Origin of the sequence: Vreelandella venusta (assembly GCF_007989605.1) — a bacterium.
Classification (GTDB): Bacteria; Pseudomonadota; Gammaproteobacteria; order Pseudomonadales; family Halomonadaceae; genus Vreelandella; species Vreelandella venusta.
On sequence record NZ_BJUL01000019.1, the window covers coordinates 1 to 57,671 of the forward strand.

At 51.0% G+C, this 57,671-nt stretch carries 53 protein-coding genes (1 of these 53 running past the window's edge); 38 read left to right on the forward strand and 15 right to left on the reverse strand.

Going from position 1 to position 57,671, the window contains the following annotated elements; genetic code table 11:
- Positions 1 to 197: 197 nt before the first annotated feature.
- From guaD to xdhA, 4 genes are read right to left on the reverse strand one after another with little or no spacing between them, the layout of a single operon-like run.
- Positions 198 to 1,511, reverse strand: a complete 1,314-nt coding sequence (guaD, locus tag HVE01_RS16440; RefSeq protein WP_146945135.1) for a guanine deaminase — start codon at positions 1,509 to 1,511, stop codon at positions 198 to 200.
- A 1-nt stretch (position 1,512) separates the two neighbouring features.
- Positions 1,513 to 2,385 (reverse strand): xanthine dehydrogenase accessory protein XdhC, encoded by an 873-nt coding sequence (gene xdhC, locus HVE01_RS16445; protein WP_146945136.1) that lies wholly within the window; start codon positions 2,383 to 2,385, stop codon positions 1,513 to 1,515.
- Entirely contained in the window at positions 2,382 to 4,805 is a 2,424-nt protein-coding gene (gene xdhB / locus HVE01_RS16450) for a xanthine dehydrogenase molybdopterin binding subunit (protein WP_146945137.1), read from the reverse strand. Before xdhB ends, xdhC begins: the two co-directional genes overlap by 4 nt.
- Positions 4,789 to 6,246, reverse strand: a complete 1,458-nt coding sequence (gene xdhA / locus HVE01_RS16455) for a xanthine dehydrogenase small subunit (RefSeq protein ID WP_125747562.1) — start codon at positions 6,244 to 6,246, stop codon at positions 4,789 to 4,791. The genes xdhB and xdhA overlap by 17 nt, the downstream gene beginning before the upstream one ends.
- Positions 6,247 to 6,448: 202 nt before the next feature.
- On the opposite strand from xdhA, the gene HVE01_RS16460 reads away from it, so the two are divergent.
- Positions 6,449 to 7,108 (forward strand): TetR family transcriptional regulator C-terminal domain-containing protein, encoded by a 660-nt coding sequence (locus HVE01_RS16460; protein ID WP_125747564.1) that lies wholly within the window; start codon positions 6,449 to 6,451, stop codon positions 7,106 to 7,108.
- A gap of 20 nt (positions 7,109 to 7,128) precedes the next feature.
- Positions 7,129 to 9,570, forward strand: a complete 2,442-nt coding sequence (gene hrpB, locus HVE01_RS16465; RefSeq protein ID WP_164517079.1) for an ATP-dependent helicase HrpB — start codon at positions 7,129 to 7,131, stop codon at positions 9,568 to 9,570.
- A 35-nt stretch (positions 9,571 to 9,605) separates the two neighbouring features.
- Here the strand turns inward: hrpB and HVE01_RS16470 are convergent, their stop codons facing one another.
- Both HVE01_RS16470 and HVE01_RS16475 read right to left on the reverse strand, forming a co-directional pair.
- Positions 9,606 to 9,821, reverse strand: a complete 216-nt coding sequence (locus tag HVE01_RS16470; protein ID WP_125747569.1) for a hypothetical protein — start codon at positions 9,819 to 9,821, stop codon at positions 9,606 to 9,608.
- A 101-nt stretch (positions 9,822 to 9,922) separates the two neighbouring features.
- Positions 9,923 to 10,282 carry a hypothetical protein gene (locus HVE01_RS16475; RefSeq protein ID WP_146945138.1) on the reverse strand — a complete coding sequence of 120 codons (360 nt, stop codon included), beginning with the start codon at positions 10,280 to 10,282 and terminating at the stop codon, positions 9,923 to 9,925.
- A gap of 132 nt (positions 10,283 to 10,414) precedes the next feature.
- Between HVE01_RS16475 and HVE01_RS16480 the strand changes: the two genes are divergently transcribed.
- The 5 genes from HVE01_RS16480 to HVE01_RS16500 all read left to right on the forward strand — a co-directional run bounded on the left by HVE01_RS16480 (position 10,415) and on the right by HVE01_RS16500 (position 14,995).
- Positions 10,415 to 10,588: a DUF2970 domain-containing protein gene (locus tag HVE01_RS16480; protein ID WP_125747573.1), complete on the forward strand. Its 174-nt coding sequence runs from the start codon at positions 10,415 to 10,417 to the stop codon at positions 10,586 to 10,588.
- Between the two features lie 125 nt (positions 10,589 to 10,713).
- A complete protein-coding gene (gene coxB / locus HVE01_RS16485; RefSeq protein ID WP_125747576.1) occupies positions 10,714 to 11,835 on the forward strand; it encodes a cytochrome c oxidase subunit II in 1,122 nt (373 codons plus the stop codon).
- Positions 11,836 to 11,871: 36 nt separating this feature from the next.
- A complete protein-coding gene (gene ctaD, locus HVE01_RS16490; RefSeq protein ID WP_125747578.1) occupies positions 11,872 to 13,515 on the forward strand; it encodes a cytochrome c oxidase subunit I in 1,644 nt (547 codons plus the stop codon).
- Between the two features lie 35 nt (positions 13,516 to 13,550).
- Positions 13,551 to 14,141 (forward strand): cytochrome c oxidase assembly protein, encoded by a 591-nt coding sequence (locus tag HVE01_RS16495; protein ID WP_125747580.1) that lies wholly within the window; start codon positions 13,551 to 13,553, stop codon positions 14,139 to 14,141.
- Complete coding sequence (locus HVE01_RS16500) at positions 14,138 to 14,995, forward strand: cytochrome c oxidase subunit 3 (protein ID WP_146945139.1); 858 nt, start codon at positions 14,138 to 14,140, stop codon at positions 14,993 to 14,995. The genes HVE01_RS16495 and HVE01_RS16500 overlap by 4 nt, the downstream gene beginning before the upstream one ends.
- Positions 14,996 to 14,999: 4 nt before the next feature.
- Here the strand turns inward: HVE01_RS16500 and HVE01_RS16505 are convergent, their stop codons facing one another.
- The gene (locus tag HVE01_RS16505) at positions 15,000 to 15,191 is read right to left on the reverse strand and encodes a DUF2909 domain-containing protein (RefSeq protein WP_146945140.1); all 192 of its coding nucleotides are present in this window, start codon (positions 15,189 to 15,191) and stop codon (positions 15,000 to 15,002) included.
- On the opposite strand from HVE01_RS16505, the gene HVE01_RS16510 reads away from it, so the two are divergent.
- The 12 genes from HVE01_RS16510 (at position 15,190) to HVE01_RS16565 (ending at position 26,736) form a co-directional block, all read left to right on the forward strand.
- Entirely contained in the window at positions 15,190 to 15,915 is a 726-nt protein-coding gene (locus HVE01_RS16510) for an SURF1 family protein (RefSeq protein WP_146945141.1), read from the forward strand. The genes HVE01_RS16505 and HVE01_RS16510 overlap by 2 nt on opposite strands.
- A 10-nt stretch (positions 15,916 to 15,925) precedes the next feature.
- Positions 15,926 to 16,432, forward strand: a complete 507-nt coding sequence (locus tag HVE01_RS16515) for a hypothetical protein (RefSeq protein WP_125747587.1) — start codon at positions 15,926 to 15,928, stop codon at positions 16,430 to 16,432.
- Between the two features lie 55 nt (positions 16,433 to 16,487).
- Complete coding sequence (locus tag HVE01_RS16520) at positions 16,488 to 17,594, forward strand: COX15/CtaA family protein (RefSeq protein WP_146945142.1); 1,107 nt, start codon at positions 16,488 to 16,490, stop codon at positions 17,592 to 17,594.
- Between the two features lie 148 nt (positions 17,595 to 17,742).
- The gene (locus HVE01_RS16525; RefSeq protein WP_146945143.1) at positions 17,743 to 18,210 is read left to right on the forward strand and encodes a DUF2489 domain-containing protein; all 468 of its coding nucleotides are present in this window, start codon (positions 17,743 to 17,745) and stop codon (positions 18,208 to 18,210) included.
- A 291-nt stretch (positions 18,211 to 18,501) separates the two neighbouring features.
- Positions 18,502 to 19,371, forward strand: a complete 870-nt coding sequence (locus tag HVE01_RS16530) for an OmpA family protein (protein WP_146945144.1) — start codon at positions 18,502 to 18,504, stop codon at positions 19,369 to 19,371.
- Positions 19,372 to 19,585: 214 nt separating this feature from the next.
- Entirely contained in the window at positions 19,586 to 21,508 is a 1,923-nt protein-coding gene (gene thrS, locus HVE01_RS16535) for a threonine--tRNA ligase (protein ID WP_146945145.1), read from the forward strand.
- Positions 21,509 to 21,520: 12 nt separating this feature from the next.
- Positions 21,521 to 22,060: a translation initiation factor IF-3 gene (gene infC, locus HVE01_RS16540; RefSeq protein ID WP_083003855.1), complete on the forward strand. Its 540-nt coding sequence runs from the start codon at positions 21,521 to 21,523 to the stop codon at positions 22,058 to 22,060.
- An 81-nt stretch (positions 22,061 to 22,141) separates the two neighbouring features.
- A complete protein-coding gene (gene rpmI / locus HVE01_RS16545; RefSeq protein ID WP_009724291.1) occupies positions 22,142 to 22,336 on the forward strand; it encodes a 50S ribosomal protein L35 in 195 nt (64 codons plus the stop codon).
- 57 nt (positions 22,337 to 22,393) lie between these two features.
- The gene (gene rplT, locus HVE01_RS16550) at positions 22,394 to 22,747 is read left to right on the forward strand and encodes a 50S ribosomal protein L20 (RefSeq protein WP_009097607.1); all 354 of its coding nucleotides are present in this window, start codon (positions 22,394 to 22,396) and stop codon (positions 22,745 to 22,747) included.
- A 159-nt stretch (positions 22,748 to 22,906) separates the two neighbouring features.
- The gene (gene pheS, locus HVE01_RS16555; protein WP_125747597.1) at positions 22,907 to 23,926 is read left to right on the forward strand and encodes a phenylalanine--tRNA ligase subunit alpha; all 1,020 of its coding nucleotides are present in this window, start codon (positions 22,907 to 22,909) and stop codon (positions 23,924 to 23,926) included.
- Between the two features lie 26 nt (positions 23,927 to 23,952).
- Entirely contained in the window at positions 23,953 to 26,334 is a 2,382-nt protein-coding gene (pheT, locus tag HVE01_RS16560; RefSeq protein WP_146945146.1) for a phenylalanine--tRNA ligase subunit beta, read from the forward strand.
- 105 nt (positions 26,335 to 26,439) lie between these two features.
- Positions 26,440 to 26,736 carry an integration host factor subunit alpha gene (locus HVE01_RS16565; RefSeq protein WP_009724294.1) on the forward strand — a complete coding sequence of 99 codons (297 nt, stop codon included), beginning with the start codon at positions 26,440 to 26,442 and terminating at the stop codon, positions 26,734 to 26,736.
- 129 nt (positions 26,737 to 26,865) lie between these two features.
- Here the strand turns inward: HVE01_RS16565 and HVE01_RS16570 are convergent, their stop codons facing one another.
- Positions 26,866 to 27,072 (reverse strand): DUF2788 domain-containing protein, encoded by a 207-nt coding sequence (locus tag HVE01_RS16570; RefSeq protein WP_125747601.1) that lies wholly within the window; start codon positions 27,070 to 27,072, stop codon positions 26,866 to 26,868.
- A gap of 142 nt (positions 27,073 to 27,214) precedes the next feature.
- Here HVE01_RS16570 and HVE01_RS16575 point away from each other — a divergent pair, with 142 nt between their 5' ends.
- The 8 genes from HVE01_RS16575 (at position 27,215) to HVE01_RS16610 (ending at position 36,708) form a co-directional block, all read left to right on the forward strand.
- Positions 27,215 to 27,676 carry a flavodoxin domain-containing protein gene (locus tag HVE01_RS16575; protein ID WP_125747603.1) on the forward strand — a complete coding sequence of 154 codons (462 nt, stop codon included), beginning with the start codon at positions 27,215 to 27,217 and terminating at the stop codon, positions 27,674 to 27,676.
- Between the two features lie 2 nt (positions 27,677 to 27,678).
- Positions 27,679 to 28,047, forward strand: coding sequence for a hypothetical protein (locus HVE01_RS16580; RefSeq protein ID WP_125747605.1), 369 nt, complete (start codon positions 27,679 to 27,681; stop codon positions 28,045 to 28,047).
- A 248-nt stretch (positions 28,048 to 28,295) separates the two neighbouring features.
- Positions 28,296 to 29,648, forward strand: a complete 1,353-nt coding sequence (tig, locus tag HVE01_RS16585; RefSeq protein ID WP_146945147.1) for a trigger factor — start codon at positions 28,296 to 28,298, stop codon at positions 29,646 to 29,648.
- 62 nt (positions 29,649 to 29,710) lie between these two features.
- Complete coding sequence (clpP, locus tag HVE01_RS16590) at positions 29,711 to 30,328, forward strand: ATP-dependent Clp endopeptidase proteolytic subunit ClpP (protein ID WP_089038315.1); 618 nt, start codon at positions 29,711 to 29,713, stop codon at positions 30,326 to 30,328.
- A 74-nt stretch (positions 30,329 to 30,402) separates the two neighbouring features.
- Positions 30,403 to 31,683 carry an ATP-dependent Clp protease ATP-binding subunit ClpX gene (gene clpX, locus HVE01_RS16595; protein ID WP_125747609.1) on the forward strand — a complete coding sequence of 427 codons (1,281 nt, stop codon included), beginning with the start codon at positions 30,403 to 30,405 and terminating at the stop codon, positions 31,681 to 31,683.
- Positions 31,684 to 31,882: 199 nt separating this feature from the next.
- Positions 31,883 to 34,312 (forward strand): endopeptidase La, encoded by a 2,430-nt coding sequence (gene lon, locus HVE01_RS16600; RefSeq protein ID WP_125747610.1) that lies wholly within the window; start codon positions 31,883 to 31,885, stop codon positions 34,310 to 34,312.
- Between the two features lie 194 nt (positions 34,313 to 34,506).
- Complete coding sequence (locus tag HVE01_RS16605; protein WP_009724302.1) at positions 34,507 to 34,779, forward strand: HU family DNA-binding protein; 273 nt, start codon at positions 34,507 to 34,509, stop codon at positions 34,777 to 34,779.
- Positions 34,780 to 34,890: 111 nt separating this feature from the next.
- Positions 34,891 to 36,708, forward strand: a complete 1,818-nt coding sequence (locus HVE01_RS16610; RefSeq protein WP_125747612.1) for a SurA N-terminal domain-containing protein — start codon at positions 34,891 to 34,893, stop codon at positions 36,706 to 36,708.
- A gap of 75 nt (positions 36,709 to 36,783) precedes the next feature.
- On the opposite strand, the gene HVE01_RS16615 is transcribed toward HVE01_RS16610, so the two are convergent.
- On the reverse strand, positions 36,784 to 37,554 hold the full coding sequence (locus HVE01_RS16615; protein WP_125747614.1) for a UDP-2,3-diacylglucosamine diphosphatase: 771 nt from the start codon (positions 37,552 to 37,554) through the stop codon (positions 36,784 to 36,786).
- 13 nt (positions 37,555 to 37,567) lie between these two features.
- Positions 37,568 to 38,068 (reverse strand): peptidylprolyl isomerase, encoded by a 501-nt coding sequence (locus HVE01_RS16620; protein ID WP_038483952.1) that lies wholly within the window; start codon positions 38,066 to 38,068, stop codon positions 37,568 to 37,570.
- A gap of 156 nt (positions 38,069 to 38,224) precedes the next feature.
- Here HVE01_RS16620 and HVE01_RS16625 point away from each other — a divergent pair, with 156 nt between their 5' ends.
- From HVE01_RS16625 to HVE01_RS16670, 10 genes are all read left to right on the forward strand, one after another.
- Complete coding sequence (locus HVE01_RS16625) at positions 38,225 to 39,904, forward strand: glutamine--tRNA ligase/YqeY domain fusion protein (protein WP_125747616.1); 1,680 nt, start codon at positions 38,225 to 38,227, stop codon at positions 39,902 to 39,904.
- A gap of 11 nt (positions 39,905 to 39,915) precedes the next feature.
- Positions 39,916 to 41,307, forward strand: a complete 1,392-nt coding sequence (gene cysS, locus HVE01_RS16630; protein WP_125747618.1) for a cysteine--tRNA ligase — start codon at positions 39,916 to 39,918, stop codon at positions 41,305 to 41,307.
- Between the two features lie 149 nt (positions 41,308 to 41,456).
- Positions 41,457 to 42,365, forward strand: a complete 909-nt coding sequence (osmF, locus tag HVE01_RS16635) for a glycine betaine ABC transporter substrate-binding protein OsmF (protein ID WP_125747620.1) — start codon at positions 41,457 to 41,459, stop codon at positions 42,363 to 42,365.
- Between the two features lie 3 nt (positions 42,366 to 42,368).
- A complete protein-coding gene (locus HVE01_RS16640) occupies positions 42,369 to 43,562 on the forward strand; it encodes an ABC transporter permease (protein WP_125747622.1) in 1,194 nt (397 codons plus the stop codon).
- Entirely contained in the window at positions 43,559 to 44,524 is a 966-nt protein-coding gene (locus tag HVE01_RS16645; RefSeq protein WP_125747624.1) for an ABC transporter ATP-binding protein, read from the forward strand. The genes HVE01_RS16640 and HVE01_RS16645 overlap by 4 nt, the downstream gene beginning before the upstream one ends.
- Complete coding sequence (locus HVE01_RS16650; RefSeq protein WP_125747626.1) at positions 44,514 to 45,290, forward strand: ABC transporter permease; 777 nt, start codon at positions 44,514 to 44,516, stop codon at positions 45,288 to 45,290. Before HVE01_RS16645 ends, HVE01_RS16650 begins: the two co-directional genes overlap by 11 nt.
- 163 nt (positions 45,291 to 45,453) lie before the next feature.
- Positions 45,454 to 46,656, forward strand: coding sequence for a thiamine pyrophosphate-dependent dehydrogenase E1 component subunit alpha (locus tag HVE01_RS16655; protein WP_125747628.1), 1,203 nt, complete (start codon positions 45,454 to 45,456; stop codon positions 46,654 to 46,656).
- Position 46,657: 1 nt separating this feature from the next.
- Positions 46,658 to 47,635 (forward strand): alpha-ketoacid dehydrogenase subunit beta, encoded by a 978-nt coding sequence (locus tag HVE01_RS16660; protein ID WP_125747630.1) that lies wholly within the window; start codon positions 46,658 to 46,660, stop codon positions 47,633 to 47,635.
- Positions 47,636 to 47,652: 17 nt separating this feature from the next.
- Positions 47,653 to 48,906, forward strand: coding sequence for a 2-oxo acid dehydrogenase subunit E2 (locus HVE01_RS16665; RefSeq protein ID WP_125747632.1), 1,254 nt, complete (start codon positions 47,653 to 47,655; stop codon positions 48,904 to 48,906).
- A gap of 63 nt (positions 48,907 to 48,969) precedes the next feature.
- Positions 48,970 to 50,835: a serine/threonine protein kinase gene (locus HVE01_RS16670; RefSeq protein ID WP_125747634.1), complete on the forward strand. Its 1,866-nt coding sequence runs from the start codon at positions 48,970 to 48,972 to the stop codon at positions 50,833 to 50,835.
- On the opposite strand, the gene HVE01_RS16675 is transcribed toward HVE01_RS16670, so the two are convergent.
- The 5 genes from HVE01_RS16675 to HVE01_RS16695 all read right to left on the reverse strand — a co-directional run bounded on the left by HVE01_RS16675 (position 50,809) and on the right by HVE01_RS16695 (position 56,124).
- Positions 50,809 to 51,429, reverse strand: a complete 621-nt coding sequence (locus HVE01_RS16675; protein WP_125747636.1) for an ABC-type transport auxiliary lipoprotein family protein — start codon at positions 51,427 to 51,429, stop codon at positions 50,809 to 50,811. The two genes, HVE01_RS16670 and HVE01_RS16675, sit on opposite strands and share 27 nt — an antisense overlap.
- The gene (locus HVE01_RS16680; protein WP_125747638.1) at positions 51,426 to 52,367 is read right to left on the reverse strand and encodes an MlaD family protein; all 942 of its coding nucleotides are present in this window, start codon (positions 52,365 to 52,367) and stop codon (positions 51,426 to 51,428) included. Before HVE01_RS16680 ends, HVE01_RS16675 begins: the two co-directional genes overlap by 4 nt.
- A 6-nt stretch (positions 52,368 to 52,373) precedes the next feature.
- Positions 52,374 to 53,198 carry an ABC transporter ATP-binding protein gene (locus HVE01_RS16685; protein WP_125753568.1) on the reverse strand — a complete coding sequence of 275 codons (825 nt, stop codon included), beginning with the start codon at positions 53,196 to 53,198 and terminating at the stop codon, positions 52,374 to 52,376.
- A complete protein-coding gene (locus tag HVE01_RS16690) occupies positions 53,198 to 54,328 on the reverse strand; it encodes an MlaE family ABC transporter permease (RefSeq protein WP_125747640.1) in 1,131 nt (376 codons plus the stop codon). The genes HVE01_RS16685 and HVE01_RS16690 overlap by 1 nt, the downstream gene beginning before the upstream one ends.
- A 95-nt stretch (positions 54,329 to 54,423) precedes the next feature.
- Entirely contained in the window at positions 54,424 to 56,124 is a 1,701-nt protein-coding gene (locus HVE01_RS16695; protein ID WP_125747642.1) for a SulP family inorganic anion transporter, read from the reverse strand.
- Positions 56,125 to 56,354: 230 nt separating this feature from the next.
- Between HVE01_RS16695 and HVE01_RS16700 the strand changes: the two genes are divergently transcribed.
- Positions 56,355 to 57,671, forward strand: partial view of a methyl-accepting chemotaxis protein gene (locus tag HVE01_RS16700; RefSeq protein ID WP_146945148.1) — the 5' portion only. The gene runs 339 nt beyond the window's last position; only the first 1,317 of its 1,656 coding nucleotides appear in the window; the start codon lies at positions 56,355 to 56,357; its stop codon lies off the right edge, out of view.

Here is a 57,671-nt window from a genome sequence, read left to right on the forward strand (position 1 = left end):
CGCGGAAGAAAAAGCACTCCCTAGCCCCCTGTCACCTAGCCCCCTGTCACAAAGCGGCCACACCGCACGTCATTCCCGAGTGGGGGGATCGGGAATCCAACTTGGCCTGCAGCAGCCCTGAAGCCCTAGCCCAACATGGATTCCTGTGGGAATGACAAGGGCTAGGGCCTGCGGGAATGACGAGTTAACGTTGAAAATTAATCCCGTTGGTGCTGGCATTCGCCAGCGGCCCAAGTTTCATAGATAGCGCGATCATCAGCGAGCATCATCAGCGCAAATAAACGCTCGCCGAGCGTTGTGCTGTGTTGGATACGGCGCTTCAACAGCGATGTCGCATGAGGATCAATCACGACAAAGTCTGCTTCATAAGTGGGAGCGAGCTGACCGATATGGGTATCTAAGGAGAGCGCTTTTGCATTGCCATGGGTTAAACCGTAAAAACCTTGCCATGCGGTGAGAGGCTGTCCTCTTAGTTGGCCCACTTGATAGGCGGCTTTAAGCGTACCAAACCCTGATAAATCGGTGCCTGCGCCGATATCGCTAGCATAGGTAAATGCCATGCCGGTCTGTTTAGCTGCCTCTCGGTCAAATAATCCGCTGCCTAAGAAAAGGTTGGAGCTTGGACAAAAGGCAATATTAGCGCCTCGATCCGCCAAGCGTTGACGCATATCGTTATCCAAATGAATACCGTGTGCGAAGGTACTGCGGGGGCCGACTAATCCCGCATCCTCATAAACGGCTAAGTAGTCGCGGCTACCAGGAAATAGTTCGGCTACCCAGTCTAATTCCCCACTGTTTTCGGCCAAATGAGTTTGTAGCCACAAGCTAGAGTCATTGCGTAAGAGGGCGCCGGCAGCATCCATTTGCATTTTGGTGGAGGTGGGCGCAAAACGTGGCGTGACGCTATAACCTAGTCGGCCATTGCCATGCCAGTCTTGAATAAGTCGCTCACTGTCTGCAATTCCTGACACACCATCCATTAATGCGTCAGGCGCGTTGCGATCCATTAATACTTTACCAACCAGCATGCGTAGCTGACGTTTTTGGCAGGCGGTGAAGAACGCATCCACTGAACCAGGATGACTTGAGCCAAATACTTGGGCTGTTGTCGTTCCCGCGCGAAGCATTTCATCTAGAAAAGCGTTCGATAGCGCTTCTGCATGCGCATGATTGGCAAAACGGCACTCTTCAGGAAACGTATAGTCATTTAGCCAATCAAGTAGCTGGCGACCGTAGGAAGCCATGATGTCTAGCTGAACATAGTGAACGTGAGTATCGATAAAACCGGGCATAATCAACTTGCCACGATAATCAATAACATGGGCGTCACTTGGCAGTTGATCAGCGAGATCACCATAGTGGCCGACAGCCTGTATGTGACTGCCCTTTAGCCAAAGTAACCCGTCGCCATAATGCTCTAGGCTACCTGGTTGAGGTAGGTCGTCATTACCTGGGTCGCGTGCAAAACTGACAATTTCAGCGCGAATGAGCGTATCGATTGAGGAATTCATATTAACTCTGAGTCGTTTTTGTATCGTCAACAAGTGCACGAATTGCATTCGGCTCAAGGCCGCGCATGTCTAGTGAGGCTGGCTTGTCCGTTAGCCAAAGCAGCTCGGTTACCACTGTCAACGCAATCGCATAGGGGGTTTTATTGCTAAGTTTAGTGTTATGAATACAGCCAATGGGGCTGCGTACACGCTCTATTTGCTCAGTGGTATAGCCTTCGCGCTGCAGCCGTCCTCGGAAGCTTGCCCATTTGCTATCAGAGCCGATTAGTCCTATTGAGGCGATGTCATGGCGCTGTAGTAAAGCGGTAATAAGCGCATAATCTTCATCATGGTTGTGGGTTAATACCAGTGCGTGACACCCGGGGGGTAGGGCTGAAGTTGCCTCCTGTGCACTGCTCAGCTTATGGCAACTGAGTCGCGATTGCTGCTGGTCGTGTTCGTTAAATACATCGGTTCGGCTATCAAACCAGTGTATTTGCCAGGGTAGCGGTTCGCTAAGCGATACGATTTCTCGCCCGACATGACCGGCACCAAATAAAGCGATACTGATAGCGGCACCAGGAAACATTTCCAGCAGCACATTGACGTAGCCGCCACAGCACTGGCCGCTGCGCCCACCTAGCGAGAATGCCTCTAAGTGAAAGCCCGCGCGGCCTTGCTGTAAAAAGTCCCGCGCAGCGTGGATAGTTTGCCACTCGAAAGTACCGCCACCTAGCGTGTCATAGATCGCCTCTTGAGTGATCACCATACGCGCGCCGGGTTCACGCGGAGTTGAGCCCGCGCTAGTTACCTGAGTAGCCAATACGTGGGGAACACCGCTACGCTGCAAGCGATCGAGTGCCGCGTGCCAAGTTTCTGCTGGGGGCCGTGTCATAGTGCTTTTTCTCTAATTGCGTTTGCAGCGAGCATCACTCTTTCAGGAGTGGCGGGAGTGTCGAGATGGGGAGACTGTTGGTAATCGGTTAAGCTTGAAAGCGCATCACGTAGTGCAGACCAGACACAGATACCAAGCATAAACGGCGGCTCACCAACGGCTTTAGAGCGATATAGGCTTGCCATGGAGTTTGGGTGGCCTTCCAATAGTTCAACGTTAAAAATCGCGGGAAGATCGCCAAACGTGGGTATTTTATAGGTTGCAGGTCCGTCGCTAACCAGCGCACCGCTATCGTTCCACTTAAGCTCTTCACTGGTTAGCCAGCCCATTCCCTGGATAAAGCCACCTTCTACTTGGCCAATATCAATGGCAGGGTTTAGCGAATTGCCAACGTCATGCAGTACGTCAACGCGGTTGACTAAATATTCGCCGCTCAGGGTGTCAACACTCACTTCGGCGACAGCTGCTCCAAACGCGTAATAATAAAAAGGGCGGCCTTGGCCCGTTGTACGGTTGTAATGAATCAATGGTGTCGCATAAAAGCCTTTTTCTGAAAGTGAGATACGATTGAGGTAGGCTGTTTGGACAAGCTCTCCCCAAGGGATGCGACGCTCGCTTTCTCCAATACCAGCAATCAGCATGCCATTTTCCAGACGCATGCCTTCTCGATCTAAGCCGCCCTCAAAATGCACCGCAGCAAAGTCGAATAATCTTGCGCGCAATTTACTGGCGGCATCTCGCGCAGCCATACCATTGAGGTCGGCACCGCTTGAGGCCGCGGTAGGAGATGTGTTGGGTACTTTATCCGTGCGAGTTGCGCTAATCCGCACGCTATCTAAATCCAAGCCAAGCTCGCGAGCCACAACTTGGCAAATCTTGGTGTGCAGCCCTTGCCCCATTTCGGTGCCGCCGTGATTGATCATGATGCTGCCATCGGTATACACATGCAGCAGCGCACCAGCCTGGTTGAGGTGCTGGGCGGTAAATGAGATACCAAACTTTACTGGCGTTAGCGCGAGCCCTTTTTTAATAATGGGACTGTTGCTATTAAATGCCTTAATAGCCGCACGGCGCCCCCAGTAATCACTACTGGTTTCCAGTGTGTCTACCAGTGTATGGAGTAACTGTTTTTGATCCACTGATTGGCCGTAGTGAGTGACGTCGCGCCCGTCGCGATAGAAGTTTCGTTTGCGTATGATGAGAGGATCGTCACCGACTTTGCGCGCGATATCATCCATTGCAGCTTCGATAATCATCATACCCTGAGGGCCGCCGAAACCGCGAAAAGCTGTGTTAGAAGCGGTATGGGTCTTAGCGCGATGGCCGGTGACGCGGGCATTGCCTAATGAGTAGGCGTTGTCGGCATGGAACATTGCACGATCAACAATGGCGTCCGAAAGGTCAGGTGAATAGCCGCAGTCACCAATAACTGTTATGTCTCCCCCTTGGATGACGCCTTGCCGATTAATGGCTAGTCGGTAGCGATTATGAAATGGGTGTCGCTTACCGGTCGCGCGCATGTCATCACTGCGCGGTAGGCGTATACGTGTGGCTTTGCCAGTTCTGCGGGCAATAATAGCTGCCATACAAGCCCAAGGGGATGCTTGAGTTTCTTTGCCTCCAAAACCACCGCCCATTCGGCGTACTTCAACGGTGACAGCATGAAAAGGAATGCCCAGTACTTCAGCGACAAGCTTTTGGGTCTCACTAGGGTGCTGGTTAGAGGTATGAACAATGACCCCTTCATCTTCAGTGGGCAGAACCAAGCATGCTTGTCCCTCCAGGTAGAAATGTTCCTGCCCGCCGATGAAAAGCTCGCCTTCAATCGTTTGCTCGGCTTGGCGCAGTTCCGTTTGCCAATCACCACGCTCCTGAACATGTGTAGGGCGAACCACATCATTGCGTTCAGCAGCAGCCACCGGGTCGAGGCTCGCCGGTTGTTCGTCGATACTTAACTTGGCCAACGTTACCGCTCGGCGAGCAGCCTGAAGCGAGGTAGCGGCAACGGCGAAAATACACTGGCCTGCGTAGCTAATTTCTTGATCTACAAAAATGGGGTCGCCTGGGAAAACCGGGCCGATATCCGTATGACCGGGTACGTCGTGAAAAGTGATGACATCGACAACCCCAGGCGCTTGTTTAACTGCTTCAAGATCAAGCGTGGTCAACGTGCCGTGTGCGGCAGGAGACAGCCCCAGAGCTACATGCAGGGCATCTGCTGGTGCTTTGAGGTCATCGATGTAAGCGGCCTTGCCGGTAACGTGTTTTTCAGCGCTTTCATGGAAGCTGGCGGTGCCTGCTTGGCGCTGACCATGGCTATCGACAGTATGGCGGGCAAGTGGGCCTGACCCTTGGATGTGGTCATGTAATTCTCGACGAGCACGGCTGCTGTCGCCATCAAGTTTAGTGAGCGTACGCATGGAGCATCACCTCCTGGTTGGGTGACGAAAGCGATAAGTAGAGGCGTTCTAATAGGTTAAGTGCGGCTTGTTCTCGGTAGTATTGGCTGCCCCGTACATCGCTCATTGGCTGAAACTCTTCAGCAAGGGCTTGCTGGGCTGTTTGAAAGCTAGCTTTGGAGACGGGCTGGCCCTCTAGCGCAACTTCTGTTTGACTCGCTCGCTTGGGAGTGGCAGCCATACCGCCAAAGGCAATGCGAACATCCTCCATCACACCTTGATTAACACGGTAGCAAAACGCACCTAATACCGCCGTTATGTCATCCTCGCGCCGTTTAGAAAGCTTCCAAACCCTGAGTGTGGCTGATTCAGCCAGTTGAGGTATAAAAATACGACTGATGACTTCATCAGCAGCCAGTGCGGTTTTTTTATAGTCGATAAAAAAATCACTTAGCAACAGCTGGCGAGTACCGACATGGCTGGTAAGTTCTACCCAGGCATTGAGCGCCAGTAGCACCGGTGGCGTATCCCCAATTGGCGAAGCGTTGGCGATGTTGCCGCCGAGCGTTCCTCGGTTACGAACTTGTTGGGAGCCGAGCCTGTGAAGGAGGTGTGCAAACGCAGGAAAGTGACGGTTAAATAACGGCTCAAGCTGCGTGTACGTAACCCCAGCGCCTATCCACCAACCTGGTTGAGCTTGGAATGTCGCCTCTTCAATTTGGCCTAATTCAGCCACACGAGTGATATCGATAAGCTGATTCAACGCGGTGAGGCGCTGAGTGTTTTCCAACCACAGATCTGTTGCGCCAGCCACAAGGCGTGCATCAGGATAGCGATATCGTGCGTCGGTCAACTCAGCCAAGGTAGTTGGTTGTATGAAGCGTGGTTCGCTCTGTTCGGTTGACTCTGACACAGGAAGCGGCTGGCTGGCTGGCTGCGACGCATCGAACCACTGAGGTGCTTCCCAAGAGAAATCTTGCATGCTCAAGGCGGCGTCACGAATAGGACGGTATCCCGTGCAGCGGCATAAATTTCCACCTAGTGCGGCTTCCAGTGTGTCTGGTGTAAGAGGCGAGGGGCGCTGCTGCTGGTGGGTATGCAAGGTGAACAATGACATGACAATCCCAGGTGTGCAAAATCCGCACTGGCTGCCATGGCACTCGATCATTGCGCGTTGAGCTGGGTGCAAGTTGCCCTCAGTCGCGAGCCCTTCGACGGTAATGACATGCCGACCGTGAAGTTGGTGAGCCGGGGTAATGCACGCGTTGACGCTTAAAAAGCGGCTTTGCATATTGCCTGGATTGCTGATTGCGACTGTACAAGCGCCACAATCACCCGATGCGCAGCCCTCTTTTGTGCCAGTGAAGCCCAAATGATCGCGCAACAGCGTTAGAATGCTGGTGTCAGGGGGTACATGACACTGCTTGGGGGTGCCGTTGAGCAGGAACTCAATCGTAGCCATGCCAAACTCCGTTATGATTGTTCTGACCGATCGGTCAATATTGTTTAGCTTGAGACAAAAAAGCGCACCTTGCAAGAATTTGTTGCTAGCGCCGCTGTCTGTGCACTTGCACGGCAGGCGTCGATAAACCAATTTAATCTGATAGGTCCCATGGGCTGACCACTGGTGCCTATCCAAAGCGCTTATTAAAGGAGCTTAATCAATGACAGCGGATACCGCTAACCATGAAAATGCCAGCAGAGATCGCATTGAACAGACCATCCTGAGCGCTGCTGAGCAGGTGTTTTCTCAACATGGTTATCGTGGTGCCAGCCTTCAGGCAATCGCCGATATAGCAGGTCTTCCTAAAGCGAATATTCTCTATTACATGGGTAGTAAGCAGCTGCTTTATGTTCGACTGCTTAATCGAATGATGAACCGCTGGAATGCGGTACTTGAAGACATCACACCTGAAAGTGACCCAGCTAAGGTGTTAAGCGATTTTATACGTACCAAGATGATGCTGGGCCAGCGCTACCCCGAAGGTTCAAAGTTATTTGCCGCCGAGATTTTGGCAGGTGCGCCTTTCTTGAGTCATTACCTCTCTGGGGAGTTGAAAGAGTGGGTAGCTTCTCGTGCAGAAATTATCCATCAGTGGTCTCAGCTAGGAAAAATGGATGATGTCGATCCGCGCTGGCTTATATTCTTGATTTGGTCGTCCACCCAACACTACACGGAATACAGTGCGCAGGTAACGGGGATTTTAGGGACTGAGGGGCTTAGCGAAACGGATTTCGAGTCTATTTGCCGTTTCCTTGAGCATGTGATTTTGAAAGGATGCGGTATTTCAACGTCGCATTTATCAAACGACTCATCAGTTTAGCTACTATGCCCCTATTGGCGATGTCTACGCTTCCAATTGAGCAGCACCTCAAGCCGATTCAGACGGCTCTCTCTGAACATAACCGACTTATCTTGGTCGCTCAGCCGGGGGCGGGTAAGACAACCAGAGTCCCGCTGACCTTGCTAAACAGTCAATGGGCGCAGGGCCAGAAGATACTGTTGCTAGAGCCTCGACGGGTAGCTGCTCGTTTGGCGGCAAGCTTTATGGCCGCGCAGCTTAATGAGCCTATCGGTAAGACAGTTGGCTATCGTATGCGCGGGGACAGTAAAGTGAGCTCGGATACTCGTTTGGAGGTGCTCACTCAGGGCGTCCTGACGCGTATGCTGCAAGATGATCCGTTGCTCGAAGGAGTCGCCGGTATCATCTTCGATGAGTTTCATGAGCGCAGCATAGAAGCAGATCTTGGGCTGGCGCTATCGCTGGACATTCAGCAAAGCGTTCGCGATGACTTACGACTGGTGGTGATGTCTGCGACGTTAGATGTTGCCGCGCTAACAAACGTATTGGGTCGCGATACATGCGTGATTGAAAGCACAGGTCGCGAATTCCCAATCGACACATATCACCGCCCTTTGGGGGGCGATGAGACGCTAGATGCCGCTGCTTACCGAGTGGTAACCGAGGCCTTGGCGAATGTTGATAGTCGCGACGTGCTGGTGATTTTACCAGGGGTAGCAGAGATAACCCGGCTAGTACAAATGCTGGAAAATAGTGCCTTTGATGTTGAGGTGCGCGCATTGCATGGCGGCATGTCCATCGAAGCGCAGCAAGCTGCATTGAGGCTACATGAAACACGCCAGCGAGTGATTGTCGCGACGGCCATTGCGGAATCCAGCGTGACTGTTGATGGCGTTAATGTGGTCATTGACGCGGGCTTGGAGCGAGTACCGTTGTTTCAGCCGCAAACAGGGCTTACTCGACTAACTACCCGGCGCGTCAATCGTGCCAGCGCTGATCAACGTCGCGGACGTGCAGGGCGGCAACAGCCGGGCACGTGTTATCGGTTGTGGTCTCAAGAGCAGCCAATGGTTGCTTACGGTGAACCCGAGATAGCCCAAGCTGATTTATCAAGGCTAGCGCTGGAAGTCGCCAGATGGGGAGCACGTTCGCCAGAAGAGTTAGTTTGGATGACGCCACCGCCTAACGGTGCATGGCAAAGTAGTCAGGCTTTGCTCCGTCAGCTTGGCATTCTTGATACAGTGGGATTATTAACACCCTTAGGTAAACAAAGTGCGCGCTGGCCGCTTGAGCCACGTTTAGCGGTCATGCTGTCAAAAGCAGCGTCATTGAATGCAGTACCGCTTGCCTGTGCTTTAGCAGCTCTGTTAGAGGGCAGAGAGCGTGTCAGTGGCTCGCTAAGAGATGCGCTGGCTCAGCGGCTCGGCCAATCCAGGCGGTTTCCTCAATGGCAACGAGAAACTCAGCGTCTTATGGATATGGCTAGCCTCAAGCTGCCAGATAAGCTACCGCTTGAGCCGCTTAGCTGCCTGCTGGCGATAGCTTACCCGGATCGTGTTGGTCAATTCATCAGTCCAGGTCGGTTCAAGCTTGCCAATGGCAAAACCGCCACGCTCTCCGCTAGCCACCTCCTGGCGAATGAAGCATTTATCGTCGCCGTTAGCGTAGAGAGTGCCAGTAGTGAGGCGGCAATTTACCTGGCAGAACCGATTATGCAGACAGCGCTTATTGACCTTTACCCTGAAACTCAACAGTGGGAGGAGCGTGTTACTTGGTCAGATGCCCAAGGAAAGCTTCTTGGTGAAGCTGTTCAGCGCCATGGTGAACTTGTATTGGCACGTCGGCCCTTAGCGGAGTTATCTAGAGAGGCCGTCCAGCAAGCATTGCTGAGTGCATTGAAACAACGACCTGCGGCGCTTTTTAATGGCAAGGTTAAGCAGTTACGGGGGCGAATGGCGCTAGTGGCGAGCCTTTATTCTGACGTATGGCCTGACTGGTCAGAGAGCGCGCTATTGGACAGTTTGGATGTATGGCTGGCACCTTACATGACGGGTATAACACGCTTCAGCCAGCTAGAAAAAATGCCATTCCATAGCTACTTAATGGCAACGCTTAGTTGGGACGAGCAAAGCCATTTTGAACGTTTAACACCGCCGTCAATAATGGCTCCTAGTGGTAATCAAGCATCGGTTGATTATGAGCCTTGCCTAACAGGAAGACCGCCAGTGCTTGCTCTGAAGTTACAGGAAGCGTTTGGTTGGCAGGATACCCCCACCGTTGCGGACGGTCATATGCCTGTTGTCATTCATCTGCTTTCACCAGCCAAAAGGCCGCTTCAAGTGACTCAGGATTTACGTAGTTTTTGGGTGAATGGCTACCCAGAGGTGCGTAAAGAGATGCGTGGCCGCTATCCTAAACACCCCTGGCCAGAAGATCCGATGACCGCTCAAGCAACGGCATCGACAAAACGACATAAAGTTTAATGGTGCCGTTTAAAGAGAAGCCTGATCGAAGAAGATCATTCCGTTTGCTCATCAGGTATTTTACCTGGTAAGCGATAGCGTACTCCGTCGGCGCGCTGCTCTTCATAACGCCGGTTTTCTTCTTCTGGGGGCACTCCCAGTACAGTCTCTTGCGACCCATCCGGCCAAGTGTAAGTTGTGCACCCGGTTAACGATACTAAGACCACGGTTATCAACGAGAACAACAAAATAAATCCACGACATTTGGGCATATTAGGCTCCATCACCAGTTATAAGCTGCTCTTAGCAAAGCGTGCGTAGTGTGAATGGCACGACAGCAAGTCGTAAGCTTAATCCCAAATTGTTAGATTTGTTAGATTTCTTCCCAAAGGCTACGTCGAAATTCATGGGAAAGCTGAGATACCTTAGCGAAACGCTCAAGGTTAGCATCGGTAAGCGTTTTGACCATCTCTTGGTAATGCTCAGTGAGTTCCTTAGCGCTACAGCTCTCGTTGTCATCAGTCAGGCATAGCGTCAGTTTTTCGCTACTTTTAGCGATAGCTTGGAAAAGCTCGGCCTCCAGTTGCATGGCTTCTGTGACGCTCTCAAGCCATGCAATCTGACAACGTACCATTGGCATGGTGCTCAATAGGCAGTAATGCTGCCACCAAGCCACGATATCTTGGTTGACGTCGTAGGCGGATGAGGGCTGCTTGTTGTGTGTATGGTCCATGGCAGGTTCCTATCGAGTTTTTCAATTTGTGAGGCATTCTTCACAGGTTCTCCTATCTTCAACTATAGCTAAAGCTATGCAGAAGAGCTGCACATTCAGACAGCGCGATACGTGATAGCGAGGAGAGGCTCAATGTGGTCAGTCGTTAAATCAGTACTGTCAGCACTTTTAGGTGTACAAAATGACCTCAAACGGCAACAGGATTTTTCTAGCGGCAACCCCGCTGTCTTTATTGTGACGGGGATTGTAGTCACGCTCATATTTGTTTTGATCTTAGTGGGGATTGCAGTGATTGCATCGCGATGAAGCGTTGATACACCTCACGATAGTTGTTCGTGACGAATGCCACATGTTTTCTATACTGACGTTAATCAGTTAATTCTGACCTAATAAAAGGGTTGGCGAGAACAACAATAATAACGGAGGTCGCTATGCATCTATCGTGGCAATGGCTGCTAACCATTACCAGTGCCTTCAGTATCACTCAAGCTCATGCTCATGATAATGGCTGGAATATGCCTATTGGGGTCACCGATATCAGCCAAGATATTTTTGGGCTGCATATGGCGATTTTTTGGGTATGCGTGGTAATTGGAGTGATTGTGTTTGGGGTGATGTTTTTCTCACTATTCAAATACAGACACTCAAAAGGGGGAAAAGCGGCGAATTTTCATGAGCATACCTCCGTTGAAATTCTTTGGACCGCTATTCCTATTCTGATTTTGATTGGCATGGCCGTGCCCGCAACGGCGACGCTGAAGAATATGTACGATTCTTCAGAAGCTGATCTAGATGTGATGATTACTGGCCAACAATGGCGCTGGCGCTACGAGTACCTTGGTGAAGATGTTGCGTTTACATCCAATATGAGCACACCAACTGCACAAATTCGTGGAGAAGAATCGAGAGATGAACACTATTTGTTAGACGTAGATGAGCCATTGGTACTGCCGATCAATCGTAAAGTGCGCTTTTTAATGACGTCAGATGACGTTATTCACTCTTGGTGGGTGCCTGAGCTAGCCGTTAAGCAGGATACGATTCCTGGGTTCATCAATGAGAACTGGGTGAAAATTAATGAGCCGGGGATCTATCGTGGTCAATGTGCTGAGCTTTGCGGCGTTAACCACGGATTTATGCCAGTGGTTGTGCATGCGATGGAAGAAGAAGAGTTCGAAGCATGGCTGGCAGAACGTAAAGAAGCCGCAGAGCAAGAGGCGATGGGGGTTGACCGAGAGTGGGAAATGGATGATTTGATGGCGCGGGGGGAGACTGTTTATCAGACTATCTGTTCTGCCTGTCACCAAAACGAAGGTCAGGGGGCGCCACCCGCATTTCCTGCACTAGCCAATAATAATCAATTGATTAGCGATTTGGATTGGCATATGGATCGGGTTATTAACGGTGTTTCTGGCGCTGCTATGCCCGCATTCCGCAGCACGTTAAATCCTGTCGAAATAGCTGCTGTTGTTACTTATACCCGCAATGCTTGGGGCAATGAGACAGGTGATGCGGTGCAGCCAGCTGTGGTGGCCGAACGTATTGCACAATAATTTAAGGTACTAACAATAAATCAGGCGGAGATGCTCATGGCGCCCAAACTACCTCCTCAACACTCGCTGCAACATAGCTCCACTGCAGCGGCTGGCGGTCACTCTCATCACGACCATGCAGCTCAGCCCAAAGGGATACTACGCTGGGTTTTGACAACTAATCATAAAGAAATTGGTTCTCTATACCTGATTTTTTCTCTCACTATGTTTTTTGTTGGAGGCATATTTGCCCTAGTAGTGAGAGCCGAGCTATTTCAACCTGGTTTGCAGCTTATAGAGCCGGAATTTTTCAACCAAATGACCACCATGCATGGATTAATAATGGTGTTTGCTGCGGTAATGCCAGCGTTTACTGGGCTAGCCAATTGGATGATTCCACTGCAGATTGGTGCGCCGGATATGGCGCTGCCCAGGCTTAATAACTTTAGTTTCTGGCTGCTTCCGGTGGCGTTTACATTGTTACTTTCTACACTATTTATGCCGGGGGGCGGGCCCAATTTTGGCTGGACATTTTATGCGCCATTATCGACGACTTACGCACCTGCCTCTACAACATTCTTTATTTTAGCCCTGCACATTGCAGGTATTAGCTCGATTCTTGGGGCTATAAATATTATTGCGACCATTCTGAATATGCGCGCACCTGGAATGCGCATGATGGATATGCCGCTGTTCGTATGGACATGGTTAATTACGGCTTTTCTATTGATTGCGGTAATGCCTGTACTAGCGGGCGTTATAACCATGATGCTGATGGATATAAACTTCGGTACCAGTTTCTTTGACGCTGCGGGTGGCGGTGATCCAGTGCTTTTCCAGCACTTATTCTGGTTCTTTGGCCACCCTGAAGTTTACATCATGATTTTGCCGGCTTTTGGTATTGTCTCAGCCATTATTCCTACCTTCGCGCGTAAGCCTTTGTTTGGGTACGCATCTATGGTGTATGCCACGGCAGCTATCGCGCTGTTGTCATTTTTAGTTTGGGCACACCATATGTTTATCGTCGGTCTTCCGCTAACAGCGGAGCTGTTTTTCATGTACTCGACCATGCTGATCGCCGTGCCCACAGGCGTGAAAGTATTTAACTGGGTGACCACGCTGTTTCGTGGCTCGATCAGTTTTGAGCCGCCTATGCTGTTTGCTTTGGCCTTCGTCGTGCTATTCACCATAGGTGGTTTCTCAGGACTCATGTTGGCCATTGCACCTGCGGATTTCCAATACCACGATACCTACTTTGTCGTGGCGCATTTCCATTATGTACTGGTGCCGGGGGCTATTTTTGCCATTATGGCTGGCGTCTACTATTGGCTACCCAAATGGACAGGCCACTATCCTAACGAGCGACTTGCCCAATGCCATTTTTGGTGCTCTATCGTTGGCGTTAATCTAACGTTTTTCCCTATGCATTTCGCAGGCTTGGCGGGCATGCCAAGGCGCATTCCTGACTATGCCTTACAATTTGCGGATTTCAATTTGCTCTCCAGCATTGGTGCCTTCTTTTTTGGTGCGTCACAGCTGATGTTTGTATTGGTTGTAGTGCTGTGCGTGAGAGGAGGTAAAAAAGCACCTGCAAAAGCTTGGGAAGGCGCAGAAGACCTAGAGTGGAGCGTTCCCAGTCCGGCACCATTGCATACTTTTGAGACACCGCCCGTATTTAACCGTACCCATCATCATGACTAATAGGCTATCTATCAGTGGATGGCCTAGGGGGATATATGGCAGTCAACGATACGGTGCAATCAGTTGGGGTTAAGCGGACGGTTATTCGTACGGTGGCGGCGCTCATTGGAATGTTTGCCTTCGCATTCGCACTGGTCCCTCTATATAACGTGTTCTGCAGTGTGACAGGGCTTAATGGCAAGGTGGATACAACGGCCAAAGCCATTATTCATGAAGGAGTTGATCAGTCTCGTTATATTACTGTTCAGTTTATTACTCGAGGTAGTGCGGGATTGCCATGGCGAATGAGCGTCGAAAACCGCCAAATGCGTGTGCACCCAGGCCAAACAGCTGAGGTAGATTTTACGTTTACTAACAACAGTCATGTCGAAAGTTGGGGGCGGGCTGTACCTAGCGTTTCTCCTTCAAACGCTACGACGCATTTAAGAAAAGTAAGCTGTTTTTGTTTCCAAGAGCAGCAACTTCAGGGGGATGAGCGTTTGACGATTCCTCTGATATTCCAGCTATCGCGTGACCTTCCCGAGGACATTAATACGATAACGCTGGTGTATACCTTGTACCCGGTTCATCACTTAGTAAAAGACACCTCGAAGAATGACAACAACACGATAGGGGATTCGATATGAGTGGCGGCTACTATGTTCCAACAACGAGTCGATGGCCTATTCTAGGCTCGCTGGCGCTCGGGGCTATGATGGTGGGTACAGGGATTAAGCTTGTGTACGACACGGGTACCCCGTTCATGCTAATCGGTGTGGCTTGTGTAATCACCGTCATGGGGCTTTGGTTCAGAGATGTTATTCACGAGTCAATGAGCGGACTTTACGATGCCCAAATGGATCGCTCGTTTCGGTGGGGGATGGGCTGGTTTATTTTTTCGGAGGTGATGTTTTTTGCAGCTTTCTTTGGTGCGCTGTTCTACGTTAGAACGTTCGCTATACCCTGGTTAGGTGGTGAAGGTGCAAAAGGTGTTTCTGCGTTGCTGTGGCCTGATTTTGTCGCTCAGTGGCCGTTGTTAAACCCGCCTGATTCATCAGTGGCTGGCCCGGATAGTGTCTTAAGTCCATGGCAATTGCCACTCGTCAATACGCTCATTTTGGTAACGTCTAGCATTACGTTAACGGTCGCGCATGAGGCTTTAAAATTGGGCGAACGTAAGACGTGCAGAAACTGGCTGTCAGGAACTGTATTGCTAGGCTGCTGTTTTATTATGATTCAGGGCGTCGAATATTATGAAGCCTACAACCATTATGGCATTACGCTTGAGGCAGGTATCTTCGGCGCTACTTTCTTTATTCTGACGGGCTTCCACGGCGTTCACGTCATTATAGGTACATTAATTTTAACCAGCATGCTGATACGTATACATAAAGGACACTTTGCCCAAGATCATCATTTTGGTTTTGAAGCCTCTTGTTGGTATTGGCACTTTGTAGATGTCGTGTGGGTTGGATTATTTATTTTTGTATACGTTTTTTAATCAATCAGCCTAAATCTCCCGACCAGAAGCCAAATACTAACAAGGCCATGAGTAGGCATGTTAACCCAATGCGCCATTTAAGGGATGCTAGTAGCCGTCGCGAGCTGCTGTCATCCTTTAATAAAAAACCTGCGCTGGCCGCTAAGCTAGCGACTATTCCAATAAAAACTAGGCCAATGAGCAGCTTTAACCACATGAAGAAAACCTCTTTTGGGTCGCAACGTCTATACGTCTGGTGTGTGTTTTGGGGCGTATTAGTTTTACTAGGTATCTTCCTAGGACTATGGCAGTGGGAGCGTGCCGCTGACAAGCGAGTTTTGTTAGCCGCACGGGAGGCTGCGCCTTCGGTTAAATCGCCTCTTACTATGCCAGTAGAGGGATCTGAGTTGCATTTGCAAGGAGAGTACCTCGCTAACCATACGCTTTATCTGGATAACCGCATTGTAGATGGGCATTTGGGCGTGGCTGTGTTAACCCCTTTTCGAGATACTTCTGATCAGTTGTGGCTTATTCAACGAGGTTTTATTGAAACAGGGCCAAGTAGGGCGGCGCCTCAAGCGGATACTCCAGAGGGTGTCGTCAGCGTTTCAGGAGAGTGGCAGGTTGCGCGCTCCGGCGGTCCGCTATATGGCAAAAACAGGGAAGGGCTAAGGCTGCAGCAGATCAGTTTAACTCCATGGGAATCAACATTGCCCGCCTTCACTTACGCTGGCTGGTTGCATGCTGATCAGGGTGAGGGGGTGTTTACGCCCTGGTGGGAAGCTAACGTGATGCCGCCTAGTCGCCATCTTGGCTATGCTTTTCAATGGTGGGGATTAGCGCTTGCTGCGACAGTGGTCATGGTATTGGGCGGCCGTCGCCTGCGCAAAGATAGCCTTGCAAAAGATAGTCTTACAAAAGATAGCTTTACAGGTTGCTGAGGGGAAAAGCATGCAACAACGCCAGCCAGTTCATTATCCGCGAGTTAAATTGATGCTGATATTTGCAGCATTTGCGGCGCCTATTGTTACTGCGTGGATAATGTTGACATGGCAAATAGGCATACCCAGTGAAGATACTGCCCATGGTCAAGTGCATGTCAGCGTACCAGTACTAGATGACTGGCCTCTGAGCGCTCAACCCGAAAAAAACGATGCTTGGACACTGGTATTTGATTGTACTTCTCTCTGTGATGAGCGCATGGATGAATTGTGGCGTCTGCACCGTGCGTTGGGCCGTGAAGCTCCTCGTTTACAGCGGCTGCGAATAGGTGGGAGTGCACAAGAGCTGCCAGGAGAAACGGTTAATCGTTGGCTGGCAGAACCTGCATGGCGTGAAGAAAATAGTGTATGGCTAATGGATCCTTTCGGCAGGCCAGCGTTGTCATTTAATAAGGCAGTGCCTGCAGCTGATATTCTCGATGATATACGTCACTTGTTTAAGGTTAACCCGCTATAGCGAACACCACATTGTTACTCTGCATGCTCGACCTCGCAGGTCGTAAGGAAGCAACGTGCCATATTCCACTGAGCGACGCTTACAATGGCTGAAACGTTTAACTTTGATCGGTACTACGCTGACAGCGTTCGTGATTCTAGTTGGTGCATGGACGCGCTTGGTTGACGCAGGTTTGGGATGCCCAGATTGGCCAGGTTGTTATGGGCGGTTGTTAGTCCCTGACGCCGAGCATGCTGCCTTGCAGCATCCCGATGTTCCTCTTGTGCCTTTTAAAGCATGGGTAGAGATGGCTCATCGGTATGTAGCAAGTTTGTTAGGACTTATTGTTTTAAGCGTAGTGGCGCTGGGTTTTTCATTACGTAAACGTGCGGGATTTCCATGGAAAGTAAGTATTCTCTTGCTCGTTGTTATTCTACTTCAAGGCGCATTTGGCGCTTTTACAGTGACGCTAAAGCTTTGGCCACAAGTAGTTACTTTGCATTTGTTGGGTGGGCTGAGTGTACTGATGGTGTTTTTTTGGTTGCATTTGCGAACTCGGCATAGCTTGACAAAGCTTGTGTCTACCTCTTCAGGCCATACCTCCTCAGGCCATACTTCTTCACCTACACGCTATATCTCTCCACTTAGGAACGCTAATGTGCTTTGGGTGATAGGCGTGTTGGTATTAGTTTTGCAGCTTGCTTTAGGTGGCTGGGTAACCAGTAACTATGCAGGTATTGCCTGCCAGGGGTTTCCAACCTGCAATACGCAATGGTGGCCGGAAATGGACATAAGCGAAGGCTTTCACCTGACACAAACTGTTGGCCCTAATTATTTGCACGGGCAGTTACATGCCGACGCACGGACGGCTATTCACGTTATGCACCGTATTGGAGCGCTTGTGCTTGGCATTGTAGTGTCAGCGCTATGGTGGCGATATCGCCATGCTGTGTCTGTTGGGCGAGCGCTTAGATTGGTGGTAATTGCTTATTTTGCCCAAGTCGCGCTTGGTATTGCTAATGTGTTGCTGTGGCTTCCACTATGGCTGGCTCTGTTGCATACCGCTGGAGCGGTTGCGCTGACCTTGAGTATGGGCTGGGCGGTCTGGTGCTGGAAATATCGCTCTAGTCAGCACTTTAGTGAGGTGAATGATCTAAAGTCAACGCAGGTTTTCTTGACGTAAGGTGAGGTTTTGCTTCTTTAAAAACAGTGGGAGGCTGTTTATTTTTGAGCTGAAACAGAGCTGGAAAATAGTCAAAGTGGTCTCATTGGGGGAATAGGGTGTACAATTATCGTCAAGCTTTCTACCTCTCCGTTGTGAAAGGAGCGTTATGAGTTCCACAGGAGCGCTGTTGTTATTCATCGTTGCAATGATTGTCATTGCAGCTCTTGGTTTTTATGCCTATAAGCTTCGTCAAGAGGTTAAACGTCGAGAAGCATTTCGGCTGGACGAAGAACGTCGTGCCCATCAAAACAGCCTGGAGAATCTGGATTTTGTTGCTAGTGCGCTTGTGCAAGAGCAAGTCGACATTACAGAAGGAGCTTGGCGATGCAAAGTGCTGCTTGAGATCATTGATTCTAGCCTAACAGAGCGTCCAGACTTTCAGGCGTTTGCAGAGGTGTACAATCGTACTCGGCATTTAAAAACTCACTCCGCACGTAAGCAATTGACGCCACGAGAGCGAATGCAAGAAGATAAAGAGCGTATTGCTGTTGAGGACGAAATGCGTCCTGCCGTACTTGAGGCAGCAAAAAAGATCATAGACTGGAGGTCCAAAGGATCTAGGGGTCTTCATTAACCTTGTTTAACGAGCATGGCGGGCTTTGAGTACGGTAGCCTATGTTTTTTGGCGCTTATTGCGTCAACTTTGCTATGCTGAGAATGTCGGTATTGGCAAGAAGTTGATATCTCGGCATTGTTGCCTTCTCGTGATTAAACGTTAATCATTAGAAAACGTTCAGCCTTATGGTGAAAGTACATTATTGCCATGGTGCTGAGCAGCGAAAAATGGATGCTCTCGCAAATTAGAAGCATTGGGATAGATTTGGTCTTATGACCATGTCAGCATTGGATCAAGAAGGAGTTTTGCATGAAAAAATCAACGACTGGCTTGCTAATCGGTTCTGCACTGGTGGTAGGTTTATCAGGCTGTGCCAGCTCAGCATCACAATCATCTGGCCAAACCAGCGCAAGTAGCGATCGCGATTGGTATCAGCATCCTTTCGTTTGCGGCCTGGCGGGCAGTGTTATCGGCGGCAGTATTGCATATGCAACTAGCGGCAATTCTGACGAAGATGAAAATACCGCTATTGGTGCAACTGCTGGTGCAGCGATCGGTGGTCTGTTGTGCGCTGACCGTACGCCCGAGCCCGTAGCACCACAATGCCCAAGCTATGGTGAAGTACCTGCTGGCGTTGCTGTAGATGCTGAAGGCTGCCCGCTGGACTCCGATGGTGATGGTGTGCCAGATTACCGCGATCAGTGCCCGGGAACTCCTGCTGGTGTAGCTGTTAATGCAAATGGCTGCCCACTCGATTCTGATAATGACGGTGTGCCGGATTACCGCGATCAGTGCCCCAACACTCCTGCAGGTGTTGAAGTTAACTCACTGGGCTGCCCTGAAAGCTTAGTTCTTCGCGATGTTAACTTTGAATTTGACTCCGCACAGTTAACACCGGGTGCGCAAAATGTGCTAAACGGTGTGGCTGAGCGTTTAGTTAATAACCCGAACGTCCGTGTGAGCATCGAAGGTCACACTGATTCTCGTGGGCCGGATCAGTACAACAAAAATCTGTCGCAGCGCCGTGCAGAGTCTGTTGCTGCTTACCTTGCCCAGCGTGGCGTAGGTGCTAACCGTATGCGCGCTATTGGCTACGGCGAAGAGCGTCCGGTTGCTAGCAATGATACCGATGCGGGTCGTGCACAAAACCGTCGTGTAGAAATGGATGAGTGGAACTAAGCCACGCATCGCTACGTTAAAGGGGTAGGCCATTGTGCCAGTGATTAATGCCCTTTAAGCACGAAACGGGAGGCTTATGCCTCCCGTTTTATGTTACGGCTGGCTAAATTCTGGTAGGCTGGGCAACCCTCAAAAAGCTCCTAAATACTCTCGATCATTGATAGCGAAATGTGATCCTTGGTATGGATCACCACTGCGCTCAAGGAATATCTTAATGCCCATAGTAACATTGCCGGATGGCAGTCAAAGAACGTTCGAAGCACCACTGTCTATCATGCAGCTCGCAGAATCCATTGGCCCTGGTTTGGCCAAGGCCTGTGTGGCTGGCAAGATTGACGGTGTATTGGTCGATGCTGCTGACTTGATCGAGCAAGATGCTGAAGTGGCGATAATTACCGCCCGTGATCCCGAAGGGCTTGAGATTATCCGCCATTCCTGTGCTCACTTGATTGGGCATGCGGTTAAGCAGTTATACCCTGATGCCAAAATGGCCATCGGGCCAGTGATTGATGATGGTTTTTATTACGATATTGATTTCGGCAAGTCGGTAACGCCTGACGACTTGGAAGCCATCGAAAAACGCATGCAATCACTTATTGAGCGTGATTACGACGTGGTGCGTGAGTACGTTGATCGCGACAAGGCGATGAAAACGTTTATTGAGCGTGGCGAAACGTTCAAGCAGGAAATTGTCCGCGATATACCTGAAGGTGCAACAATACGTTTGTATCACCACGAAGAGTACACGGACATGTGTCGTGGGCCGCATGTGCCGAATACACGCCACCTGAAAGCTTTCAAGCTGACCAAGCTGGCTGGCGCATATTGGCGCGGAGATGCCTCAAACCCAATGCTGACACGTATTTACGGTACAGCATGGGGCGACAAGAAGCAGCTCAAAGCTTATTTGAAGCGCCTAGAAGAGGCTGAAAAGCGAGACCATCGCAAATTGGCGCGCAAAATGGATCTTTTCCATTTGCAAGAAGAAGCCCCAGGCATGGTTTTTTGGCACCCCAATGGCTGGACGATGTACCAGGCGCTAGAAGATTACATGCGCAAAATTCAGCGAGCGCATGGTTATCAAGAGATTAAGACGCCGCAAGTAGTAGATCTTTCGTTGTGGAAGAAATCGGGCCACTGGGGGCACTACAGTGAGCTCATGTTTACTACTGAGTCAGAAAAACGTGAGTATGCGGTTAAGCCAATGAATTGTCCCTGTCATGTACAGGTATTTAATCAGGGGTTGAAAAGCTACCGCGATTTGCCGTTACGTCTAGCAGAGTTTGGTAGCTGCCACCGGAATGAACCATCGGGCTCGTTGCATGGTCTGATGCGCGTTCGTGGCTTTACTCAAGATGATGCGCATATTTTTTGTACCGAGGGTCAAATTCAGGCAGAGGCGGAAGCATTCATTGCGCTTACTCTGCAAGTTTATAAAACGCTTGGTTTCGAGGATGTTGAGCTCAAGCTGTCAACTCGTCCTGAGGACTTTCTTGGCGAAGCAGAGATGTGGGATCGGGCAGAGCGGGGGCTTGAAGCCGCGCTCAATGCGACGGGGCTTGATTGGGAGCTTCAGCCTGGAGAGGGGGCTTTTTATGGCCCGAAAATTGAATTCGCTCTGCGTGATTGCCTGAATCGTGTTTGGCAATGTGGTACTCTACAGTTAGATTTTAATTTACCAGGGCGCTTAGGCGCGCAATACGTTGATGAAGATGGGACACGAAAGACCCCTGTGATGCTTCATCGTGCTATCTTAGGTTCTTTTGAACGGTTCTTGGGAATCCTAATTGAGCACTATGCTGGTGCGATGCCGCTATGGTTGGCGCCTCAGCAAGCTGTGTTGATGACCATTACTGATGCGCAGCGTGATTATGCGCTTGAGTTGGAGCAACGGCTGCAAAAAAATGGCTTACGAGTTAAAGCGGACTTGAGGAACGAGAAGATCGGCTTTAAAATCCGTGAGCATACGTTACAGAAAGTTCCCTATCTCCTTGTGGTGGGAGATAAGGAAGTCGAAGCTGACTCAGTGGCCGTGCGAACTCGCAGCGGCGAAAACCTCGGTACAATGACAGTCGATGAATTCATCGAACGTTGTAATGCAGAGCGAGCAGCCCTGGCGACATCGTCAATTGCCTAAGGAGACGGAGCAATCAAGCGAAGCAATCAGCGCGGGCGTCCACAAGACAAGCGCCCACCAATGAACGAGAGAATTACCGAAGAAGAAGTACGTTTGATCGATGCTGAAGGTGAACAGTTGGGTGTTGTGCCCACCACCGAAGCACTTGAGCGTGCAGAAGCTGCCGGTTTAGATCTCGTACAAATTTCGAATGCCGATCCCATTGTTTGTAAGATTATGGATTACGGCAAATTTGTTTTTGAGACGAAGAAGCAGAAAGCGGCTCAAAAGAAAAAGCAGAAGCAAATTCAGGTCAAGGAAGTCAAATTCCGTCCTGGCACTGACGAAGGCGATTATCAGGTCAAGCTAAAAAACCTGACGCGCTTTCTAGAAGGTGGTGATAAAGGCAAAGTCACATTGCGCTTCCGTGGTCGTGAAATGGCGCACCAGGACATTGGTCGTAAACTAATGGAACGGATTGCGGCAGACCTGGAAGAGATCGGAGCGGTAGAATCTTTCCCGAAAATGGAAGGGCGCCAGATGATCATGATTATTGCCCCGAAGAAGAAGTGATCCAACGGCGAAGCTAACGGGTCAGCGTGAGAGCGCTGATCGGCCCTGGGTTTTCTAAAAAATATCGAGCGGAGTTTTCTCATGCCGAAAATCAAAAGTAACAGTGGCGCTGCCAAGCGCTTTAAAAAGACCGCTAATGGCTTCAAGCACAAGCAGTCTTTCCGTAGCCACATCTTGACTAAGAAGTCGACCAAGCGTAAGCGTCAGCTACGTGGCATGAAGCAGATCCATGCTTCTGACAAAGCGCTGATTCAGCGCATGCTGCCGAATCTGTAAGGTCGAATTTTCTTATCTGAGTGCATTTAGCCTCAGCCATAAAGTCAGGAGTGTGTTATGACTCGTGTTAAGCGTGGCGTAGTTGCCCGTCGTCGCCATAAAAAAGTATTGAAGCAGGCTAAAGGTTACTACGGAGCCCGTTCGCGTGTTTTCCGTGTTGCCAAACAGGCTGTCATCAAAGCCGGTCAGTATGCTTACCGTGACCGCCGCAACCGCAAGCGTCAATTCCGCGCTCTGTGGATTCAGCGTATTAACGCTGGTGCGCGCATCAATGGCATGTCTTACAGCCGCTTTGTTGGCGGTCTGAAGAAAGCCGGCATTGAAATTGATCGTAAAGTATTGGCCGACCTGGCGGTACACGAGAAAGCTGCATTTGCGGCTATCGTGGAAAAAGCCAAGGCTGCCCAATAAGACGCATTGCACTGAGTTTAATCTCAGTGTGACGTGTTAGAGGTCATTTCAGTGTGACCCATGCAGGGGAAGAGCAGCCGCTCTTCCCCTGTTTTTTTGTCACCTTCAACATGCCAGCCATCTTTAGAGATGGAAAACGCTTAATTCGGAGTGAATCGGATGGACCATCTTCCTACTCTGGTGTCAGAGGCTCGCGATGCTATTCATGCGGCGCAAAGTGTCTCTGCTCTAGATGAGTTGCGCGTACGTTACTTGGGTAAAAAAGGCGAAGTGACGGCCTTGTTGAAAGGCTTAGGCAAGCTATCAGCAGAAGAGCGTCCTGCCGCCGGTGAGCAAATTAATCAGGCGAAGCAGACCCTGGCAGCTGAAATTGATGCAAAACGTCAGCAGCTTGAAAGTGAAGCGCTTAACGCTCGCTTGGCCGCTGAAAAAATTGACGTAACACTGCCTGGTCGCGGCCAAGAGAATGGCGGTCTACATCCCGTCACTCGTACGCTTGAGCGTATTGAAGGTTTGTTTACTAGAATTGGTTACGATGTGGCGGTAGGGCCAGAAATTGAAGATGACTATCATAATTTCGAAGCGCTAAATATACCCGCTCACCACCCCGCGCGTGGGATGGCAGATACTTTCTATTTCGATGCTACGCGCTTGTTACGTACTCACACATCGCCAGTTCAAGTGCGTACTATGAAAAGTAGTGAGCCACCGATCCGTATTGTTTGCCCTGGTCGTGTCTACCGTAGTGATTCAGATCTCACCCACACTCCAATGTTTCATCAAGTGGAAGGTCTGTTGGTTGATGAAGGTGTGAGCTTTGCAGATCTTAAGGGCACTATCGAGGATTTTCTCCAGGCGTTTTTTGAGCGCGATGATCTGTCAGTGCGCTTCCGCCCCTCTTACTTTCCATTCACTGAGCCTTCCGCTGAGGTCGACATTCAGTGCGTGATGTGTAGCGGTGCTGGTTGTCGTGTCTGCTCTCATAGCGGCTGGTTAGAGATTATGGGCTGTGGGATGGTGCATCCCGAGGTGTTTAGGCACTCAGGTATTGATGCTGAGCGCTACACAGGGTTTGCGTTTGGTATGGGTGCCGAGCGGCTTGCGATGCTGCGCTACGGCGTCAATGACCTACGTCTGTTCTTTGAGAACGATCTGCGTTTTCTTCGCCAATTTACCTAAGACCGCTGCCAACGACGGGAATCAATATGAAATTTTCAGAACAGTGGCTGCGTGACTGGGTGGCTCCGCAGCTTGATACACAGGCAATTGCTGATCAAATTACTATGGCAGGCCTTGAAGTCGATGCTATCGAGGCTGTTGCGTCTGCGTTTAGTGGCGTAGTGGTAGCGGAAGTGCTGACTAAAGAGAAGCACCCAGATGCTGATAAGCTCAACGTATGTACCGTCAATGATGGTACCGGCGAGCCTGTTCAGGTTGTTTGTGGTGCTGCCAATGTCGATGTTGGTCAAAAAATTCCGTTTGCTCAGGTGGGAGGTGTTCTGCCGGGCGACTTTAAAATCAAAAAAGCCAAATTGCGTGGTGTTGAGTCACGTGGAATGATTTGCTCGGCTTCAGAGCTAGGCCTTGAGGAAGAGACGTCACCAGGTATTTTTGTGCTGCCTGCCTCTGCGCCGGTAGGTCTAAGTTTTCGCGAGTACATGCAGCTCGATGACATGACCATTGAAGTTGATCTCACGCCGAATCGTGGTGATTGCCTGAGTATTAAAGGGCTGGCTCGAGAGGTTGGGGTGCTCAATCGTCTTCCGGTGAGTGGGCCTGAGATTGTAGCCATTGAAGCCAGTATTGACGATACTTTCCCAGTGCGTATTGAAGCGCCGGAGCAGTGCCCGCGCTACCTGGGTCGCATTATTAGAGGGGTGGATGTTGGCGTCGAAACCCCGCTGTGGATGGTGGAGCGCCTCCGGCGTAGCGGTGTTCGTTCCATTGACCCTGTCGTTGATGTGACTAACTACGTGATGTTAGAGCTTGGTCAGCCGTTGCATGCGTTTGATCGTGACAATCTTCACGGCGGTATTACCGTTCGCTTGGCGCGTAATGAAGAGCGGCTGACTTTGTTGGACGGTCAGGAAGTAGCGCTAAGACCTGAGACACTGGTTATTGCTGATGATGAAGGTCCGCTAGCAATGGCGGGCATTATGGGGGGCGAGAACTCAGGGGTAAGTAATAAGACCGATACGATTTTCTTGGAAGCTGCCTATTTTACGCCGCTGGCTATTGCAGGTCAGGCGCGTTCTTACGGTCTTCATACAGATGCATCGCATCGTTTTGAGCGCGGCGTTGATCCGGCGCTTGCCAGTGTAGCGATTGAACGTGCCACTCAGCTTCTAATGGAGATATGTGGTGGTCAGGCTGGGCCTGTTACTGAGTCGTCCAGTGGTGAAAACCTACCAGCTCCGCGTAATATTGTATTGCGCGAGGCGCGTTTAGCGAGTGCGCTGTCGAAGCGGCTGCCCACTGACGATGTGACTGACATCCTACAGCGTCTAGGGCTGGCGGTAGAGAAGCAGGCAGATGGCTGGTTAGTCACAGCGCCTAGCTGGCGATTTGACGTGTCGATCGAAGAAGATCTCATAGAAGAGATTGCCAGGGTCCATGGTTACAACAACTTGCCAGTTCGACGCCCGGCGGCGCGTTTGGCACTGCGTCCGGCAAACGAGGCGGTGCTAACTCAAGCTCGGCTGCGTAACCAAATGGTTGCTCGTGGTTTTCAGGAAGCGGTGACTTATAGCTTTGTTGCGCCTGATCTCCAAGCGGTGATGTTGCCAGACGCTATTTCGCCAGTGTTGGCGAATCCGATTTCATCAGATCTATCGGTAATGCGGGCTAGTTTGTTCCCAGGCTTAGTGCGTGCACTTGAGCATAACCTGAACCGTCAGCAAGCCCGGGTCAGGTTGTTTGAAACTGGCTTGGTATTTAATGGTCATTTGGACAACCTTTCACAGGTCCCGATGATGGGGGCGCTAGTGTGCGGAGGTCGTGAGGCTGAAGGTTGGTGCGGGGCTAAAGCCCAAGTCGATTTTTACGACCTGAAAGGCGACTTAGAAAGCTTGCTGGCGCTTGGTGGCGCGCTTGATGCTTGGCGTTTTGAGCCAGGTGAGCATCCTTCGCTCCACCCTGGGCAAACAGCGAAGCTGTTGCATAATGGTCAGCCTGCCGGTTGGATTGGTACCTTGCATCCTCAGGTACGAGCCAAGCTAGGGCTGAAAGTTGATGCCGTTATGTTTGAGGTTCGCTTAGATGCGCTGAGCGAAGGGCTTATCCCGGCCTTTGAGCCGCTGTCACGCTATCCAGAAGTTCGTCGTGACTTGGCTTTCACTGTGAAGACGGAGGTGCCGGTTCAAGCGCTGCTTGACTGCGCAAAAGCGCAAGCTGGCGACTACTTAAAAGATATTAAGCTATTTGATGTCTATGCTGGTAAGGGGGTAGCGGATGGTCACAAGAGTATTGCATTGGGCTTGACGTGGCAGCACGGATCACGCACGCTAAATGATGATGAAATCAACCTGTTGGTAGATTCCATCGTATCGCAAGTGCGAGCAGAATTAGATGCTGAGCTACGTGGATAGGATTTGTAGGTAGGTGTGAAGGACTGTTACGTGAATAATTAATAATGCCATGACACGACGCTTATCACGTTCTTGGCAATGCGTTTGCTACATGGAGGGGGCCTTATGGGTGCGTTGACCAAAGCAGAGCTAGCAGAACATTTACACACGGAGCTCGCGCTGTCGAAGCGAGAAGCAAAAGCCATGGTTGAGGCTTTTTTTGAAGAAATCCGTGCCTGTTTACGCGAAAACGAGCAGGTTAAGCTATCGGGTTTCGGCAATTTCGATTTGCGTGATAAGCGCGAAAGACCGGGGCGTAACCCCAAGACAGGTGAAGAAATTCCCATTTCTGCACGGCGAGTTGTCACTTTTCGTCCCGGTCAAAAACTCAAGCAACAGGTAGAGCGCTATACAAGTAGCTAACTTACGTGTAGCGGGAGTTAAGGCGCATTGGTTCGGTGACTTAATGTATCGAGCGGTTGCGTTGAACTGATGTGCAGAATGGTAATAAATGAAAAGGAGTACCTTCTGGTGCTCCTTTTTAATTTTGGACTAAAGCCCACGTCCTTCAAGGAGCCAAGTGATCACTACCTTAAGGATATAACCCAGCATGCCAGCACCTAGAACGATAAAAAGCATGATGGTGCCAAACTTTCCTGCGTTGGATTTCTTGGCTAAGTCCCAAATAATAAAGCACATAAACACGATTAAGCCGCCGATCATGACCGGTGTTATCCATGCCTCAAAAAGCTGCTGCATAAGATTTCCTACTGAGTGATTGATAGCGCCTTATGAGAAGGCGTGTGTCGTTTTTGCGAGTCGTGTTAATATTTGACCAAATTCATCGGGTATTTGTCGACTGAACAAAGCGCAGTGCGACACTATTGCAGAGGAGTAGGCCATGCCAACGCTAACGATTCTAGTCGGTACGATGTACGGTGGCGCGCTAGATGTCGCAGAGCAAGTAAAGCCGTTGTTTGAGCAGGCTGGCTACAGTGTTGCTATTTCTGAGCAGCCGACGATAGACGATTTGACCAATAGCCAGGATCTTACGCTGTTTTGTGTATCAACCACGGGCAGTGGAGATTATCCGGGAAATTTTGTTGCTTTTGTGCGCGGGCTACAGGAAAAAAGCCCCTCGCTTACATCGTTGCGTTATGGGTTGATTGCGCTGGGCGATAGCTCCTACGGAGACACGTTCTGTGGGGCGGGAAGAGCGCTCGACGCATTATTAGCAGATCACGGCGCAACGCGCTTAGGTGAGCGGCTAGAGGTGGATGCAATGGAGACCTTTATGGCAGATGACGCCGCTATTCCGTGGGTGGAAGAGTGGATTGAGTCTCAACAGCTGAAGGTTGCTTAATCATGCAGCGAGTCCCTTTTTCTCCAGAACGTATTAGCGTTGCCGTCGGACTTTGCATTGTGATGTTGGCCGCAATACCTCGTTACATGGTAGAAGGGCATGAGACACGCCAGACATTGTTACTTGTTGCGCTAGTCATTGTGGTAGGGGCTGCTGCTGTACAGTGGAAAATGCTGTCGGTTGAGGCACGAAAAGCGCTGCCGAAATTATGCCAGCGCTTGCTGCTTATGCTGCTAATGGGTGCCTTAGTGATGGGGGCATGGCACGGTCTGTTTACCGACTGGATTAGCTGGCAAGTGTTTATTTCCCACGCAGCAACCTGCGGTTTGCTATTTCATGCTGTTTCTTTGTGGTGGGTAAAGCGCGATTAAAAGCCTCCATTTTAGAAATGATAATCAGGCTACAAGGCTTCGTGTAACGTTTAAAAATAATTTTGACTGCATTATGGTCAAAAAACGACCTAAAATGGTCGTTTTGCTAGTGATTACCCTTGTATTTGTGGGTTATGCCCCCATCTTGCGAGCATGGCGCTTGCCACGATGCGCTAGGGTTCTTAAAATTGCCCCCTTGTACTTATTTTACGCAATCAACATAACGCCCAGCCGCTAGAGGACAATTCATGCAAGTTTCCGTCGAGACGACCTCCCAGATCGAACGCCGTATCACTATTCAGGTGCCGGCCGCCGAAATCGACGAGGCCGTCAGCGCTCGCTTAGTAGACACTGCGAAAAACGTTCGCCTGAATGGTTTTCGCCAAGGCCGAGTGCCGATGGCTGTAGTTCGTCAGCGCTATGGCGACAGCGTGCGCAATGAAGTGGTAGGTGAAGTGATGCGTGAGCGCTATGTGCGTGCCATCACGGAAGAGGGCCTTAATCCTGCTGGTTTTCCCCAGATTGAGCCAAAAGTAAACCAAACTGGCAAAGACCTAGAGTTTGTGGCAGTTATGGAAATCTACCCGCAGGTTGAGCTTGCGTCTATCGAAGGCACTGAGGTTGAGCGTCCAGTAGTGACGGTCAGCGATGCTGATGTCGACGAAATGATCGATACACTGCGTAAGCAAAATGCTGCATGGGAAGAAGTAGACGCCGCTGCTGCTGATGGCGATCAAGTGACTATCGACTTCCAGGGCTTCCTGGGTGATGAGCCGTTTGAAGGTGGAAGTGCTGAGGGCCATGCTTTAGTTATTGGCTCTAACAGCTTCATCCCAGGCTTTGAAGAGCAGTTGATCGGTGCGAAGGCAGGTGATGAGAAAACCATTACTGTTACCTTCCCTGAAGATTACCAAGCCGAGCACCTAGCAGGCCAAGAAGCCACCTTTAAAGTCACTGTCCATAAAGTCAGTAGCCAAACGCTGCCGGCCGTAGACGCTGAGTTTATTGCGCGCTTTGGTGTTGAAGATGGCGATGAAGAAAAATTCCGCGCTGAAATCAAAAAGAACATGACGCGTGAAGCGGCCCAGGCGGTGGATAACCGTGTTAAGCAGCAAGTATTAGACGCGCTGAAAAAAGCGAACGATATTCCTGTGCCAAGCGCGCTTGTTCAGCAAGAAACTGACGGTATGAAGCGTCAGGCAGCACAGCAGTTCGGTCTGGGCGAGGACTTCGATGTCAGCCAGCTACCGAATGAGCTCTTTGAAGCGCAAGCGAAAGGCCGCGTCCAAGTAGGACTGCTGCTTGCCGAGGTTATCAAGGCGAATGAGCTGGACGCTGATGATGATGCAATTAAAGCTAAGGTTGAAGAGCTGGCAGAGCAGTATCAGGATCCTTCCGAAGTGGTTGAATACTACATGGGTAATGAGCAGCTCAAAACCCAGGTGAAGTCTGCCATCCTAGAAGAGAAGGCTGTCGATAAGCTGCTGGAGCAGACGAACGTTAAAGACGTTGAAATGTCATACCAGCAGGCATTGACGGCGGCTCAGCAACAGGCCGAGCAAGATGAAGATGTTGAAGAAAGCGAGCAAGCTAGCGCCTAACTTCATCGCGTGGCGCACCCGCTGTGGGTGCGCTTTCCCTTACCGGACGCAAGGAATCACGAATGAGTGAGTTTGATATTCAAAACGCCGGCGGTTTAGTGCCCATGGTGGTTGAGCAGAGCGCCAAAGGGGAAAGAGCCTATGACATCTACTCACGCCTGCTAAAAGAGCGTGTTATTTTCCTGGTTGGACCAGTGGAAGATTACATGGCGAATTTAGTGGTAGCACAGCTGCTGTTTCTTGAGTCAGAGAACCCTGATAAAGATATTCACCTTTACATCAATTCGCCAGGTGGATCTGTTACCGCAGGCATGTCTATCTATGACACCATGCAATTCATTAAGCCTGATGTATCGACCGTATGTATTGGTCAAGCGGCTAGCATGGGGGCATTGTTACTGACGGCAGGCGCAGCAGGTAAGCGTTATTGTTTGCCTAATTCCCGTGTGATGATTCACCAGCCGCTGGGTGGCTACCAAGGCCAAGCGTCTGATATCGAGATTCACACCCGTGAGATTTTAGGTATTCGTGAAAAACTGAACCAGATTTTAGCCCATCATACAGGTCAAGAACTTGATACTGTTGCTCGGGATACTGACCGTGACAACTTTATGAGCGCCACTAAAGCCCAAGAGTATGGCTTGATTGACGCAGTGCTGGATAAGCGGCCTACATCCTGATAGCGTGGTAGGATTCTGCTTTTCTAACGAGCTTTTCCGGCGGCGTAAGCCGCCGCAGTGATAGAGGTACGCGAATGGCCGACGGCAAAGGCAAGGACGAAGGTGGCAAGCTTTTATACTGCTCGTTTTGTGGTAAAAATCAAAACGAAGTACGTAAGCTAATTGCAGGCCCGTCCGTATATATCTGCGATGAGTGTGTCGACTTATGTAATGACATCATTCGCGAAGAAGTTCTCGAAGCCGATGCCGAGAGCGATGAGGAGCGTTTACCTACGCCTCGCGAAATACGTCATACGTTAGACGACTATGTCATCGGACAAGATCGCGCCAAAATGGTGCTATCTGTAGCGGTTTATAACCACTACAAGCGTCTTAAGACGGAAGTGCGTGAAGGCGATGTAGAGCTAGGTAAATCAAATATTCTGCTTATTGGTCCTACTGGTAGTGGTAAAACACTGTTGGCGGAAACCATGGCGCGGCTATTGAATGTACCTTTTACCATTGCCGATGCCACTACGCTGACAGAAGCAGGTTATGTGGGTGAAGATGTTGAAAACATCATCCAAAAGCTTCTGCAGAAGTGTGATTACGACGTCGAAAAGGCTGAGCGAGGCATTGTTTATATCGATGAAATCGATAAGATTTCGCGAAAGTCTGATAACCCTTCCATCACGCGCGATGTGTCGGGTGAGGGTGTCCAACAGGCACTGCTCAAGTTAATTGAAGGCACAACGGCATCCGTGCCGCCGCAGGGTGGTCGTAAGCATCCCCAGCAAGAGTTTGTTCAGGTCAATACGGCCAACATGCTGTTTATTGTGGGTGGCGCCTTTGCGGGACTTGATAAAGTTATCCGTGACCGCGCTGAGAAAGGTGGCATTGGTTTCAATGCTAGCGTGAAGAGCAAAGAGTCTTCGCGCGGTGTCGGTGAATTATTGGCCGACGTAGAACCCGATGATTTAGTGAAATTTGGTTTAATTCCTGAGTTCGTTGGACGTCTGCCCGTGATTGCGACGCTCACTGAGCTAAATGAAGATGCGTTGGTGCAGATCTTAACTGAGCCTAAAAACTCGCTGGTTAAGCAGTACGCCAAGCTCTTTGAAATGGAAGATGTGACGCTTGAGTTTAGAGACGAAGCGTTGCGTGCAGTGGCTAGTAAGGCAATGGAACGTAAAACGGGCGCGCGAGGCCTGCGATCAATCCTTGAGTCTGTGCTGCTAGACACCATGTATGAGATTCCTTCGCTTGAAGGTGTTAGCAAAGTGGTGATTGATAGTTCAGTGATTGCTGGCGAGAGTGAGCCGCTACTGATCTATTCGCAGCAGGAAGATGCTCGTGTTGATGGCACTGACGGTTAGTCCTGACGTGCGCGCCACGGCCTAGCTTTTACCGCTTGCGCCAAACCAAGGGGTCGCCTAGGCGGCCCCTTGTTATTCATAAGTTACTAATGAAATGTTTGCCTAGCTGCTCAGCGCCCTAGCGCCATGCTTTTCATACTGTGAGGTACTTGGCTAAGTACCCTTTCAAGTACTCATCCGATTTTGAGGAACGTCTGCGATGCAGCAGAACGCCGATCAGACACAATGTCTACCCCTGTTGCCTTTGCGGGATGTGGTTGTGTACCCGCAAATGGTTATTCCACTTTTTGTTGGTCGTGAGAAGTCCATCCAAGCGTTGGAAGCGGCGATGGAGGCCGACAAGCGTGTGCTGCTGGTGGCTCAGCGTGAGGCCTCCCAGGATGAGCCCGACAACGCTGATCTTTATGCCATGGGCACCGTGGCCGATATCATGCAGCTGCTAAAATTGCCTGATGGCACTGTAAAAGTGCTGATTGAGGGTAATTTTCGTGCTGATGTTATTGATATTGAAGAGCACGAGACGGGTTACACCCAAGCTCACTTGGTGCCTCGCGAGAGCGAGCCGCTAACCAGTCGTGAACAGGAGGCGCTGGTACGTGTGCTGCTCAATCAATTTGAGCAATACGTCAAGCTGTCCAAAAAGGTGCCCAACGAGGTGCTCAATTCGCTTTCTGGAATTGAGGATCCTAGTCGGTTGGTTGATACCATCTGTGCGCATTTGTCATTAAAAATAGGTGACAAGCAAGAGTTGCTCGAAATGGATCGCGTACGTGATCGCATTGAGCACTTAATGGCGCTGATTGAGTCCGAAATTGATTTGCTGCAGGTTGAGAAGCGCATCCGCTCGCGCGTCAAAGAGCAGATGGAAAAGACCCAGCGTGAGTATTACCTCAATGAGCAGATGAAAGCCATCCAGAAAGAGATGGGTGAGCTGGATAATGTGCCGAACGAGGCTGAAAAATACGAGCAAGCCATCGCATCATCTGGAATGCCTAAAGAAGCGGCTGAAAAAGCGACTCAAGAGCTTAGCAAGCTGAAAATGATGGCCGCTAACTCAGCTGAAGCTACCGTGGTTCGCTCGTACTTAGACTGGCTAATAGCCGTCCCCTGGAAGAAGCGTACCCGTGTCAAGCACGACTTAGTGAAAGCTCAGGAAGTGCTGGACCAAGATCACTACGGTTTAGAAGAAGTTAAGGCGCGCATCCTCGAGTATCTTGCAGTACAAAAGCGCGTACGCAAGATGAAAGGGCCTGTATTATGCTTGGTGGGCCCGCCGGGTGTGGGTAAAACTTCTCTTGGTCAATCTATCGCGCGGGCCACGAATCGTAAATATGTTCGCCTTGCGTTAGGTGGTGTACGTGATGAGTCTGAAATTCGCGGTCATCGCCGCACCTACATTGGTTCGTTGCCGGGTAAACTAATCCAGCGGATGAGCCGTGCTGGCGTTAAGAATCCACTGTTTTTATTGGATGAAGTCGATAAGCTGGGTATGGATCATCGCGGTGACCCTGCATCAGCGCTGCTAGAGGTACTTGATCCTGAGCAAAACAATAGCTTTAGTGATCACTACCTTGAGCTGGACTACGATCTATCGGAAACGCTATTCATCTGTACTGCTAACTCAATGAATATTCCTGGTCCGCTCTTGGATCGTATGGAAATAATTCGCTTGCCGGGTTACACCGAAGATGAAAAATTAGCGATCGCTAGGCGTTATTTGTTGCCGAAGCAACAGGAAGCGAATGGCCTCAAATCCGAAGAGCTAGCCCTCAATGATGATGCTCTGCTAGAACTAGTGCGCTATTACACTCGGGAAGCGGGGGTGCGCGAGCTGGAGCGCCAGATCGCTAAAGTGTGCCGCAAGGTGCTGCGTGAGCGTTTAGAAGCCGAGCAGACAACGGGCGATAAGCAGGGCAGTCATTTGCAGGCTCAACAAGAGCTGACAGCTGAAGATATTGAAGCCTATGCCGGTGTGCGCCGTTATAGCTACGGGTTGGCTGAGCAGGAAGATCAAGTAGGTCGGGTGACGGGGCTTGCGTGGACATCGGTTGGCGGCGAATTGCTGAATATCGAGTCGGTTGTGACACCCGGCAAAGGACGCGTTAACAAAACCGGCTCGCTGGGCGATGTTATGAAAGAGTCAGTGAGTGCGGCGCAAACGGTCGTTAAGGCACGTGCAAAAGAGTATGGCATTGATCCTCAACGGTTTGAGAATGAAGACTTGCACATTCACGTTCCAGAGGGCGCTACGCCCAAGGACGGCCCAAGTGCAGGTATCGCCATGGTAACCGCTATTGTCTCTGCCTATACTCAACGCCCTGTGCATTGTGATGTGGCCATGACAGGCGAAGTGAACCTACGTGGCGAAGTGATGCCTATTGGAGGGCTAAAGGAGAAATTGCTGGCAGCCCGTCGCGGTGGTATAAAGACGGTCCTAATTCCTGAGGAAAATCGTCGCGACCTCAAGGAAGTGCCAGAAAATATCAAAGGGGCACTTGATATCCGCCCCGTACAGTGGATAGATGAAGTACTGGCCGTAGCGCTACATAATGATCCAATCGACGAGAGTGTCTCGTTGAAAGGTTCTGATCCGGCTTTTAATTCAACCGTCGTAACGAGTACCCATTAAGCGTTAATGCTCCGCTGAGTTTTAACAGTACTTAATAGTTTTGCCCAAGACCTTGAGTTGCGGGCATTTCTCGGCACTGTCGCTTGACAGGGGTTTCAAGGCATTGCTATAAAACACAGCTATGCTTTGAAGTTGCATCTAACGGTGGCAGTGCCGTTCAGAGCCATTTTTTTGAAACAGTTAAGGGGTGAAGTGTGAATAAGTCCGAGCTGATTGAAGCTATTGCCGCGTCTGCTGATATTCCTAAAGCAGCGGCAACCCGCGCATTGGATGCCATGGTGGAGTCTGTCACCGATAGCCTCAAAAAAGGCGAAAGTGTTTCACTGGTAGGTTTTGGTACTTTCGCAATTAAAGAGCGTGCTGCTCGTACTGGCCGTAACCCGCAGACTGGCCAGCCGATTGAAATTAGCGCTGCAAAAGTCCCCAGCTTCAAAGCCGGTAAAGCGCTGAAAGACGCCGTCAACTAATTGGCTCGCGTTTGCTGTAAGCTAATGGGCGCATCGCATTCGCGATGCGCCCATGTTTTTTTCTGGCCCGATAGTTAGGGCGATAGATAGCTGTGATGATCTGAGGCTAGCATGCTGCAAAGTATTCGAGATGGCTCCAGAAGCTGGGGTGCCAAAATAATTATCGGTGTCATGGTCGCTGCCATGGCGCTTTTTGGCGTGGAGTCGCTATTTAGTATCTTTGGCGATGACCCTAATCAAGTGGCAAGCGTTAACGGCGAGCCAATCATGCGTCAGCAGGTTGAGCTTGAGGTGCAGCGTGCGCTTCGTTCTGGACAGGTGCCACCAGAGCAAGAGCGGGCGCTGCGTAATGACGTTCTTGATCAGCTAATAACTCAGCAACTGCTAACGAGGTATGCTGAAGACGGTGGAGTGTTTGTTTCTGATGCCCAACTAGATCAAATGATTGTTGGTTTGCCAGAGTTTCATGATCAAGATGGTCGGTTCTCAGCTGAAATATTCCGCAACCGCCTTGCCGGTGCCGGATATACTCCTGTGGCGTTTCGTGAAGAGCTGCGTGCTGATATTAAACGTCAGCACTTGCAACAAGGCCTTGCGTTTAGCGACTTTAGTTTGGAAAATGAGCAGGAGCGTTTAGCTGAGCTGCAGCGCCAGCAGCGCAGTTTTCGCTATGTTTTATTAGATACCGATGATGTGACTGTAGAGGCGGATGTTACTGACGCACAAATGCAGGCATATTTCGATGCAAACCAGGCGCGTTTTGAACGTCCTGAGCAGGTACGTGTTGAGTATGTGCTAGTTGATCGTCAAGCCATGGCAGAAAATGTTGAGGTTGATGAGCAGAGCTTGCGCGATGCGTGGCGCGAGCAGAATCGCAATGCCGATCGACGTGTTTCGCACATTATGGTGACGTTTGGTGAAGAGCGCAGCCGCCAAGAAGCAGAAGCACGCGCTAATGAGGCGTTAGATGCTTTGAGTCGTGGCGATTCTTTCGCTGATACTGCTGTGCGTTATTCGGATGATACGGCGAGTGCTGAGGAAGGCGGCGACTTAGGGGTGATTAGTCGTGGTTTCTTTGGTGATGCCTTTGATGAAGCTGCTTTTGCTCTAGATGAGGGTGAAACCTCTCAACTGGTGGAAATGGATGGTGCGTTTCATATCCTTCAGGTAACCGAGCTGGTAGTCCCCGACTTTGAAGAGCAGCGTGAAGCGCTTCGGCAAGATGTTGCTCTGCGTGAAGTTAGTGATGAGTTCAATCAGCAAGTTCAGCGCTTAATTGATGAGAGTTTTGCTGCTGATGATCTACAAAGCGTTGCGGATGACCTCGGTCTCACGCTAAATGAGACTGACTGGCTAGCACGCGGTGAAGGTGAAGGTGTGCTTTCAGAGCCAGGAGTGCTGGATGAGGCCTTTAGTGCTGATGTGCTAGAAGAGGGCTATAACAGCGAAGTGATCGAGCTTGATGATGATCGTCGCTTGGTGCTGCGTGTTGCGGAACACCGCGAAACGACTCAACTCACGTTAGACGATGTGCGTGACGAAGTCGCTAATGCTGTAGTGGCTCAACAGCGCCAAGAAGCGCTGGAGCAAGAAGCGGCTCGTATGATTGAAGCGGTGGAAGCGGGCGAGGCCAGCGATATTGATTGGCGTGAGGCTAACAATATCTCGCGTCAGTCTGACGGTGTGCTTCCCCAGGCGGTAGTGCAACAGGTGTTTCGTATGCCGCGTCCGCAGGAGGGGGATAGCGTTTACCGTTCTGTGTCATTGCCGGAAGGTGTTGCCGTCGTAGCGCTGGATAGCGTATCGGTAGGCGAAGTTGACGAGCAGCTTACCTCCTTTGTTACACAAATGGCCGAGCAGCTTCGCGCACAGTCTATCATTCAGGGCTTAGTAGACGATCTGCGTAGTGACGCGAAGATTGAGCGGTAATTAACGCGTTTTTATCAACCTAAAAAGCCGGCCAATTAATTTGGCCGGCTTTTTTTGATAGTGCAACGCTAGATGTCAGGGTGGGTTGGCTAAGGTGAATTGGCGCAGAATAGGCATCGCGTCATGCTCTGCCGTGCGTTCAACGATGATGTCCCAGCCATGGTGAGTATCCCAATCACCGAGAACAAAACGTTTAGCAGGGACCTCCTCAACCGTCAGGTCATGTACTTTTGGCCGATGGGTGTGGCCGTGGATCATGGTGGTGACACCTGAGTGTGCCATTAGTGCCACCACTTCTTCATGGGTCACGTCCATGATCGCTTCCGCTTTGCTCGCATTGGCATCGCCCGACTGCATGCGCAGACTCTTGGCAAGCTCTAACCGCTGATCAAGGGGTAAGGATAGGATTTGCGTTTGCCACTGAGGATCTCTCGATTGTTGGCGGAACGCCATGTAAGCCTCGTCTCTAGTGCAAAGGCTATCGCCATGCAGAATAACGACAGGCACTCCTTGGAGTTCCACCGTTTGGCTTTCGGGTAGCAGAGAGGCTAGGCACTCACTGGTGAAGCGCTCGCCAATCAGAAAGTCGCGATTGCCGTGCAGGAAATAAATGGCGGTTCCGTTACTGCTTAGTTTGCGTAACCGTCTAATCACTTCCCAGGCGATGTCGCTAAGAGGATGCGGTGTGTCAAGGAGATCATCTCCGATCCAGGCGTCAAACAGGTCGCCTAGAATATACAGGGCATCAGCCCCAGTAGCGGTGTGCTCTAAGTAGCGATAAAACCCCTGATTGATTTCAGGGGTGTCACTGCTTAGATGCATATCAGCTATCAGCAGAGTGCGCATAGAACTCCCGTAATTAGTCGGCTTCTTTTACATAGGCGCGCTCAATAATGACATCGTCTGCGGGCACATCGGCGTGCATGCCACGGCGTGTGGTGCTGACACCGCGGATGGCGTCTACTACGTCCATGCCATCGACAACCTCGCCAAACACGGCGTAGCCCCAGCCTTGAAGACTTTTACCACTATGATTCAAGAAACTATTGTTACCAACGTTGATAAAGAACTGGGCTGTGGCAGAGTGAGGGTCTTGAGTGCGTGCCATCGCCAGTGTGCCAACCGTGTTTTGTAAGCCATTGTCGGCTTCGTTCTCGATCGGATCGCGGGTTGGCTTTTGGTTAAAATCTTGATCGAAGCCACCGCCCTGAACCATAAAGCCATCGATCACACGGTGGAACAAAGTGCCATCATAAAAACCATCGCGGACATATTGCTCAAAGTTGGCGGCGGTTTTCGGCGCTTTTTCATGATTAAGCGCAATAGTGATGTCACCGTGGTTGGTCTGTAATACGATCATAGATAAATTCCTGTTCAATAAAGGCGTTCGCCTTGGCGCTGTGCATCGGCGTCACGTTATAATAGCGGTTTTGCTTGGCACCGCGAAGCGCAAACCCTAATAGCTTAGGCATTGGTTGCCTAGCTCGCCATCCACCATGAGGTTATCAACACCACCATGACCAACGAGACCACCCCAGCGCCGAACTTCATTCGCAACCAAGTACGCGACGAAATAGAGGGCGGCCAGGTCACCAAAATTGTGACGCGCTTTCCTCCTGAACCTAATGGCTTTTTACATATCGGTCATGCAAAGTCGATCTGTTTAAACTTCGGGTTGGCAGAGCAGCTAGGTGGTGAGTGTCATCTGCGCTTTGACGACACCAACCCGGCGAAGGAAGAACAGGCGTATATCGACGCCATTAAAGAGGACGTCAGCTGGTTAGGCTTTAACTGGGCAGGCCCAGTTCGCTTTGCTTCTGATTATTTCGATCAGCTTTATGCGTGGGCACAACATCTTATTCGCGAGAGCAAAGCTTACGTTGATGATCTTTCTCCAGATGAAATTCGCGAATACCGTGGCACACTCACGGCACCGGGTAAGCCAAGTCCTTACCGCGAGCGCAGCGTTGACGAAAACCTAGATTTGCTGGAACGCATGCGTAACGGCGAGTTTGGCGAAGGCGAAAAAGTACTGCGTGCAAAAATTGATATGGCGTCGCCCAATATCAATCTTCGCGACCCGATCCTTTACCGGATTCGCCATGCCAGCCACCATCAAACAGGTGACAAGTGGAAAATCTACCCGTCGTACGATTTTACCCATGGCCAGTCTGACGCCATTGAAGGCATTACCCATTCAATCTGTACGCTGGAGTTTGAAGACCATCGCCCGCTGTACGAGTGGTTTTTGAATAATTTGCCGGTTCCCGCCAAGCCGCGCCAAATCGAGTTTGCTCGACTGAATCTGGATTACACCCTCACTTCCAAGCGCAAGCTGAAACTGCTGGTTGACGAGCAGATTGTCGATGGCTGGGATGACCCGCGTATGCCAACCATTTCAGGCATGCGTCGCCGTGGCTATACGCCAGCCTCCATTCGTAAGTTCTGTGAGATGATTGGTGTTACGCGCGCTGATGGGGGCTTGGTGGATATTGCCATGCTAACCCATGCGATTCGTTCTGATCTTGAGGACAATGCGCCGCGGGCAATGTGTGTATTGAAACCCCTTAAGGTGGTGCTGACCAACGTTTCTGAAGACCATGAAGAAGTGTATGACGTGCCAGGGCACCCTGCACGAGAAGATATGGCGGTGCGCAAGGTGCCGTTTAGTCGCGAGCTGTATATCGATCAAGACGACTTCATGGAAGATGCACCCAAAAAGTTTTTCCGTTTAGCGCCCGGCAAAGAAGTCCGCCTGCGTAACAGTTACGTGATTCGTTGTGATGACGTTGTTAAGAACGAAGCCGGTGACGTGACGGAACTGCACTGTTCGGTGGATTTCGATACGCTAGGTAAAAACCCTGAAGGTCGTAAGGTGAAAGGCGTGATTCACTGGGTGAGTGCTGCCCATGGTGTGCCGATGGAAGTGCGCTTGTATGACAATTTATTTACGGTTGAACAGCCGGACCGTGACAAAGATGTCGACTTCCTTGAACACCTGAACCCCGACTCCTTGACGGTATGCCACGCTATTGGCGAGCCCAGCTTGGCGGATGCTGTTCCAGAAGACCGCTTCCAGTTTGAGCGGGTGGGCTATTTCTGCGCTGACCGTCATGCTTCTAAGCCAGGGCAGCTGGTGTTTAATCGTACCGTTGGGTTGAAAGATAGCTGGGCGAAAATCAAACAGAAGGGCTAAGGAATCGTCATATGCACATTTATAATACGCTGACACGCCGCAAAGAACCGTTTACCCCGCTAGTGGCGGGTAAAGTCAGTATGTATGTCTGCGGCATGACGGTGTATGACTACTGTCACCTTGGCCACGCGCGGGTCATGGTAGCCTTCGATGTGATAACCCGCTATCTGCGTTATCGCGGTTATGATGTTACTTATGTCCGTAACATCACCGACATTGACGATAAAATTCTCAAGCGTGCGGAAGAGAATAACGAATCGATCAGTGCACTCACCGAACGCATGATTCAGGCAATGCACGAAGACGAAGCACGTCTTGGGGTATTGCCCCCAAGCCATGAGCCTCGGGCGACAGGTCATATTGATGACATTGTTGCCATGGTTGAGACGCTGATTAAAAAAGGCTTTGCTTATGCTGCTGCCAATGGTGATGTGTATTATCGGGTACGCAAGTTCGCTGATTACGGCAAGCTAAATAATCGTCAACTTGATGATATGCGTTCTGGTGCCCGGGTCGAGGTTGATGTCCATAAAGAAGACCCGCTTGATTTTGTGCTTTGGAAAGCCGCTAAACCGGGCGAAGCACACTGGCACTCGCCTTGGGGCAATGGCCGTCCTGGATGGCACATTGAATGCTCAGCAATGTCAACGTGCTGCTTAGGCGATACCTTCGATATTCATGGTGGTGGTCCTGACCTTACGTTTCCTCATCATGAAAACGAAATTGCCCAATCAGAGGCGGCGACTGGTAAAACCTACGTCAACACCTGGATGCATGCCGGGGCTGTGCGGGTTAACCAGGAAAAAATGTCAAAATCGCTGGGTAACTTTTTTACCATCCGTGATGTGTTGGCCGAGCATGACCCGGAAGTTGTGCGTTTCTTGCTAGTGGCTAGCCACTACCGTAGCCCTATTAACTACTCGGTAGACTCTCTCCATGAGGCCCGCAAATCGCTGACGCGTTTTTATACAGCGTTAGAAGGGGTGGAAGTATCGTCTCGCAGTGGCGCAGATGAGGAAGGTTATGCCGAGCGTTTCACTATGGCGATGGATGACGACTTTAATTCGCCTGAGGCGTTAGCGGTATTATTCGATCTAGCGCGGGATCTCAATCGCGCTAAGAGCGAGTCGCCAGAAAGAGCGCAGCGGTTAGCCGCGGAATTAACCCGTCTAGCAGGTGTGCTAGGGCTTTTGCAGCAAGATCCTCAGACCTTTTTGAAAGGTAATCAGCAGCAGGTAGCACTGAGCGAGGCTGAGATTGAAGCCAAAATAGCCCAGCGTAAAGACGCTAAAGCGAATAAAGATTTTGCACAGGCAGATGCTATTCGTGATGAACTAGCGAGTTTGGGAATTATCCTAAAGGATTCCCGTGAGGGAACAACCTGGGTGATTGAAGCGCCTTAAGCGTGATCGATGTTGAGGGTGATTAAAGAAGGGCATCGAATAGAAACGTTGTAGATGTCAGGCGTCATTAACATGGCGTCTGGCGTCAACGCCGTTGGCTCTTATACTCAGATGGGACCTTCAAAACGCAAAATAATAGGATGACCACTATGCGCTTTACCCTAAAACCGACCATCGTCGCCTGCTTATCAGCCATTACTTTTTCGACTGCTTACGCCAGTGACCCTGTTGTCATTTCCTCCAAAATCGATACAGAAGGGGCCGTGCTGGGTGAGTTGATTATTCAAGCGCTAGAGCGTGGCGGTGTGCCTACAGAAGATCGCCTACAACTAGGTGGCACCAGCGTTGTGCGTAGTGCGCTTGAAGCGGGAGAGATTGATCTTTATCCCGAATATACCGGTAACGGTGCTTTTTTCTTTGATATGACTGACAGCCCCGTCTGGAATAGTGCAGAGGATGCCTACCAGACCGTTAAACAGCGTGATGCGGAGCAGGGGCTGATATGGCTGAAGCCTGCTAGCGCTAATAACACTTGGGCCATGAGTATTCGTGAAGACGTGGCAACGGCCAACGGCTTAACGACCCTTGATGATCTTGCTGCTTATGTTAACGAAGGCGGCGAGTTTAAGTTCGCAGCGAGCGCAGAATTTGTAGAGTCCGCTCAGGCCTTGCCTGCATTCCAGGATGCTTACGGTTTTGAGCTTAGCGATGATCAGTTGCTGGTGCTGTCCGGTGGTAACACGGCGGCGACTATGCGAGCGGCTGCTCAACAAACAAGCGGTGTTAATGGTGCCATGACCTACGGCACCGATGGCGGTTTAAGTGCGCTTGGGCTGGTTGTTTTAGAAGATATCAAGGGGGTTCAGCCGGTGTATCAGCCATCGCCAGTTGTGCGTGCTGAGGTGCTGGAGGCTTACCCTGAAATCGAGACGCTACTCAACGACGTATTTGTAACGCTTGATCTTGTGACGTTGCAAACGCTGAACGCAGATGTCGCGGTAAATGGTTTCTCTCCCGATCAAGTCGCAAGCGACTATCTTGATAGCCTGGATGACTAATGAATGTCACAGATAGACGCCTCGCCATCGCTACCCCGTCAATATGGGCATTTAAACTCCGTATTGATATGTTTAAGTGCCGTTATGTTAGGGGCTTCTTGGCTTCTGAGCCTTGTTAGTGTCGCACCTAATAGGATTGTCGCGGGTACCTACTACGGCTTAGTAGCTGCGATCGGGTGGCCCGGTGCGCTGCTAGTTTCTTTGTTGTTTATCGCTATGGGTGGCTTGGCCGTAAGGCCAAGCCGCCTTCATTATTACGCCCAACTGTGTATCGTTACCCTGATCCTGTTATTGATGCCTTTCGGGCTTATGGTGGCCGGACACTGGCTGATTGACCCCTCTCTGCCACAAGCGCGTTTAGGTATTGGTGCTGCCTATTGGGTCGTGCTTTTTTTACTTTTATTGTGCTTAGTGGAAGTGCGCTTACGTTTGCAGCTGTCGCGCTTATGGACAGCTCTATTGCTCAGCAGCGTGGGGGTGGCGTGGCTGCTTTGTGCCGCCTTATGGCTTGAAAGTTTAGCCCTTGTTCAGGAGTTTCAAGCGCGCGACCAGCAATTTTATCGTGCCATGCTGCAACATGTGGTGCTGGTCGGCATAGCGGTGAGCGTTAGTATCGTAGTTGGTTTAGTGCTCGCTATGTTAATGCGACGTTACCAACGTCTACAACGAATAGCGTTTGCATGGCTGAACTTCCTGCAAACGATTCCGAGCTTGGCTCTGTTTGGTCTACTGCTGGCTCCGCTTGCTTGGCTCGCTGCTAACGTACCTGTTTTAGCGCAGTTAGGGGTTAGCGGTATTGGCGCCACCCCCGCATTGATGGCGCTCATTGCCTATAGCCTGTTACCCATGGTGCGCAATACTTATATTGCGCTTGATGAAGTCGACCCTGAAACCTTAGATGCTGCTAAGGCGATGGGCATGCGTCCGTATCAGCGCTTCTGGCAGGTAAGATTTCCGTTGGCGCTGCCAATAGTATTAGAAGGTGTGCGAATTACCGCTGTTCAAGCGATTGGTTTAACGGCCGTTGCTGCATTGATTGGGGCAGGTGGGCTTGGCACGTTTATTTTTCAGGGGTTGGGCCAAGCGGCTATGGACATGGTGTTGCTTGGCGCGCTACCTATTTTAGTCTTGGCACTTATTGTAGATGCTAGTTTGGGGGCATTAGCCGACGCGCTTCGCCCCGGGGGACATAAATGATAGAGCTTTCCCATGTGTCGAAGCACTTTGGCGAAGACACAGCGGTAGACGACATATCCTTACACGTCGCGAAAGGAAAGTTCTGTGCGCTGGTAGGGTCATCAGGCTGCGGAAAATCGACGACGTTACGTATGATAAATCGTTTGATTGAGCATAGTAGCGGCGACATTATCATCGACGGACAGGCAATAGGCCACTATGACCCGGTTAAGCTTCGCCGCCGCATCGGCTATGCGATCCAGAGTACCGGCCTGTTTCCTCATTGGACGGTAGCGCACAACATTGGGCTGGTACCACGTTTGTTAAAATGGCCTGCCGCTGATGTTAAAGCACGCGTAGAAGAGTTAATGCGTCTATTAGGCCTTCCCACGGAAGAGTTTGCCCATAAGTATCCTCACCAGCTCTCTGGCGGCCAGGCGCAGCGGGTAGGCGTTGCGCGCGCATTGGCGGCAGATCCTGATATTTTGCTGATGGATGAGCCTTTTGGAGCGCTAGACCCTATTACTCGAGAAAAGCTTCAAGACGAGCTGGCAAAGCTTCAGGCGCGGCTGCATAAAACCGTGGTGTTCGTGACTCACGATATGGATGAAGCGCTCAAGCTGGCCGATCATTTAGTCGTTATGCGCGAAGGACGAATTGTTCAGCAAGGGGCTCCGCTAGCGCTGCTTCAAGCCCCCGCCGATCCATTTGTTGAGTCGCTATTGGGAGGATTGGAGCGTGGTTTAAAGCAAGCTGCTTTAACACGTGTGAAGGATCACATGTCATCGCTTGGGCAGACGCTGCCTGCTCAGTCGCGCATTCCGGGGGATTTTTCACTGCGCCAGGCGCTTTCAATGATGCTGCGTGACCACTGCGATAGGCTGACGGTTGTCGACCAGCATGATATGCCGATGGGCGAGTTATCGCTGCGCAAAGTGGTCAAAGAGGCCCAGTTAGACAAGGTGAGTCACCGTGACGCGTGATCGTAACCGTGGCGAATCATCGATTGCCGTCGGTCCGCGTTGGCTATGGCCTATTGGTTGGGCGCTTTTGCTGCTGATCGGGGTATTGGGTATCCCGGCGTTAGAGCCCGCATTTCGTTGGCTGGAGCCAGACGCCCGTCAGGTGATTTATTCCCGCGCTGATTTTGCTGCTCTGCTGGCAAGGCACGTGTTTGTTGTTGGCATCGCAGCTGTCATTACGATATGTGTAGGCGTATTGACCGGCATCGCAGTCACTCGGCAGTGGGGGCGAGACTTCTTACCCCTAGCGGGGCAGTTGGCTTCTCTGGGGCAGACATTTCCTCCTGTGGCAGTGCTTGCCCTGGCGGTTCCTGTGTTGGGTTTTGGAACACTGCCGATTATCGTGGCGCTAATGCTCTATGGCTTATTGCCGATTGTGCGAAACACACTTGCCGGGCTGCAAGATGTAGATACGAGTCTTAAACAGGCGGCGTTTGCCATGGGGATGACCCCTTGGCAGGTGTTAACTCGCGTTGAGCTGCCATTGGCCACACCGGTGATTCTGGCCGGTATCCGAACATCGGTAACTATTAATATTGCCACAGCGGCTATAGGGGCAACGGTAGGTGCCAGTAACTTAGGTGACCCGATCATAGCCGGTATCGTGAATGGCAATATGGCGTATGTTTTACAAGGTGCGCTGTTGATCGCGTTACTCGCGTTGACCGTCGATAGTCTATTTAATGCGTTGCAGCAACAGCTGCGCAATCGTCTATCTGCGTCTTAAGTTGTATCCCTAAAAGTAGCAGACTGCGTTACTGTCCTTATGTTGAGTTGATCGAGGTGACACTAACCTCGATAAGATTGACCTATGCTAGATAAATCCACTGGTAAAAACGGTCAACACCAACAACAATGCCCTCAAAAGGGGTAATACAAGGATAATAAGCATGACAAACTACGTACATCAGCCGCGCTTTATGACCGGCGACGAATTCTCAATGGCTACCTTCAGCCTGCTTGACCCTGAGGGCGAGCTTTACGAAGGTGCGCTAGAGCCAGACCTACCGCGTGATCATGCCAGACGGCTCTATCAAGCCATGCTGGCCACCCGTATCCTAGATGAGCGCATGATGGCTGCCCAACGCCAAGGGCGGCTCAGTTTTTATATGCAAAGCACGGGTGAAGAAGCCGCCGTTGTTGGCGCCGCTGCTGCGCTAGACGATGCCGATATGATCATGGCGCAGTACCGCGAGCAAGGCGCTTTAATGTATCGCGGGTTCTCCATTGATGAGTTTATGAATCAGCTATTTGGCAACGAGCTTGACTACGGTAAAGGCCGCCAAATGCCGATTCATTATGGGTCGCGCAAGCTGCACTACATGACCATCTCATCTCCGCTTGCAACGCAAATCCCCCAGGCGACAGGCTATGCATACGGCCAGAAATTAGCCGGTGATGGGCACTGCACCTTAACGTTTTTCGGAGAGGGTGCCGCATCAGAAGGTGATTTTCACGCCGCGCTGAATATGGCATCAGTTCACCAAGTACCGGTGATTTTTTTCTGCCGCAACAATGGCTATGCCATTTCAACACCATCAACCGAGCAGTTTGCAGCGGATGGCATTGCCCCCAGGGCATTTGGCTATCATATGCATGTGATACGCGTTGACGGAAACGATGCACTGGCGGTTTATGAAGCGACACGCCAAGCGCGTCAGATTGCCGTTGAACAGAACAAGCCCGTGCTGATTGAAGCCATGTCTTACCGTCTTGCTGCTCACTCCTCTTCAGACGACCCTTCCGGCTATCGTGCCAAGAGTGAAGAAGAAGCATGGCGGTTAAAAGATCCCATACTGCGCATGCAGAAATGGCTGTTGAAAAAAGGCTGGTGGAGCGAGGAAGAGGAGACCAGCCAACAGGAAACGCTGCGTCGCGAAGTGCTGGATACCATGAAACGGGCAGAAAAGCGTTCGTCCCCACCGCTAGAGTCGCTGATCACTGATGTCTATGCCGATATCACCCCTGAGTTACAGCGTCAATTTGACCAGCTTAAGCGCCATATTCGCCGCTATCCAGAGGCCTACCCGCGTGGAGCGCGGTCGCTAGACCTTGAGGTGAATACGTCCACAGATTCCCAGGGGGAGGCATAACATGCCCACAATGAACATGCTCCAGGCGATCAACAATGCGCTTGATATCGCCATGGCTGAAGATGACAAAGTTATCTGTTTTGGTGAAGATGTTGGCGTTTTCGGCGGTGTATTCCGTGCTACCAGCCATTTACAGGAAAAGTATGGTAAAGCACGCTGCTTCAACACGCCGTTGGTAGAACAAGGCATTGTTGGTTTTGCCAATGGGTTGGCCGCTCAAGGTTCAGTGCCCGTTGCTGAAATACAGTTTGCCGACTACATCTTTCCCGCCTTTGACCAAATCGTTAATGAGTCTGCGAAATTCCGCTACCGCTCAGGGGATTTATTCAACGTGGGTGGGTTAACCATCCGTACGCCCTATGGCGGCGGTATCGCGGGCGGGCTCTATCATTCGCAATCACCAGAGGCTTACTTTACACATACGCCTGGCTTGAAAGTCGTTGTACCGCGCAACCCCTACCAAGCGAAAGGGCTACTGCTCGCTTCCATTCGCGATCCAGATCCAGTGCTTTTTTTAGAACCTAAGCGTCTCTATCGTGCATCGGTGGGTGACGTGCCCCAAGAAGATTACCAGCTTCCGATTGGTGAAGCGGAGGTCATTAAAGAGGGCACTGATATAACGCTGGTGGGCTGGGGCGCACAGATGGAAGTCATCGGCAAAGCCGTTGAACTTGCTGAAGAGCAGGGCATTGCCTGTGAAGTGATTGATTTGCGTACGTTGTTGCCATGGGACGCGGATACTGTTGTTGAGTCTGTCCTAAAAACAGGACGTTTGATCGTCAGCCATGAAGCGCCGTTAACAGGTGGCTTTGCCGGTGAGATCGCCGCAACGATTCAAGAGCGCTGTTTTCTCTATTTGGAATCGCCGATTGCTCGGGTAACGGGGCTAGATACACCTTTCCCACTAGTGCTGGAAAAAGAGTATTTGCCCGACCATCTGAAAATTTTTGAAGCAATTCGCGAAAGCGTTAACTTTTAACGCCAGGGAGAAAAATAATGAGCGATTTCATGCTGCCGGATATCGGCGAAGGCATTGTTGAATGTGAAGTGGTGGAGTGGCGCGTTGCGGAAGGTGACCGGATTGAGGAAGATCAGCCAATTGTCGAGGTGATGACCGATAAAGCGTTAGTGGAAATTACCGCTCCTGAAACAGGCGTTATCACCAAACTTTATGTTGCCCAAGGAAAAATTGCCAAAGTACACGCGCCGCTTTATGCCTACCAAGCAGAAAATGACACGCAAGAAGCCGGTGCGACGGAACAGGCTAACGAACCTCAATCGCCTGCCGCTGATGCTGACAGTGGTTCAGCCAAGGCGGTTGAACCAGCCGCGGTGGCAACCGGTACCAACGCGAGTACAAGCAGCGGCAAAATACCTGCCAGCCCAGCCGTGCGGCGTCTTGTTCGTGAACACCAGCTTGAGTTAGCTGCCATTGCTGGCAGTGGTAAAGATGGCCGGGTATTAAAAGAAGACGTGCTGGCGCACCTGAATCAGCCTTCTACTGCCCCTAGTCAAGCACCATCGAAAGCAACCCAAGGAGCACAGTTGCCTCGCGTCGAGCCGCTTCGCGGTGTGCGCGCGGTAATGGCAAAAAGAATGGTTGAGGCCGCCAGCTCCATTCCGCATTTTCACTATGGTGAAGAGATCGATGTGACCGATCTGCTGGCGCTGCGCGAGCGACTAAAGCCCCGGGTAGAGGCGCTTGGTGAGCGGCTAACCCTTATGCCCTTTTTCATGAAAGCTATGGCGCTGGCGGTTACTGAGGCACCGATCATCAATGCTCAGCTAAACGCGGAAGCCAACGAGTTGCACTACTACGAACAGTGCAATATTGGCATGGCGGTGGATAGCAAAGCCGGTTTGCTGGTGCCCAATGTGAAAGGTGTTGAGCGTTTAACGCTGCTAGACATTGCTCGTGAAGTGGGGCGTTTAACCATTGCGGCCCGAGAAGGGCGTGTTGATCAGGCTGATCTCAAAGGTGGCACCATTAGTATTTCTAACATTGGTGCGTTGGGCGGAACCTATGCCGCGCCGATTATCAATGCGCCTGAAGCAGCAATAGTGGCGATTGGTAAAACCCAATGGTTGCCGCGCTTCGACGAGCAAGGCGACGTTCAGCGGCGAGCCATTATGACCATCACCTGGGCAGGTGATCATCGCTTTATTGATGGCGGTACTATCGCTAGGTTCTGCAATGCCTGGAAAGGCTACTTGGAAGCGCCTGAAACCATGCTGCTGTACTTGGGCTAAGGTTGCTAGGCATTGCATGGCAAGAGGTTAAATAGCCCGAAGTTGGTTGGCAAGGAATGAGAAATGTCTCAGGCACCGCTCCAGCAGTTTTATATACCGGAAGAGCAGTCGGTATATCTACTTAGCCACCATGATGCCCGTAAGCTGAAAGACTGGGTAGCCCTGTGTCAGGCACAGCTCGCCCAGTTGGGCTACACGGGGATCGAGTTGGTTGGTAAAGGTGCCTATGGCTTTGTATTTTCGGGCAGCGCACAACACCAAGAGGTGCCTGCCCACTACGTGTTTAAATTCTCACGTATTACGCTACCGACCCATTTACAAGAACGCCTTGAAGAAGAGGCGTTTATGCTTGATCAGGTGTCCCATCCCCGCATACCAAAGCTGGTGGCTTATCAGCGCTCTCGAGGCCAGTCAATTCTGGTAATGGAGCGTGCGCCTGGTTGGAACCTTGAGCAGGTATCACTGAAAGAAGGCCGTCTCTCTCCACGGCTAGTGGTTCACATTGCCCATCAGTTGGCCGAAATTCTTTCTGCACTGCGCCGTGAAACGGGGCCCAATGCACGCCCCGTTGTGCATGGCGACATCAAGCCGTCAAATTTGGTATTTGATCCAGAGACCGAGTCCATCGCATTGATTGACTGGGGATCGTCCGTGTTTGCCCAGTTAGACGAAAAACTCCAGTTTGTCGGGGCAAACGTGATGGAATTAATGTCCGATAATCTGCAACAAACCAACGCCCGACTGGGCGATGTCTACTTTATTGGTGAAGAGCAGTTAAATGGAGCGCTATCATCGCCCCGATTCGATGAACAAGGGGCGGCAGGCACGCTATATGCACTAGCCTCTGCGCAATCTTGCCGCTTTGGTCATCGTGCTATTCCCGCTAGCTCGCTGGGGTTACCCTTGGAATTTGCCCGCACCTTGGACGGCATGCTGGATCCCGACCCACACATCCGCCATAAAGCTGGAGATCACTATTTACAGGCGATGTCCCGCATGGCCAAAGTGGTGATGTTAGATTTACCTACTCCAACACAAACGCCGCTAGTGCCTGTCTGGGGGCGCGCGGCGCACCAGGAGATTGATACGGTCGTTTACAGCTCTCGGAAGGCGTTTCTGCGCGAAGCGAACGCGGAAGAGACACTTAATGATGTTAATGATGTGCAGCTAGATCGCTATTACAAGCAATTTATGCAAGGTATGGGGGAAACCGAAAAGGCGTTTTTGGCCTCGGTAAGCCGATTAGGAAAGTACCCAGTTGTCGGTGGTTTAGCCGTCCGCTGGGAGCGAGAGGGGGTATATATAGACTCCTCGCTTAACTTGCATGATCCCGCATTAAAGCCAGCGTTCATTCAAGCCGTCAACAATATGGTGCACTTGGCGCGAGCCATTCATCGTCAAGGGGTGTTTAAAAGCTGCTTGTTTAATGCACGCCAAACGCTGCATTTGGAGCGCGCCAGTTCAGAAGAGTCTTTTCATTGTGATCCTGGTACCACTATTGACTATGAGCTGAGCGCGGTTCCGGAAATGGAAGATCGCACTCGCCAGCATAGCTATTTTGAAGACGGCCCTGATCCAGAAGAGCTACTGGTCCTGCCTGACACCATTATGCACATACTGCTACGGCTGAATGAGATCCATCACACCGGCATGATTATCTTTGAGGCACTACCAAAGCATCTTAAAATCCATAGCTATTATCGGCTTCTAGACCCTAGCCGAGAGGCCGAATTTAGGACGTTGCTGGCGCAGATGTTGGCGTCTGTTAGCCAGATCGAGGGGTTAGGCGTGTCCGGCTTTATGAAAATGCCCTATAAAGACACGCGATTTTTTACCCATTTAGAGTGCCAACCTGAACATTTTTATCCTAAAGACCCACGTGATTTTTTAAGAAAAACGCCGTCAATCGGTGGCTCTCAGACTGCTTGATTGCGCCGCGATCCATGCTGAAAGCTGCTCAGCTAGCGCATCGCTGGCCGCGCCAAACGCATTGACGACGTCCGGGATCTCTGGACTAGCCGCGCGGGTGCGGATAACAAAACTCGTCACTGCTAGCGGCTTTCGGTGTTGTGTACTCATAAGCTGGACATCTAATTGAAGATGAATGCTAGGTGGGGAAGTGTCGTACTCACTTTGGAAGTGGCGCAGTTCGCTGAGTAGCAACACATCGTGGGGCAGTCGGTCGCTACTTACACCAGTGAATAGTTGGCGTTGCTGCAGGTCAGAAATTAAGCGCGCTTGAAGCATGTCTGGAGCGTCTTCATGCCAGCGCACACCCTCATACACATTGACTACATTGCCTTCCGGGTACACCACAATACGGTTGCTGTTCAGCAAGTGACCTGCCTCTGGGGTAGCAATGCCTAGCGTTGCGGGGAGGGGAACGGCCGTGTGTTCAGCCTGAGTGGCAGGGGGTGGCAGCCGATAGAGCGTTGCGGGATTGCTTTCGGGCAGTATTGAACAGCCGGCGCTTAACACAAGCGCCGCTAATGGGACGATGCTAAACCTAGAGCGCAAGCTCATGGACGAAACTCCTCTACCTGATCTCGGCCCAGAAAAAAGTCTGCGGGACTCTCTTCAAGCTGGCGAGTAATACGCTCAAGATTAGTTAGTGTAGAACGTAGGGCTGAAAGTGCGGGGGCAATGTCTTGTGCCCCCTGCAGCGTACTGTCGACAGCGGCGGCATTGTCGTTAACGAGCTGTTCAATTCGTTGCGCGGCGCTGGCCACATCACGACTGGCGCTCGCAGCGCTTTGCATCATTTGCTGGCCATCTCGACGCAATAGCTGTGTCGCTTCTTGGCTGAGGGTGTCGATGCTCTCAAGAGTCGCTGTGGCTTGGCGTGATACTTCACCGAACAGTGCCATATTTTGATCAAGCGCTGTCTGTTGTGAAGCGATCATCTCTGTGATCTGTGCAATGCTTGTCAAAATGGTGCCTGCTTGTTCACGATTGCCGTCATTAAATAGTTCATTAACGTTTAGCAGGATAGAGTTAATGTTTTGAATCATTGTTTCGCCTTCATCAAATAGCGTAGCGATCGGTGAAGGGTCTGCGGTTATAAACGGAGCCATGTCGTCCGTTTGGTTGATCAGTCGTGAACTTTCGGGAGTGCCACCATACAGTTGTATCGACATGCTGCCGGTAATGCTGGCAAATGATAGTTTGGCTCGAGTATCTGTTTTGATCGGGGTGTCTTCATAAACTCGCACACTGGCAATAACTTGACGGGGATCGTCAGGGTTCAGTGTCAGCTCGGTAACATCGCCAACTTCAATGCCGTTATACTGCACTTTACTGCCAATTGATAAACCACTAACACTGCGCTCAAATAGAATGCGGTAGGGCTGATAGTTACGCTCTCCGTCGGCGTAGCTCATCCAGAGTGCAAACAGCAGCGCCGCGACGGCGGTTCCCAGTGTGAACAAACCTATTAAAACGTGATGCGCGCGAGTTTCCATGTGCAGTCACTCCTGGACGTTTGCGTTATTTGAAGAAGCGGTATGAGCACGCTGAGCGGCTCGGCCACGCGGGCCGTGAAAGTAGTCTTGAATCCACTCGTCGTTGGTGTCCGCTACTTTATCGATGGTATCCACAACTAATACGCGTTTTTGTGAGAGAACCGCTACCCGGTCACAGGCGGCGTAGAGCGTATCCAGGTCGTGGGTTACCAGGAAAACGCTGAAACCCAGTGCATCGCGAAGGGTGACCAGCAACTGATCGAAGGCCGCGGCGCCAATAGGGTCAAGCCCCGCGGTGGGCTCATCCAGAAACAGGATGTCAGGATCCAGTGCTAAGGCACGGGCAAGGGCGGCGCGCTTGACCATGCCCCCAGACAGTGACTCAGGAAACTGCAGCGCAGCCTGTGGTGGAAGCCCGACCAACGATAGCTTGACCCTGGCAAGATGCTCGGCGTCTTCACGGGGTAGTCTGGCGTGTTCAATTAGCGGTAGGGCAATATTCTCTTGCAAGTTCAATGAGCTGAACAGTGCACCGCGCTGAAATAGCACGCCAAAGCGTCGCTCTATTTGACTGCGCTGTGCCTCGTTAAGCTGATTAAGAGTTGTGCCTAGAACTTCAACCGTGCCGTCATTGGGGCGCTTCAAGCCGACGATGCTGCGCAGCAGCACTGACTTGCCGGTACCAGAACCGCCTACAACGCCGAGGATTTCCCCGCGTTCAAGGGTCAGGTCTAAATTTTCGTGAACCACATGAGTGCCAAAGCGGTTCACCAAGCCTCGAACCTTAATGACCGGTAAGTCGTTTTGCTCAGTCGGTTTATCTGAATTGATCACCAGCCCATCTCCATAAAGAATAGCGCGGCGACGGCATCAATTAGAATCACCATAAAAATCGATTGAACGACACTTGAAGTGGTATGTTCTCCCACTGACTGCGCGCTACCGCTGACCTTAAAGCCTTCCAGGCAGCCGATCACGGCGATCACGAAGGCAAACACTGGTGCTTTACTAAGTCCGACCAAAAAGTGTGTCACCGATACGTCTTTTTGCAGCGTGGTCATAAACTGGGTAAGTGAGATATCCAGTGCCAGAGAGGTGACCATGGCGCCGCCCGCTAAGCCGCTGAGCATACCTACAAAGGCAAGCATAGGCAGGCTAATTAACATCGCCATTACCCGTGGGAGTACCAAAAGCTCGATAGGATCAAGCCCCTGCGCCTGAAGGGCATCGATCTCTTCATTGGATTTCATGGCGCCAATTTGGGCGGTAAAGGCACTGGCGGTTCGTCCCGCGAGTAGGATCGCAGCAAGCAGAACGCCGAACTCTCGCAAGAATGAGAATGCCACGAGATCGATAGTATAAATTGTGGCGCCAAAATCCTGCAAAACGGTAGCGCCAAGGAAAGCCACCACGGCGCCCACCATAAAGGTGAGTAGCGCAACGATAGGGACGGCATTCAGGCCGCTCTGCTGGATATGTGCCACAGTGGCCGTTAAACGCCAGTGACGTGGCCGCAATATCAGCTGGAAAAGAGTGGCCACCACCAGGCCAATAAAGGCCAACAGCTGGCGCTGCTGGGACCAAAGCCCCACCATTTGTTGACCCACGCTGGCAAGTGCTTGGCTAATGCGCGAATAGGCAGGCGTATCAACGTCAAGCGGCGCTTCCATCGCTTCGGCAATACGCACTAGCAACGCCTGCTGCTCTTTCGGCAGTTCGGCTGCCCAATCTGCTACCGATTGCGCTTTCTCAACGCCAATCAGCTCCACAATGAGTATGGCACCAGCGGTATCAAGACGAGTTATTGCTTCTAGTGAAACCGTCGTATCCGTTGGCTTGCCAAGCTCAGTTTGAGTTTCACTGTGCTGAAGCGCCGCTTTGATATGGCGATAATTGGCAAGCGTCCACTCGCCTTTAAGGGCGACTGTTTGATCATCACGCGCTATCCACTCGCTTGGCATCCCTGCTCCTTATCGACATCCACGACAGTGGTAACACTATGATGCATTCAAACAAGCGTTAGTTAAAGGTGTTTGGTAAGCTAAATAAAACATACTTAGGAAAATTCTCGCCAAGCAGCATAAGTGCTAAGAAAAACACGTCCGGTCAGGGCCTCTAAAAAATCACTCTTTTTGAGCTGATCCATAACGGGACCCTTCACCTCGGACAGGTGAAGCTTGACTTCGGAATCTTTTAAACGCGCATTGATAGCATCCAGGCTCTCGAGCGCTGACGCATCAATTAAATTAACGGCTGAACAGATAAGCACGACGTGCTCCAGTTCGGGATAGCTGGCAACTAAGTTATAAACGGTATCTTCAAGGTAGCGGGCGTTTGCAAAATAGAGGCTTTCGTCGATTCGCAGTAGCGCCACATTACTGACAGTTTCAACATCGTGGCGTTCAGTATTTCGAAAGTGCTCGGTGTCCGGCACCCGGCCAACCAATGCGCTATGGGGGCGGCTGGTGCGATACAAGAATAACGCGATAGAAAGACTAACCCCGCCGATAATGCCAGCTTCGATACCTTCAACTAGGGTGAGCAGAATTGTGACCGCCATCGCGGCGAAATCACTGCGAGAATAGCGCCACGTTTGGCGCAACATGGGAATATCGACCAGGGTTAAAATAGACACGGTGATGGTCGCCGCCAGCGTAGCAATCGGCAGGTAGTAGAGCCAGCCAGTAAACGCCATCGTTATCAACGCTATTCCCAGTGCTGCAAAGGCTCCGGCTGCGGGGGTTTGTGCCCCAGCATCATAGTTGATTACGGTGCGTGAAAGGCCACCGGTGACTGGCATACCATTGGTAAACCCAGCGGCTAGATTAGCGGCACCTAAGCCAATTAGTTCCTGGTTAGGGGAGATACGTTGGCGCCGCTTTGCTGCCAACATTTGCCCCATGGAAACAGACTCAACAAACCCCACCAAACTAATGAGTAGCGCCGGGATGAACAGGGCGCGCCATAGTGACGTATCTGCCCAGGGAAAGCTTAGTGCAGGTAGCCCACTGGGAATGGCGCCGACAATGGCAACGCCTTGGTCGGCTAACTGCCAATGCCAAGTAGCCAACGTCGTAATAACCACTGCAAAGACAGGGCCAGCCTTGATGATTAAATCGGCGAGCGTTTTAGGCAACCCAATAGCGCTGAGGCTCCGCTTACCAAAACGCCGCATCATGACGAGGAAAAATAGCGTTCCAGCACCAATTGAAAGCGTATAGGGATTAAAGGCGGCAAGATTGGGTAACAGGGTTATCACACGCTCTACCAGCGTAAAGCCACTGCTGGAAACACCCATTAGGCTACCCAACTGACTAACGGCAATCAGAATGCCCGATGCGGTTAAAAAGCCTGAAATAACGGGATGGCTCAAAAAATTGCTAAAAAAGCCCATTTTAAGGGCCCCCATCGCGACCAATATACCGCCAGAAAGTAATGAAAGTATCAGCGCAGCTTGTAAATACTCAGGGCTGCCGGGCGTTGCAACAGCGGAGAGTGCTGCGCCCGTCATTAACGCAATGATAGCTACCGGGCCAACGGCTAGAGTGCGGCTTGTGCCCAAAACGGTGTATAGAAGTTGCGGCAAAATACTGGCATATAGGCCCACCACCGCGGGCAAACCTGCAAGTAGGGCATAAGCTAATGACTGCGGAATCACCATCACCGTTACGATGAGTCCGGCTAATATATCGGCACCTAACAGGCGCTTATGGTAGTGAGGCAGCCACGTAAGAATAGGAAAATAGCGCTTGAACATAAGCTCCTGGCGTCAGCTTCATTTTGTAAAACCCAACTCATTGGTGAGTCCGTCAGTTTAACGCGTTGTGCCGACAATGATGGCCTTTACTTGCCAATAAAAGCATGTACTGACCCGAAAGTGCTACTTCATTCATTAGCATAACCCGTTAAGCTGAATGAAAAGTGGCCCATCGCTCCTTCTTTATTGATCGACTGCTCAATAACGTCAAATATAAAAGAGTATCCCACATGCGACTACTTCGGCTATTAGCGCCCTTGACAGTGCTAAGTGTTTCTATTTGGATGATGACTGAACCGGGTGCTTTTCCCTATATTGCGCTGCTGTTGGCGACGGGGGCTGGTGCAGCTTTAATGCTCGTAACGATGACGTCAGTTTATTCAGCTGATCAACTACGTTTGACGAAACCCATTCACGGTTTCAAGCCCATTCGTGACTATGCTTCGCTTCGTGCAATGGCCTATCGGTTGATGAACCGGGCAAGTAGCACGGCCATCGCCTCTGCAGAAGTTTCTCATTACGCTGATCTTATGGCGCAACGCCTTACTCAGCAGGAGGCCATGGCGAGTGATGCGTCATCAAGCATGAACGCTATTAATGCTGCCATTATGCAAGTGAGTGCCAGTGCTAGCCATGTCGCCGCGCTTGCCGAGAGCGCTCGTCAGGCAAGTCATCACAATCATGATGAGCTGGCTGATATTATTGGCGATATGAGTGATGTTGCCGAACGCTCTGATCAAGCGCTGGAAATGCTATCGGCGCTAAACGATAAAATTGAGCGTGTTCGCAATGTGACGTCGATGATTGAGGGGATAGCAGAACAAACGCACCTGCTATCACTCAATGCTTCTATTGAGGCAGCTCGAGCGGGAGAACATGGGCGAGGGTTTGCGGTTGTTGCGGGCGAAGTGCGTAACTTAGCACTCAAAACGTCAACGGCGACACAAAGCGTCGATGAGCTTGTTAAGGATATGCACCAGAGTGGCCAACGTGTTGTTGGTACCATGGGCGGGCTGATGAATCGTATCAGAGAGCGTTCCCAGGGGATGCAGCAGGTGGGCAGTAGTCTTGCCACCATCACGCAACAGTTCGATCAAGTTGAGCAGGAGATCACCAGCGTCGCGGAGGCAATGGAGAGTACCAAAGTCCATAGCCAAACCGTTGCTGATAGCTTGCGTCAGCTGGAAGACGATGTAGATGAGGGCAATCGCGATATGCGCGATTTAGCCCAGCAAGCCCGGGCATTAATGGACGCTGCAGAAGGCGTTGATGGCGAGCTGGCACAGCAGCGTTTGCAGGGGCGTCATCAGCATGTGTTTAGCGTCGCTCGTCAAGCGGCGAACCGTATTGGTAAATCGTTTGAGAAAGCGATTGCTTCCGGTGAAATATCAGAAACGTCGCTATTCCAACCTGATTACAGGGTCATAGCTGGGACACAGCCGCCGCTTTACCACACCGGCTTTGATGCATTCACAGACTTACAGTTACCCAGCTTGCAAGAACCGTTGCTTACTGAGCACGGGTTAAGTTACGCCATTGCATGTGAC

Excerpts from the sequence above, each read along its gene's own strand:
- guaD (WP_146945135.1), bottom strand. The coding sequence starts at position 1,511 with ATGAATTCCTCAATCGATACGCTCATTCGCGCTGAAATTGTCAGTTTT.
- xdhC (WP_146945136.1), bottom strand. The coding sequence starts at position 2,385 with ATGACACGGCCCCCAGCAGAAACTTGGCACGCGGCACTCGATCGCTTG.
- xdhB (WP_146945137.1), bottom strand. The coding sequence starts at position 4,805 with ATGCGTACGCTCACTAAACTTGATGGCGACAGCAGCCGTGCTCGTCGA.
- xdhA (WP_125747562.1), bottom strand. The coding sequence starts at position 6,246 with ATGGCTACGATTGAGTTCCTGCTCAACGGCACCCCCAAGCAGTGTCAT.
- HVE01_RS16460 (WP_125747564.1), top strand. The coding sequence starts at position 6,449 with ATGACAGCGGATACCGCTAACCATGAAAATGCCAGCAGAGATCGCATT.
- hrpB (WP_164517079.1), top strand. The coding sequence starts at position 7,129 with ATGTCTACGCTTCCAATTGAGCAGCACCTCAAGCCGATTCAGACGGCT.
- HVE01_RS16470 (WP_125747569.1), bottom strand. The coding sequence starts at position 9,821 with ATGCCCAAATGTCGTGGATTTATTTTGTTGTTCTCGTTGATAACCGTG.
- HVE01_RS16475 (WP_146945138.1), bottom strand. The coding sequence starts at position 10,282 with ATGGACCATACACACAACAAGCAGCCCTCATCCGCCTACGACGTCAAC.
- HVE01_RS16480 (WP_125747573.1), top strand. The coding sequence starts at position 10,415 with ATGTGGTCAGTCGTTAAATCAGTACTGTCAGCACTTTTAGGTGTACAA.
- coxB (WP_125747576.1), top strand. The coding sequence starts at position 10,714 with ATGCATCTATCGTGGCAATGGCTGCTAACCATTACCAGTGCCTTCAGT.
- ctaD (WP_125747578.1), top strand. The coding sequence starts at position 11,872 with ATGGCGCCCAAACTACCTCCTCAACACTCGCTGCAACATAGCTCCACT.
- HVE01_RS16495 (WP_125747580.1), top strand. The coding sequence starts at position 13,551 with ATGGCAGTCAACGATACGGTGCAATCAGTTGGGGTTAAGCGGACGGTT.
- HVE01_RS16500 (WP_146945139.1), top strand. The coding sequence starts at position 14,138 with ATGAGTGGCGGCTACTATGTTCCAACAACGAGTCGATGGCCTATTCTA.
- HVE01_RS16510 (WP_146945141.1), top strand. The coding sequence starts at position 15,190 with ATGAAGAAAACCTCTTTTGGGTCGCAACGTCTATACGTCTGGTGTGTG.
- HVE01_RS16505 (WP_146945140.1), bottom strand. The coding sequence starts at position 15,191 with ATGTGGTTAAAGCTGCTCATTGGCCTAGTTTTTATTGGAATAGTCGCT.
- HVE01_RS16515 (WP_125747587.1), top strand. The coding sequence starts at position 15,926 with ATGCAACAACGCCAGCCAGTTCATTATCCGCGAGTTAAATTGATGCTG.
- HVE01_RS16525 (WP_146945143.1), top strand. The coding sequence starts at position 17,743 with ATGAGTTCCACAGGAGCGCTGTTGTTATTCATCGTTGCAATGATTGTC.
- HVE01_RS16530 (WP_146945144.1), top strand. The coding sequence starts at position 18,502 with ATGAAAAAATCAACGACTGGCTTGCTAATCGGTTCTGCACTGGTGGTA.
- thrS (WP_146945145.1), top strand. The coding sequence starts at position 19,586 with ATGCCCATAGTAACATTGCCGGATGGCAGTCAAAGAACGTTCGAAGCA.
- rpmI (WP_009724291.1), top strand. The coding sequence starts at position 22,142 with ATGCCGAAAATCAAAAGTAACAGTGGCGCTGCCAAGCGCTTTAAAAAG.
- rplT (WP_009097607.1), top strand. The coding sequence starts at position 22,394 with ATGACTCGTGTTAAGCGTGGCGTAGTTGCCCGTCGTCGCCATAAAAAA.
- pheS (WP_125747597.1), top strand. The coding sequence starts at position 22,907 with ATGGACCATCTTCCTACTCTGGTGTCAGAGGCTCGCGATGCTATTCAT.
- pheT (WP_146945146.1), top strand. The coding sequence starts at position 23,953 with ATGAAATTTTCAGAACAGTGGCTGCGTGACTGGGTGGCTCCGCAGCTT.
- HVE01_RS16565 (WP_009724294.1), top strand. The coding sequence starts at position 26,440 with ATGGGTGCGTTGACCAAAGCAGAGCTAGCAGAACATTTACACACGGAG.
- HVE01_RS16570 (WP_125747601.1), bottom strand. The coding sequence starts at position 27,072 with ATGCAGCAGCTTTTTGAGGCATGGATAACACCGGTCATGATCGGCGGC.
- HVE01_RS16575 (WP_125747603.1), top strand. The coding sequence starts at position 27,215 with ATGCCAACGCTAACGATTCTAGTCGGTACGATGTACGGTGGCGCGCTA.
- HVE01_RS16580 (WP_125747605.1), top strand. The coding sequence starts at position 27,679 with ATGCAGCGAGTCCCTTTTTCTCCAGAACGTATTAGCGTTGCCGTCGGA.
- tig (WP_146945147.1), top strand. The coding sequence starts at position 28,296 with ATGCAAGTTTCCGTCGAGACGACCTCCCAGATCGAACGCCGTATCACT.
- clpP (WP_089038315.1), top strand. The coding sequence starts at position 29,711 with ATGAGTGAGTTTGATATTCAAAACGCCGGCGGTTTAGTGCCCATGGTG.
- clpX (WP_125747609.1), top strand. The coding sequence starts at position 30,403 with ATGGCCGACGGCAAAGGCAAGGACGAAGGTGGCAAGCTTTTATACTGC.
- lon (WP_125747610.1), top strand. The coding sequence starts at position 31,883 with ATGCAGCAGAACGCCGATCAGACACAATGTCTACCCCTGTTGCCTTTG.
- HVE01_RS16610 (WP_125747612.1), top strand. The coding sequence starts at position 34,891 with ATGCTGCAAAGTATTCGAGATGGCTCCAGAAGCTGGGGTGCCAAAATA.
- HVE01_RS16615 (WP_125747614.1), bottom strand. The coding sequence starts at position 37,554 with ATGCGCACTCTGCTGATAGCTGATATGCATCTAAGCAGTGACACCCCT.
- HVE01_RS16620 (WP_038483952.1), bottom strand. The coding sequence starts at position 38,068 with ATGATCGTATTACAGACCAACCACGGTGACATCACTATTGCGCTTAAT.
- HVE01_RS16625 (WP_125747616.1), top strand. The coding sequence starts at position 38,225 with ATGACCAACGAGACCACCCCAGCGCCGAACTTCATTCGCAACCAAGTA.
- cysS (WP_125747618.1), top strand. The coding sequence starts at position 39,916 with ATGCACATTTATAATACGCTGACACGCCGCAAAGAACCGTTTACCCCG.
- osmF (WP_125747620.1), top strand. The coding sequence starts at position 41,457 with ATGCGCTTTACCCTAAAACCGACCATCGTCGCCTGCTTATCAGCCATT.
- HVE01_RS16640 (WP_125747622.1), top strand. The coding sequence starts at position 42,369 with ATGTCACAGATAGACGCCTCGCCATCGCTACCCCGTCAATATGGGCAT.
- HVE01_RS16645 (WP_125747624.1), top strand. The coding sequence starts at position 43,559 with ATGATAGAGCTTTCCCATGTGTCGAAGCACTTTGGCGAAGACACAGCG.
- HVE01_RS16655 (WP_125747628.1), top strand. The coding sequence starts at position 45,454 with ATGACAAACTACGTACATCAGCCGCGCTTTATGACCGGCGACGAATTC.
- HVE01_RS16660 (WP_125747630.1), top strand. The coding sequence starts at position 46,658 with ATGCCCACAATGAACATGCTCCAGGCGATCAACAATGCGCTTGATATC.
- HVE01_RS16665 (WP_125747632.1), top strand. The coding sequence starts at position 47,653 with ATGAGCGATTTCATGCTGCCGGATATCGGCGAAGGCATTGTTGAATGT.
- HVE01_RS16670 (WP_125747634.1), top strand. The coding sequence starts at position 48,970 with ATGTCTCAGGCACCGCTCCAGCAGTTTTATATACCGGAAGAGCAGTCG.
- HVE01_RS16675 (WP_125747636.1), bottom strand. The coding sequence starts at position 51,429 with ATGAGCTTGCGCTCTAGGTTTAGCATCGTCCCATTAGCGGCGCTTGTG.
- HVE01_RS16680 (WP_125747638.1), bottom strand. The coding sequence starts at position 52,367 with ATGGAAACTCGCGCGCATCACGTTTTAATAGGTTTGTTCACACTGGGA.
- HVE01_RS16690 (WP_125747640.1), bottom strand. The coding sequence starts at position 54,328 with ATGCCAAGCGAGTGGATAGCGCGTGATGATCAAACAGTCGCCCTTAAA.
- HVE01_RS16695 (WP_125747642.1), bottom strand. The coding sequence starts at position 56,124 with ATGTTCAAGCGCTATTTTCCTATTCTTACGTGGCTGCCTCACTACCAT.